The sequence below is a fragment of the Photobacterium ganghwense genome (assembly GCF_003025595.1).
GTDB lineage: Bacteria > Pseudomonadota > Gammaproteobacteria > Enterobacterales > Vibrionaceae > Photobacterium > Photobacterium ganghwense.
In genome coordinates this window covers 56,842-103,847 of sequence record NZ_PYMI01000010.1, presented here as the reverse complement: position 1 = coordinate 103,847, position 47,006 = coordinate 56,842, and the positions used below count along the sequence as shown (strand labels likewise).

General features: G+C 56.1%; 38 protein-coding genes, 6 tRNA genes and 1 rRNA gene. 26 read left to right on the top strand and 19 right to left on the bottom strand.

All coding sequences use genetic code 11. From position 1 onward, the window contains the following. A 5S ribosomal RNA gene (gene rrf, locus C9I92_RS23080) occupies window positions 1-115 on the top strand. A 43-nt stretch (window positions 116-158) separates the two neighbouring features. Next, window positions 159-235 (top strand) — tRNA-Asp (locus C9I92_RS23075). 617 nt (window positions 236-852) lie between these two features. Here the strand turns inward: C9I92_RS23075 and C9I92_RS23070 are convergent. Continuing rightward, window positions 853-2,058 (bottom strand): NAD(P)-binding domain-containing protein, encoded by a 1,206-nt coding sequence (locus C9I92_RS23070; RefSeq protein ID WP_047887032.1) that lies wholly within the window; start codon window positions 2,056-2,058, stop codon window positions 853-855. 21 nt (window positions 2,059-2,079) lie between these two features. Further along, complete coding sequence (gene ilvY / locus C9I92_RS23065; protein ID WP_047887033.1) at window positions 2,080-2,961, bottom strand: HTH-type transcriptional activator IlvY; 882 nt, start codon at window positions 2,959-2,961, stop codon at window positions 2,080-2,082. A gap of 128 nt (window positions 2,962-3,089) precedes the next feature. On the opposite strand from ilvY, the gene ilvC reads away from it, so the two are divergent. Further along, entirely contained in the window at window positions 3,090-4,574 is a 1,485-nt protein-coding gene (ilvC, locus tag C9I92_RS23060; RefSeq protein WP_047887034.1) for a ketol-acid reductoisomerase, read from the top strand. A 101-nt stretch (window positions 4,575-4,675) separates the two neighbouring features. On the opposite strand, the gene ubiK is transcribed toward ilvC, so the two are convergent. The 4 genes from ubiK to C9I92_RS23040 form a co-directional block, all read right to left on the bottom strand. Next, a complete protein-coding gene (gene ubiK / locus C9I92_RS23055) occupies window positions 4,676-4,945 on the bottom strand; it encodes a ubiquinone biosynthesis accessory factor UbiK (protein ID WP_047887035.1) in 270 nt (89 codons plus the stop codon). Between the two features lie 122 nt (window positions 4,946-5,067). Next, window positions 5,068-8,187, bottom strand: coding sequence for a multidrug efflux RND transporter permease subunit (locus tag C9I92_RS23050; protein WP_047887036.1), 3,120 nt, complete (start codon window positions 8,185-8,187; stop codon window positions 5,068-5,070). A 12-nt stretch (window positions 8,188-8,199) separates the two neighbouring features. Then, the gene (locus C9I92_RS23045) at window positions 8,200-9,306 is read right to left on the bottom strand and encodes an efflux RND transporter periplasmic adaptor subunit (protein WP_047887115.1); all 1,107 of its coding nucleotides are present in this window, start codon (window positions 9,304-9,306) and stop codon (window positions 8,200-8,202) included. 28 nt (window positions 9,307-9,334) lie between these two features. Beyond that, window positions 9,335-9,901, bottom strand: a complete 567-nt coding sequence (locus C9I92_RS23040; RefSeq protein WP_084712678.1) for a TetR/AcrR family transcriptional regulator — start codon at window positions 9,899-9,901, stop codon at window positions 9,335-9,337. 182 nt (window positions 9,902-10,083) lie between these two features. Between C9I92_RS23040 and rep the strand changes: the two genes are divergently transcribed. Further along, window positions 10,084-12,099, top strand: a complete 2,016-nt coding sequence (gene rep, locus C9I92_RS23035; protein WP_047887038.1) for a DNA helicase Rep — start codon at window positions 10,084-10,086, stop codon at window positions 12,097-12,099. A 142-nt stretch (window positions 12,100-12,241) separates the two neighbouring features. Here the strand turns inward: rep and C9I92_RS23030 are convergent, their stop codons facing one another. Then, window positions 12,242-12,649 (bottom strand): c-type cytochrome, encoded by a 408-nt coding sequence (locus C9I92_RS23030; protein ID WP_047887039.1) that lies wholly within the window; start codon window positions 12,647-12,649, stop codon window positions 12,242-12,244. A 291-nt stretch (window positions 12,650-12,940) separates the two neighbouring features. On the opposite strand from C9I92_RS23030, the gene C9I92_RS23025 reads away from it, so the two are divergent. The 11 genes from C9I92_RS23025 (at window position 12,941) to hemB (ending at window position 21,500) form a co-directional block, all read left to right on the top strand. Beyond that, window positions 12,941-13,017: transfer RNA gene (locus C9I92_RS23025), tRNA-Arg, on the top strand. A 31-nt stretch (window positions 13,018-13,048) separates the two neighbouring features. Beyond that, a tRNA-His gene (locus C9I92_RS23020) sits at window positions 13,049-13,124 on the top strand. A 62-nt stretch (window positions 13,125-13,186) separates the two neighbouring features. Next, window positions 13,187-13,263 (top strand) — tRNA-Pro (locus C9I92_RS23015). Between the two features lie 9 nt (window positions 13,264-13,272). After that, window positions 13,273-13,348 (top strand) — tRNA-His (locus C9I92_RS23010). A gap of 34 nt (window positions 13,349-13,382) precedes the next feature. Further along, window positions 13,383-13,459: transfer RNA gene (locus C9I92_RS23005), tRNA-Pro, on the top strand. Between the two features lie 564 nt (window positions 13,460-14,023). Beyond that, entirely contained in the window at window positions 14,024-15,742 is a 1,719-nt protein-coding gene (locus C9I92_RS23000) for an ABC transporter ATP-binding protein (RefSeq protein WP_047887040.1), read from the top strand. A 117-nt stretch (window positions 15,743-15,859) separates the two neighbouring features. Continuing rightward, on the top strand, window positions 15,860-17,413 hold the full coding sequence (locus tag C9I92_RS22995; RefSeq protein ID WP_047887041.1) for an ABC transporter substrate-binding protein: 1,554 nt from the start codon (window positions 15,860-15,862) through the stop codon (window positions 17,411-17,413). 70 nt (window positions 17,414-17,483) lie between these two features. Then, on the top strand, window positions 17,484-18,461 hold the full coding sequence (locus C9I92_RS22990) for an ABC transporter permease (protein ID WP_047887042.1): 978 nt from the start codon (window positions 17,484-17,486) through the stop codon (window positions 18,459-18,461). A gap of 2 nt (window positions 18,462-18,463) precedes the next feature. Beyond that, window positions 18,464-19,405 carry an ABC transporter permease gene (locus C9I92_RS22985; protein WP_047887043.1) on the top strand — a complete coding sequence of 314 codons (942 nt, stop codon included), beginning with the start codon at window positions 18,464-18,466 and terminating at the stop codon, window positions 19,403-19,405. Between the two features lie 80 nt (window positions 19,406-19,485). Continuing rightward, complete coding sequence (gene tatD, locus C9I92_RS22980; RefSeq protein WP_047887044.1) at window positions 19,486-20,289, top strand: 3'-5' ssDNA/RNA exonuclease TatD; 804 nt, start codon at window positions 19,486-19,488, stop codon at window positions 20,287-20,289. Between the two features lie 161 nt (window positions 20,290-20,450). Next, a complete protein-coding gene (gene hemB, locus C9I92_RS22975; protein ID WP_047887045.1) occupies window positions 20,451-21,500 on the top strand; it encodes a porphobilinogen synthase in 1,050 nt (349 codons plus the stop codon). A 181-nt stretch (window positions 21,501-21,681) separates the two neighbouring features. Here the strand turns inward: hemB and asnC are convergent, their stop codons facing one another. Then, window positions 21,682-22,143, bottom strand: coding sequence for a transcriptional regulator AsnC (gene asnC, locus C9I92_RS22970; RefSeq protein ID WP_047887046.1), 462 nt, complete (start codon window positions 22,141-22,143; stop codon window positions 21,682-21,684). Window positions 22,144-22,326: 183 nt separating this feature from the next. On the opposite strand from asnC, the gene C9I92_RS22965 reads away from it, so the two are divergent. From C9I92_RS22965 to C9I92_RS22955, 3 genes are all read left to right on the top strand, one after another. Continuing rightward, window positions 22,327-25,470: an EAL domain-containing protein gene (locus C9I92_RS22965; protein ID WP_047887047.1), complete on the top strand. Its 3,144-nt coding sequence runs from the start codon at window positions 22,327-22,329 to the stop codon at window positions 25,468-25,470. 98 nt (window positions 25,471-25,568) lie between these two features. Next, window positions 25,569-26,339: a class I SAM-dependent methyltransferase gene (locus C9I92_RS22960; RefSeq protein ID WP_047887048.1), complete on the top strand. Its 771-nt coding sequence runs from the start codon at window positions 25,569-25,571 to the stop codon at window positions 26,337-26,339. A 102-nt stretch (window positions 26,340-26,441) separates the two neighbouring features. Continuing rightward, window positions 26,442-26,909: a hypothetical protein gene (locus C9I92_RS22955; protein ID WP_047887049.1), complete on the top strand. Its 468-nt coding sequence runs from the start codon at window positions 26,442-26,444 to the stop codon at window positions 26,907-26,909. A gap of 348 nt (window positions 26,910-27,257) precedes the next feature. Here the strand turns inward: C9I92_RS22955 and C9I92_RS22950 are convergent, their stop codons facing one another. From C9I92_RS22950 to hemC, 4 genes are read right to left on the bottom strand one after another with little or no spacing between them, the layout of a single operon-like run. After that, the gene (locus C9I92_RS22950; RefSeq protein ID WP_047887050.1) at window positions 27,258-28,445 is read right to left on the bottom strand and encodes a heme biosynthesis protein HemY; all 1,188 of its coding nucleotides are present in this window, start codon (window positions 28,443-28,445) and stop codon (window positions 27,258-27,260) included. Next, window positions 28,442-29,638: a uroporphyrinogen-III C-methyltransferase gene (gene hemX, locus C9I92_RS22945; protein ID WP_047887051.1), complete on the bottom strand. Its 1,197-nt coding sequence runs from the start codon at window positions 29,636-29,638 to the stop codon at window positions 28,442-28,444. Before hemX ends, C9I92_RS22950 begins: the two co-directional genes overlap by 4 nt. Continuing rightward, the gene (locus C9I92_RS22940; protein WP_047887052.1) at window positions 29,631-30,398 is read right to left on the bottom strand and encodes a uroporphyrinogen-III synthase; all 768 of its coding nucleotides are present in this window, start codon (window positions 30,396-30,398) and stop codon (window positions 29,631-29,633) included. Before C9I92_RS22940 ends, hemX begins: the two co-directional genes overlap by 8 nt. Continuing rightward, entirely contained in the window at window positions 30,398-31,330 is a 933-nt protein-coding gene (gene hemC / locus C9I92_RS22935; protein WP_047887053.1) for a hydroxymethylbilane synthase, read from the bottom strand. The genes C9I92_RS22940 and hemC overlap by 1 nt, the downstream gene beginning before the upstream one ends. Before the next feature lie 409 nt (window positions 31,331-31,739). Here hemC and C9I92_RS22930 point away from each other — a divergent pair, with 409 nt between their 5' ends. Next, window positions 31,740-34,307, top strand: a complete 2,568-nt coding sequence (locus C9I92_RS22930) for a class I adenylate cyclase (protein ID WP_047887054.1) — start codon at window positions 31,740-31,742, stop codon at window positions 34,305-34,307. Between the two features lie 88 nt (window positions 34,308-34,395). Here the strand turns inward: C9I92_RS22930 and cyaY are convergent, their stop codons facing one another. Continuing rightward, window positions 34,396-34,707 carry an iron donor protein CyaY gene (gene cyaY / locus C9I92_RS22925; RefSeq protein ID WP_047887055.1) on the bottom strand — a complete coding sequence of 104 codons (312 nt, stop codon included), beginning with the start codon at window positions 34,705-34,707 and terminating at the stop codon, window positions 34,396-34,398. Between the two features lie 78 nt (window positions 34,708-34,785). On the opposite strand from cyaY, the gene lptM reads away from it, so the two are divergent. The 6 genes from lptM to yigB are packed head-to-tail and all read left to right on the top strand — an operon-like array spanning window position 34,786 to window position 39,401. Further along, window positions 34,786-34,908, top strand: a complete 123-nt coding sequence (lptM, locus tag C9I92_RS22920; protein WP_084712676.1) for an LPS translocon maturation chaperone LptM — start codon at window positions 34,786-34,788, stop codon at window positions 34,906-34,908. A 25-nt stretch (window positions 34,909-34,933) separates the two neighbouring features. Further along, the gene (gene lysA, locus C9I92_RS22915; protein ID WP_047887056.1) at window positions 34,934-36,187 is read left to right on the top strand and encodes a diaminopimelate decarboxylase; all 1,254 of its coding nucleotides are present in this window, start codon (window positions 34,934-34,936) and stop codon (window positions 36,185-36,187) included. Window positions 36,188-36,202: 15 nt separating this feature from the next. Next, window positions 36,203-37,033 carry a diaminopimelate epimerase gene (dapF, locus tag C9I92_RS22910; protein ID WP_047887057.1) on the top strand — a complete coding sequence of 277 codons (831 nt, stop codon included), beginning with the start codon at window positions 36,203-36,205 and terminating at the stop codon, window positions 37,031-37,033. Then, a complete protein-coding gene (locus C9I92_RS22905) occupies window positions 37,030-37,731 on the top strand; it encodes a DUF484 family protein (RefSeq protein ID WP_047887058.1) in 702 nt (233 codons plus the stop codon). Before dapF ends, C9I92_RS22905 begins: the two co-directional genes overlap by 4 nt. Beyond that, window positions 37,728-38,639, top strand: coding sequence for a tyrosine recombinase XerC (gene xerC, locus C9I92_RS22900; protein WP_047887059.1), 912 nt, complete (start codon window positions 37,728-37,730; stop codon window positions 38,637-38,639). Before C9I92_RS22905 ends, xerC begins: the two co-directional genes overlap by 4 nt. Window positions 38,640-38,654: 15 nt before the next feature. Next, window positions 38,655-39,401: a 5-amino-6-(5-phospho-D-ribitylamino)uracil phosphatase YigB gene (gene yigB / locus C9I92_RS22895; RefSeq protein WP_047887060.1), complete on the top strand. Its 747-nt coding sequence runs from the start codon at window positions 38,655-38,657 to the stop codon at window positions 39,399-39,401. A 122-nt stretch (window positions 39,402-39,523) separates the two neighbouring features. Here yigB and C9I92_RS22890 read toward each other — a convergent pair whose 3' ends face one another. Genes C9I92_RS22890 through C9I92_RS22875 form a run of 4 tightly spaced genes read right to left on the bottom strand, consistent with a single transcriptional unit; the run spans window position 39,524 to window position 41,863 of the window. Further along, complete coding sequence (locus C9I92_RS22890) at window positions 39,524-39,979, bottom strand: DoxX family protein (protein ID WP_047887061.1); 456 nt, start codon at window positions 39,977-39,979, stop codon at window positions 39,524-39,526. Beyond that, on the bottom strand, window positions 39,973-40,746 hold the full coding sequence (locus C9I92_RS22885) for an HvfC/BufC N-terminal domain-containing protein (RefSeq protein ID WP_047887062.1): 774 nt from the start codon (window positions 40,744-40,746) through the stop codon (window positions 39,973-39,975). Before C9I92_RS22885 ends, C9I92_RS22890 begins: the two co-directional genes overlap by 7 nt. Continuing rightward, window positions 40,727-41,599: an MNIO family bufferin maturase gene (bufB, locus tag C9I92_RS22880; protein WP_047887063.1), complete on the bottom strand. Its 873-nt coding sequence runs from the start codon at window positions 41,597-41,599 to the stop codon at window positions 40,727-40,729. Before bufB ends, C9I92_RS22885 begins: the two co-directional genes overlap by 20 nt. Then, window positions 41,600-41,863, bottom strand: a complete 264-nt coding sequence (locus tag C9I92_RS22875; RefSeq protein WP_047887116.1) for a BufA1 family periplasmic bufferin-type metallophore — start codon at window positions 41,861-41,863, stop codon at window positions 41,600-41,602. It lies immediately after the preceding gene. Between the two features lie 334 nt (window positions 41,864-42,197). Here C9I92_RS22875 and uvrD point away from each other — a divergent pair, with 334 nt between their 5' ends. Then, window positions 42,198-44,369 carry a DNA helicase II gene (uvrD, locus tag C9I92_RS22870; protein ID WP_047887064.1) on the top strand — a complete coding sequence of 724 codons (2,172 nt, stop codon included), beginning with the start codon at window positions 42,198-42,200 and terminating at the stop codon, window positions 44,367-44,369. A gap of 85 nt (window positions 44,370-44,454) precedes the next feature. On the opposite strand, the gene ggt is transcribed toward uvrD, so the two are convergent. Together ggt and C9I92_RS22860 are read right to left on the bottom strand one after the other, a co-directional pair. Then, window positions 44,455-46,224 (bottom strand): gamma-glutamyltransferase, encoded by a 1,770-nt coding sequence (gene ggt, locus C9I92_RS22865; RefSeq protein WP_047887065.1) that lies wholly within the window; start codon window positions 46,222-46,224, stop codon window positions 44,455-44,457. Between the two features lie 90 nt (window positions 46,225-46,314). Next, window positions 46,315-46,974, bottom strand: coding sequence for a LysE family translocator (locus C9I92_RS22860; RefSeq protein WP_047887066.1), 660 nt, complete (start codon window positions 46,972-46,974; stop codon window positions 46,315-46,317). Between the last annotated feature and the right edge of the window lie 32 nt (window positions 46,975-47,006).

Sequence of the window (47,006 nt, the reverse complement as noted above, 5' to 3'; positions counted from 1 at the left end):
CTGGCGACCATAGCGCTGTGGACCCACCTGATCCCATGCCGAACTCAGACGTGAAACGCAGCAGCGCCGATGGTAGTGTGGGGCCTCCCCATGTGAGAGTAGGACATCGCCAGGCACCCAATTTAGGGTAGCGTTATGAACGAACGTTAATCCTGAGTGGAGCGGTAGTTCAGTTGGTTAGAATACCGGCCTGTCACGCCGGGGGTCGCGGGTTCGAGTCCCGTCCGCTCCGCCACTCTTTAGAAGCCCAGTCGAAAGACTGGGCTTTTTTACGTTTAAAGATAATGTTCGCCATTCGGTCGAATGAGTCCCGCAAAATCGACAGCCCGGCCTTTCTGCCACTAATACGAAGTCTGAGTCGAAAGATTCGGGCTTTTTTACGTTTTGGGAAACGTGTTCACACTTAAACCGAGTTCATCCCCAGCACATTCCCAGTAATACCCCCACGCTTAGGTTTGTTCAGAATCGTTGCTTCATAACAAAGCTTGGCTGGCCAGTATTTAGCTGTCTCCTAAAGGCTTTGTATTTCCCCCTAAGGCCAGTTGCCTGACGATGGAGGCCTACTTGCTCAGGTAATGTTAAGCGGCTAAGACAAGAGGTTCTATGTTGCTCTCCTTCTTATAAACCGCTTCAGGTGGTATGCCCTAAAACCCAACGCCGACGATGTTGGTGTCTTTTGTTGACACTTCACCTGCTCGTTCTATTCTGACTAACGCTCTTACCTTTGGTTATGATTGAGCGTCTTAGTCCTAGATGCCAAATTGGATATGAAAAAGCCCCGTCAGATGACGAGGCTATGCGCGGCTCAGAATATCTCTGCTGCGGTAATGATAGGCTGGCGAAATAGACAGATTAGCAGTAACTGTAAAAATGCTGGAGCCACTGTTTGGCAATGGCGCGTTCATCACTGTCACTTAGAGGCTGAATGCCTGATTTAAACCGCTCTGGCTGATTCAGGAGTTGCAAGCCTGCCAGCATGTGGGCGGCTTCAAACAGGTAGAGGGTCGGGTCGCCCATGCCGGTTTTAAAGGGGGTGTTGGCTGACTCACCGCCCGCCAGTAGATAGAGGCTGCGGCCATTTCGGGTTTGGTATTCACGTACCAGACGGTTACCCCCTACCTCGGTGAGAGCGCCGTTAGTGATGAGCTGAGGCAGTTTCAGTTCATCATCGGCTGAAGTGACCGTGGCGATAAAGCGGTTATCCGGGATGGAATCTAACAGTGCTTCCGGAATCGCACCGTTTCCGGTGCAACAGAAAATCATATTACATTCGCTGACCAAGCGCTCGATGGAGCTGACTTGTACGCCATTGCGGGGAAACTGCGTCAGTTTACGCGGATCAATGTCGGCCACCAGGATATTGCTGATCGCCTTCCCTTTCAGGTATTGGATGACTCCGCGTCCGAGGTTGCCGGCACCGATTACGCCCACTTTCAGAAAGTTGTCATTGTTTAATTTGAGGCCAAATTCTTCACGCAGGATCTGATCGGAATAATGGACAATACATTCCGAGGCTTCGTAGTCTGCCGGTGCTTTGATACTCAGGTGCGAAACGGTTACCAACGGCTTGTTGAGGTTACTGTTTAGATATTTATACAGACCATTGGCGGTCAACTCCGTCACGCCGATAAGTTGCTCCCGGAAGACGTCACATAAGTGCTCTATGGCATGAGAAAAATACCCGCCGTGATCGAGGAGCAGGAATTGGCTATCGGCGTCGATGTGTTCGCGGATCAGGGCTTCAGCAACATGTGGATCGCGCAGTTGCTGTTTGTTGTAGGCTTCACTGACAACTGAGCAGGTTGGCAGAGCCTCAATCGTGGTTTTAAAGGATTGATTACCGGTAGCTGTAGCGCTTTTGGGGATAAAGACCAGGTTTTCAGCCAGCTCTGCCAGAACATTGATATAAGGCAGGGAGCCTTCATAACAGTGCATGACAGAAAAAATCGTGAATTTCTTAGGTGTTGGGTACTGTTCAGCAATGTGCTTTAAAAAAGCATAACCTTTGGTCGCAAAAAAGTCCGAATAGTAAGTGTGGGTTAAAATGGGTTGCGTCATTATTATTATTCCTTGTAACGACTAATTATTATGGCGAAACAGTGCTAGTAATGCATGGAGTAAAGGTTCATTTTCGCGGCTTTGTTTACAGCACAGGCCAAGTTGCAGGGGCTGAACATATTCTTTTTCAAGACGTTTTACTTTTGTGCCTACCGGGCTGTTGTTGATCACCACATCCGGCGCGATGCCAATACCACATCCTAAGGCGACCATACTGACAATGGCTTCATGCCCGCTTACCTGGGCATAAACATTTGGCTTTATTTTCTTCGATTTTATCCACTTATCCGCTTTTTCGCGTGCCATTCCTGACTCGGGCAGAATAAAGGGCAAGGTATTCCAGGCGGGGGGCTCTCTGAAGGCCGGCTGCAATGCCGGAGGCGGGACCAGCGGCGCAATCACCGACATCGAAATGCTGTCGAGAGGCAGGTATATCAGCTTACCCGGCAGGCTGTCCGGTTTCGCGGCAATGGCGATATCCGCGTCATCAGACTGAATGCGGTCAATGGCTTGTGCCGGATCGCCGGTCAGCAACTGAATTTCTACCTGGGGATGTAACTGACGAAACCGGCTGAGAATGTCGGGGAGGTGACTGTAACTGGCGGTGACGGAGCAAAACAACCTCAGCTTACCCTGCAGGGCCTGCTCTTGCTGACCCAGCTCTGCTTTGACTTCCTGCCAGCTGGTGACAATTTGGGCCGCTGTTGGCAACAGTGTCTTGGCGGCCGAGGTCAGCTCGACACTGCGATTATCCCGGATAAACAGAATCTGGCCGGTATCTTCTTCCAGTCGCTGGATAATCCGGCTCAGGGCCGATGGGCTGATATGCATGGCTTGCGCAGTCTGGCTGAAGCTGCGTGACTCGCACAGATGCAAAAACAATTGCAAGGTCTTTATGTTCATCGTCCATGTTGCACTTTTTGCAATAAGTTATTGTGAATATATCACTTTGCGCAATGAAGTGCGTGGTCTACCATCGAATTAATCGACAGGATGATGTCGCACATGGAACAGTATTCACGGAGTTTGCTATGGCTAATTATTTCAATACCTTAAATCTTCGTCAGCAGTTGGATCAGCTGGGTCGCTGCCGCTTTATGGATCGTGCGGAATTTGCAAATGAAGCCGATTACCTTAAAGGGAAGAAGGTCGTCATTGTGGGGTGTGGTGCTCAGGGCCTTAACCAAGGACTGAACATGCGTGACTCAGGTCTGGATGTGTCATATGCACTACGCCAGGCTGCAATCGACGAGCAGCGCCAGTCGTACAAAAATGCGAAAGAAAACGGGTTTGAAGTAGGCAGCTACGAGCAGCTGATCCCGCAGGCGGATCTGGTGGTAAACCTGACCCCTGATAAACAGCACAGCAATGTGGTAGCAACAGTGATGCCACTGATGAAGCAAGGGGCGGCTCTGGGTTACTCGCACGGTTTCAACATTGTTGAAGAAGGCATGCAGATCCGTCCTGATATCACGGTCGTGATGGTGGCACCAAAATGTCCGGGTACGGAAGTGCGTGAAGAGTACAAGCGCGGCTTTGGGGTTCCAACCCTGATTGCGGTTCACCCGGAAAATGACCCTCAGGGTGATGGTCTGGAGATCGCCAAAGCCTGGGCGGCGGCCACCGGTGGTCACCGTGCGGGGGTACTGGAATCTTCTTTCGTGGCGGAAGTGAAATCTGACCTGATGGGCGAGCAGACTATTCTGTGTGGTATGCTGCAGGCCGGCTCGATTGTTTGCTACGAGAAAATGATTGAGGAAGGGGTTGAACCTGCGTATTCCGGTAAACTGCTGCAATACGGCTGGGAAACCATCACGGAAGCACTGAAGTTTGGTGGCATTACTCACATGATGGATCGCCTGTCTAACCCGGCGAAAGTGAAAGCGTTTGAGCTGTCTGAAGAGCTGAAAGAGCTGATGCGTCCTCTGTACAACAAGCACATGGATGACATCATTGTCGGTGAGTTTTCCAGCACTATGATGGCTGACTGGGCCAATGACGATGCGAACCTGCTGGGTTGGCGTGCAGAAACTGCAGAAACAGCCTTTGAAAATTACCCTGAGTCTGATATTCAGATTCCGGAGCAGGAATACTTCGACAACGGTATTCTGATGATCGCCATGGTACGTGCCGGGGTTGAGCTGGCGTTTGAAGCCATGACGGCATCCGGCATTATCGATGAGTCGGCGTACTACGAGTCACTGCACGAACTGCCGCTGATTGCGAACACGATCGCCCGTAAGCGTTTGTATGAAATGAACGTGGTCATCTCTGACACGGCTGAGTACGGTAACTACCTGTTCGCGAATGTCGCAACACCACTGCTGCGTGAACACTTCATGCCGAAAGTGGGGACAGATGTGATTGGTCAAGGTCTGGGTGAAACCTCGAACTTTGTTGATAACCAGCGCCTGATTGAAGTGAATGAAGCGATCCGCAACCACCCGGTTGAGTGGATTGGTCAAGAGCTGCGAGGCTACATGACAGACATGAAGCGCATTGCCGTTGGCGGTTAATGGCCACCCAATCTAACTAAATGAAAAGCCCGGATGGTGACATCCGGGCTTTTTGTTTGTCTGTACTGAGCAACAGGCGGGTCTTGCTCAGCGACGGGAAATCAGTCTTGCTTGCTGTCAGCGTTGTCGTTCAGGCGGCTTTCCAGCTCTTCCAGCTTCTGCTCCAGCGCAGTCAGCTTCTGGCGGGTACGCAGCAGAACCTGAGTCTGCACATCAAACTCTTCACGGCTGACGACATCCAGTTTCCCAAGCTGAGCCTGGATCACCTGGCGGACTTTTTGTTCTACATCGTTGCCCAGCTCTTTGACTGGCTGAGGCATGGCATCTTGAATCTGCTTGGCTATTTGCTCAAGTTTCTTTGGATCAAACATAGCTGGGTTAACTCCGTAACGGCAATACTGTCGTCATTTTATGTAATTACTTAGCGATTGTCGTGGAAGAAAGGCGAAAAGAAAAGAGGCCGCTCAATGCGGCCTCTTAATTTGTGGGGTGATTAGCAATCACGTACATCTTTCAGGGCGTTGCGTGCTTCATCCGCACGCTTAAGCTTTTCCAGGTCTTTGTCCTCGACGAAGACCGGCAGCGGCTTATGCACACTGGCCAGGTAGGTGTAGATCACTGGCAGTACGAACAGCGTGAAGACCGTACCGATTGCCAAACCGGCAACGATCACGATACCGATACTGAAGCGCTGTGCGGCACCAGCACCACTGGCATACAGCAGGGGTACCAGACCGGCGATCATCGCGGCGGTGGTCATCAGGATCGGACGCAGACGCACCTTGGCGGCTTCCATCACGGCGGCCATGCGGTCTTTCTGATGATGCAGCTGCTCTTCTTTTGCGACTTCACAGATCAGGATACCGTGCTTGGTGATCAGACCAATCAGGGTGATCAGACCGACCTGCGAGTAGATGTTCATCGACGCCGCGCCCCAGGCCAGGGCGATCAGAGCGCCACAGATAGCCAGCGGTACAGAGACCATGATCACCAGCGGGTCGCGCAGGGACTCGAACTGGATCGCCAGAACCAGGAAGATGATGGCCAGTGCCAGGCCAAAGGTCATGTACAGGGCATTCCCTTCGGTAACGAACTGACGTGCCTCACCCATGAAGTCGTACTGGTAACCAGCCGGCAGGGTCGTTGCCGCTTCGCTTTGGAACCAGCTGATCGCATCACCCATGGCAACACCAGGGGCTGGTACGGCACCTACGGTGGCAGAGTTCAGCTGGTTGAAGTGTGGCAGAGAACGCGGCTCTGATACTACTTCAATGCTGACCAGGCTGCCCAGCGGGATAGACTGACCGTCTGCCGCACGCACGTAGTAGCCCTTCAGCGACTCCGGATTCAGGCGGTACTTACGTTCTACCTGCGGGATCACCTCATAAGAGCGGCCGTTCAGGTCAATCCGGTTGACGTAACCGTCAGCCATCATGGTACTCAGGGTAATCCCGATGTCCTGCATGGTCACACCGTAGGCGCCGGCCTTGTCCTTGTCGATCTTGATTTTCATCGTGGCCGAGTCGTAGTTCAGATCCAGATCCGAGTAAACGAACATGGCGTTGTTCTTCACTTTGGTCAGGATGTCACTACTTATTTGGAACAGGCTCTCAAAGCTGTTCGGCGTGGTGATCACAAACTGGATTGGCAGACCTGAACCGGCACCCGGCAGCTCTGGCATCTGGAATGCTGTAACCGCCATTTCCGGCACGTCTTTCACCAGTCCGGTGACGCGTTTTACCACATCGGCCTGGCTGGCTTCACGCTCACTCCAAGGCACCATCGACGCAATACCAAACGCCTGGTTGGAGTTTGGCACCCCGGAGAACACCTGGGCGTAGGCCACTTCCGGTTGTTCAGCCAGAATGGCGTTCACTTTGTCCATACTGTTCTGGATGAAATCGAGGTTCGAGTTTGACGGGGCAGTACCCATCATCACCAGTACCCCTTTATCTTCCGCCGGAGCCAGTTCACTTGGGATGAACTTGAACAGCATTGGCAGTATGCCGAACACGATCAGGGCGAAGACGATCACAACCGGGCGCATCTTCATGATCCCGCCGAGCATTTTCTCGTAGCGGTTGGTCATGCGATCCAGGAAGCCGTGCACGGTCTGCTCAAACTTGTTCGGCTGTTCGTTGGCCTTGAGCATTTTTGAACACATCATCGGCGACAGCGTCAGGGCGATGATACCGGAGACGAAGACAGAACCGGCCAGCGTCAGGGCAAATTCCTTGAACAGGGAGCCGGTGATCCCGCCCATCATCGCAATCGGCGCGTATACTGCACCCAGCGTTAGGGTCATGGCGATAACCGGTACCGCAATTTCACGGGTTCCGATAATTGCCGCACGGAACGGTGACTCGCCTTCTTTGATATGACGGTCGACGTTTTCCAGGACCACGATGGCGTCATCGACCACCAGACCGATAGCCAGTACCATCGCCAGCAGGGTCATCAGGTTCCATGAGAAGCCGAATGCCTGCATCACCATGGCCACCCCGATCAGCGACAGTGGAATGGTCACGATAGGAATGATAACGGCACGCAATGAACCCAGGAACAGCGTGATCACCACCAGTACGATCAGCGCTGCTTCCGCGATGGTTTTGATAACCTCGTGGATAGATTCGTTGATCGCGATGGTGGAGTCGTACAGCACGTTCATCTTGATGTTACTAGGCATGTTGCGTTCAAGTTCTGGCAACAGCTTGTAGACATCCGCCGCGATGTTGATCGGGTTGGCACTTGGCGCGGCGTTAATGGCCGCGACCACGGCTTCCTGACCGTTCGCTGAGGCGCGATAAATATCGTGGCTCTTTTCCAGGGTAACTTTCGCAATGTCACCCAGGCGAATCACCTGACCCTGTTTGGTCGATACCACCAGTTTTTCCAGCTCACCGGTGTTAGATACCTGAGTATCGGCCGTACCGTTGTACAGCACGAACTCACCGGTCGCCTGACCAGTCGCGGACTGGTAGTTGTTGGCATTCAGGACGTTCATAATGTCGCTGGCTGACAGGTTATACGCTGCCATCTTGGCTGGATCCAGCCAGACGCGCAGGGCGTATTTCATCCCGCCGTACAGATCAACCTTCGACACGCCGTTCACGGTGAACAGCTGCGGGTTGATGACTCGTTCCAGGTAGTCGGTGATCTGGCTGGAAGCCAGCTCATCACTGGTAAAGCCGATGTACATGACTGCCGTGGTCGAACCGGTCGACATCGTAACCGTCGGGTCTTCCGCTTCACGAGGCAGCTGGGAGCGCACCGAGTTGGTTTTGGCCAGAATATCGGCCAGCGCCGCGTTCGGGTCGGTGTTCAGCTTCATCGTCACCGTAATGGTGGATGAACCCAGTACCGAAGACGAGGTCATGTAGTCAATATTGTCAGCCTGGGCAATGGCCTGTTCCAGTGGCTGGGTAATAAAGCCCTGGATCAGGTCAGCACTGGCCCCGTAGTAGCTGGTGGTCACGGTGACCACGGTGTTTGTCATGTCTGGGTATTCCCGGACCTGCATTTTGAAGATTGCCTGCAGGCCGAGAAGAGCAATCAGAAAGCTGATCGATACCGCTAAGACAGGACGTTTAATAAAAACATCTGTAAAGCGCATGGCTCCTCCGGATTAGAGCATTGGGGTTTCAGCAGGCGCTTCCAGCGAGTCACTCTCAACCACTCGCACCTTCACATGGTTACTCAGGCGGACTTGCCCCGAGGTCACCACGGTTTCGCCGGCTTTCACACCACTCAGAATGTGGACTTTGTCGCCTTTACGTTCACCGACTTTCACCACTTCCTGCTTCACGCGCAGATCACCGTTTTCGTCCTGGCTGGCGATGTACACGTTGTCACCGTACAGGGTGTAAGTAATCGCGGTTTGCGGCAGGATAATCTGGTTTTCCAGCGTCGGCAGGATAATGTGAGCACGGGCAAACATACCGCTGCGCAGCTGACCTTCGTTGTTCGGAATATCAGCCTGAACCTGCACCAGACCGCTCTGGTAGTTTACGGCCGGCTCAATCGCGCTGATCTTGCCGTTGAACGGCGTATCCGGGTAAGCATCGACGAAGATTTCCACGTCCTGACCCAGGTGGATATCCGAGATATCCGTCTGTGGCACTGTGAAGCGCAGCTTCATCAGCGTGGTATCTTCCAGACGCACTACGTCAGTGCCCGGCTGGATGTACTGACCCAGGAACACGTTACGCAGACCGACCACGCCGTCGAATGGTGCTTTGATGGTGCGGCGATCAATGGTGGCTTTCAGGCTTTCAATATCCGCGGACAGGGAGAAGTATGACGCTTCTGCATCATCGTACGCTTCCTTGGAGATTGACCCTTTCTTGAACAGGCCGCGGTAGCGTTCGTACTTCGCACGGGCTGCCGGCAGACGTGCCTGCGCACTCTTCAGGTTGGCCAGTTCCACGTCAGAGTCCAGCATCAGCAGCTGCTGATTGGCTTTCACGGTGGAACCGGATGCAAAATCAATAGACTTAATCACACCCGCCACTTCGGTTGTGATCGTGACCCCTTGATTCGGTTCGATAAAGCCGATAGCTTCAATAGCCGGTACCCAGTTACTGGACTCCGCCGTCGTGACGGTGACCGGGAAGTCAGGTTCCGGCATGCTTGCCATGTACTCGGCAATTTTTTGTTGTTTAAAGAGATTGAAACCAATCACGCTCCCGAATAGCAGGAGCGCGATAAGTAGCATCACGAGCCATTTTTTCATGGTTGGTTGAGCTCCGAAGTTTTTCTTGTTAATGCTGAACGATGGCATCCCAGGAGGCTTCGATGGCGGCGTCTAACACCTCATCGCTGACCTTGTACACGCCATTGACATGTTTTCGAGCCAGGCAGATGCATGGCTCAAGGCTTAAAGTGCCCAAGATTTCGTTGTCCAGAGGCTTGAACAGACCGGCGGCTTTACCGTCGGAAAACATCTGATCCACCTTGGCAAACAATTTCTTCTCGAGTAATCGTTGTTCCTGGTTTTCGCGTTTGGGCAGGCTATCGAACTGGCCACGGTTGATGAGCGGTGCATCATCCTGAATTGCCATGTCCCAAATGTTCAGCCACATGGTGCGAAACCGTTGTTGCAATGGCATGTTATCAGACACATTTTGACTAATTTTGTTCGCCACACAGGCGAGGATATGGTCATGTAACTGATGCAGCAGGTCGTCTTTATCCTCGAAATAGCGATAAATCGTGCCTGCGGCTACGCCTGCTTCCCTGGCAACCATCTGCATGGAAAGACCATGAAATCCGTACATCGCGAGCAGTTTTTCCGTTGCCTGCAAGATGCGTGTTTTCTTGTCCATCATAAGAGGGCTTTTGTGAATTAAAATAATGAATGAATGTTCATTCATTATTTTAGGGTGCCTGCTTATTTGTGCAAGATTTTTTTGTTGTGTCAGGATTCATGGCCGTCGGTGGCGCGCGAATAGACAACGGGAGATAACCCGTTACAATGCGCCTGCCGACACCAACAACACAGGATACGCCAATGAAACTGAACCCAAGGCAAAACGAAGCGGTAAAATATGTCGCTGGACCCTGTCTGGTCCTGGCTGGCGCCGGCTCGGGCAAAACCCGGGTCATTACCAATAAGATTGCTTACCTGGTTCAGCACTGCGGCTACAAGGCCCGTAATATTGCGGCGCTGACCTTTACCAACAAAGCCGCCCGTGAAATGAAAGAGCGGGTGGGCCAGACGCTGGGTCGTCAGGAAGCCAAGGGGCTGATGGTGTCGACCTTCCACACCCTGGGGCTGAATATCATCCGCCGCGAGTACAAAGCGCTGGGTCTGAAAGCGAGCTTTTCCCTGTTTGACGATCAGGATCAGATGGCGCTGCTCAAAGAACTGACGGAAAAAGAGATCGACGGTGATAAAGACCTGCTCAAGCTGTTGCTGTCGACCATCTCCAACTGGAAGAATGACATGTTGTCCCCAGCGGACGCCCAGGCGCAGGCGCGCAGCGAGCGTGACCAGCTGTTCGCCTACTGCTACGACATGTACCAGCGCCAAATGAAGGCATACAACGCGCTCGACTTTGATGACCTGATCCTGATGCCGGTATTGTTGCTGCGGGACAATGAAGAAGTGCGTCAGCGCTGGCAGAATAAAATCCGCTACCTGCTGGTGGACGAATATCAGGATACCAACACCAGCCAGTACCTCTTCGTGAAGTTGTTGGTGGGCGAGCGCAGCCGCTTTACCGTGGTCGGCGATGACGACCAGTCCATTTATTCCTGGCGTGGCGCCCAGCCGGAAAACCTGGCTCTGCTGAACAAAGATTTTCCGAGCCTGAAAGTGATCAAGCTGGAGCAGAACTACCGCTCAACCAGCCGGATTTTGCGAACTGCCAATATCCTGATCGCCAATAACCCGCACGTGTTCGAGAAAACGCTGTTCTCGGAAATCCCCGATGGCGAGATGCTCAAGGTGATCACCGCCAAGAACGAAGAGCACGAGGCAGAGAAAGTCGTCGGCGAACTGATCGCCCATCGCTTCCTCAACAATACGGCCTATAAAGACTACGCCATTCTGTACCGGGGGAATCACCAGTCGCGGTTGTTTGAGAAAGCCCTGATGCAAAACCGGATTCCGTACAAAATTTCCGGCGGCACCTCGTTCTTCTCTCGGGCCGAAATCAAGGACATCATGGCTTACCTGCGCCTGCTGACCAACCTGGATGATGACAATGCGTTTCTGCGCATCGTGAATACCCCGCGTCGTGAGATTGGTCCGGCGACGCTGGAAAAGCTGGGCACCTACGCCAACATGCGCGGCAAAAGCCTGTTTGCGGCCAGCTTCGAGCTGGGGCTGGAGCAGCATCTGGGCGGTCGCGGCCTGGAATCCCTGCAGCGCTTTACCCGCTGGGTGGTGGAGTTGTCGGATAACGCTGAGCGCGGTGATACCGTGGCGGCGGTGCGTCAGTTGATTCGCGACATTAATTACGAAGACTGGCTGTATGAAAGTTCTGCCAGCCCGAAAGCGGCGGAGATGCGGATGAAGAACGTCTCCGATTTGTACAGCTGGATCACCGCGGACCTGGAAGGCGATAACTATGACCAGGAAGCCAAGACCCTTAAAGAAGTGGTTCAGCGCCTGACCCTGCGTGACATGATGGAGCGCGGCGAGGACGATGACGACGCGGATCAGGTACAGCTGATGACGCTGCACGCCTCCAAAGGGCTGGAGTTTCCGTATGTGTACCTGATTGGGACTGAAGAGGGAATTTTGCCGCACCAGACCAGCATTGATGAAGACAATGTGGAAGAGGAGCGCCGTCTGGCCTACGTCGGGATCACCCGGGCTCAGAAAGAGCTGACCTTTACCTTGTGTAAGGAACGGCGCCAGTTCGGCGAGCTGCTGAAGCCAGAGCCAAGCCGGTTCCTGTATGAGCTGCCGCAGGATGATCTGGAGTGGGAGGCGGACAAAAAGCCGGTTACTAAGGAAGAGCGGATGCAGCGCGGACAGGCGCACATCGCCAATATTCGGGCGATGTTTAAGAAATGATGGTGAATAAAGCGTGCTGTAGCCTGCGGGGTACATAACGGGTGGAAAATAAAGAAGGGTTGATGGCAGCATCAACCCTTCTTTTATTCAGTATGTCTCGCGTGCCCTATTCATGGCGCGCTTTATGGTGCGACTGATATGATTACAGGCCGTCGATCATGTGGTTGATGGCTGCCACGATTTCCTCATCGCTACAGTCCATACATGAGCCTTTCGCTGGCATGGCGTTAAAGCCGTTTAGTGCGTGGTCAGTCAGCACATCTTTCCCTTTTGCAATACGTGGACCCCAGTCATCGGCATTGCCTTTTTTCGGTGCGCCCATTACGCCGCTGCCGTGGCAGGCCACACAGAAGGTGCCGTAGACCGCATCGCCACTGCGAGGACCGGTTGCGACTTCTGTTGCTGGCGCGTCACCTTCCAGGTAGACAGAGCCCACGGGTTTAATGCGTTCTGCGATAGCTTCGTCAGACATATCTGCTGCTACAGCTGTGCCGGCCAGTGTCATTGCCGCCACTGCAGCTACCATGATTTGTCGAAGAGTTAATTCCATTGAGCTCACCTTACACTTCCAGATCATTATGTGCGATTGCCACAGTCTTCTTTCGTGCTTGTTGTTAGTCGAACTGTTGAGACAAGGCAGTGATTATTTACAGAATGTTTAAAATGTAAAAACGCCGTGATTATATCTGCTAATGAGGCGCTGATAAACAAGAGGTCTGCTTTTGTATGATACGAATCAAGAGTTAATTGCCTATATTTGCAGCGAACGAGAAAAAAACTAAAAAAAACACTTTACGAAGTACACCTGGATCCGTAATATTCACCTCCGCCGATAGGGCACGCGCCCGTAGCTCAGCTGGATAGAGCGTTGGCCTCCGGAGCCAAAGGTCGAAGGTTCGAATCCTTTCGGGCGCGCCATTCCGGACCTAGGAAAACGGCAGAAACATTGGTGGCTATAGCTCAGTTGGTAGAGTCCCGGATTGTGATTCCGGTTGTCGCGAGTTCGAATCTCGTTAGCCACCCCATCTTTTAGGGTATTGATTTATAATATCAGTATCCGGGGTGAATACCCCACACAGAACATTGTCGGTGAATAGCGCAGTTTGGTAGCGCATCTGGTTTGGGACCAGAGGGTCGGGGGTTCGAATCCCTCTTCACCGACCACTAACATTGGTGGCTATAGCTCAGTTGGTAGAGTCCCGGATTGTGATTCCGGTTGTCGCGAGTTCGAATCTCGTTAGCCACCCCATTATTCAAGACTTCGGTACGCCGGAGCAACCAGTCGGTGAATAGCGCAGTTTGGTAGCGCATCTGGTTTGGGACCAGAGGGTCGGGGGTTCGAATCCCTCTTCACCGACCACTCTTCAAACCCCAGTCGAAAGACTGGGGTTTTTTCGTTTCTGGCGTCTGTTGACTGGCCTACCACACAAAATCCCCATTGTTTCTCCTGCGTCGAACACCCGTTATTGATTTTTCTGTCATCTGTCTTGTGGCGATAATTCAGTACCTTCTGCTGATTCCTTCCTATAATTAACCATAAAGTCACTGCATGAGCGCAGGTTTGTCAGTGCTTGTTGCTGTTATGTTAACTGGGAAAAGTGAATCTCAGTATATTTATGCAAATGTGAATTTGGTGAACCAGATCGCACTGTGACAGATGCAGAGTCTTTTACTATTATCTTTCGGTATTGTGAGTAAATCATGAGCAACATCAGACATGTGCATTATGGCAATGAACAATGCGCATAATGACTGATTATGCTTTTTTTATGCATTTCGCCAGTTTTTACTGATGATTTGTTGATTTATTGTAAAATCTTTGACAGATTATGTGCTGAACACATATTCAGCAAAATCTGCTGAAGAGAAGGGATTCATTTTTTGCAGACAGGGCAGAACACTGCCGCGCAGTTGGGGTCTGGTAATGGCTTTATTGGAAGTGAAAAACTTGCGGATCGAGTATCCCTCACGTCATGGGGTACATGCCGCAGTGAAATCGCTCTCGTTCACGATTGAGCGAGGGGAAATCGTAGGTGTCGTCGGTGAGTCCGGGGCCGGTAAGTCAACGGTCGGGAATGCCGTGATTGACTTGCTGAGCCCGCCAGGAAAGATTGCCAGCGGCGATGTTTACCTGGATGGCGAGAAAATCTCCGGCTTAAGCCCGGAAGCCATGCGCCGGGTGCGCGGCGCGAAAATCGGCTTCATCTTTCAGGATCCGATGACATCGCTTAACCCGCTGTTTACCGTTGAGCGTCAGCTGACGGAAACCATCCTGACCAACCTGAAGGTCAGTAGAGACGAAGCGCTGAAGCGGGCGCTGACTCTGATGGAGCAGGTCGGGATCCCTGATCCGCAAGTGCGGATTAAACAGTACCCGCACCAGTTTTCCGGCGGGATGCGCCAGCGGGTGGTGATTGCGATTGCTCTGGCCGGGGAGCCGGATCTGATCATTGCGGATGAGCCTACGACGGCGCTGGACGTGTCGATTCAGGATCAGATTCTGAGCCTGATCCGCGATCTGTGTGTGAAGAAAAACGTCGGCTGTATGCTGGTGACTCACGACATGGGCGTGGTGTCTAACATCACTGACCGGGTGGCAGTCATGTATCGCGGGGATCTGGTGGAAATTGGTCCTACCGAGCAAGTGCTGGGCAACCCGACTCACCCTTACACCCAGAGTCTGATTTCGGCGGTGCCCCGTTCCGATATCAAACTGAACCGCTTCCCGCTGGTGAACTACATTGAAGAAGCGGAAGAGCTGACCCAGCTGGATGTAAAAAATCACTGGCTGGGGCAGAGCCAGGATCAGCGGAAGTACACCGGTGCGCTGTTGCAGGTCAAGAACGTCAACCTGCGCTTTGTGACCAAAGATTCGTTTTTTGAAAGCCGCCGCGAGTACGTGCAGGCTTCGAACGATGTCAGCTTTGAAGTGTTTGAAGGGGAAACTTTTGGTCTGGTGGGCGAATCCGGCTCCGGTAAGTCCACCATTGCGCGGGTGATCGCCGGCCTGTATCCGCCGAACTCCGGCCAGGTGATTTTTGAAGGCATTGATCTGACCGCACTGAAAACCGAAAACGAGCGCCGTCCGCTGCGCCGCCAGATGCAGATGGTGTTCCAGAACCCGTATTCCTCCATGAACCCGCGAATGAAGATTTTCGACATCATCGCGGAGCCGATCCGTTTCCATAAACTGGCCGACAGCGAAGCGCAGGTGCGCCAGATTGTGGGTGACCTGTTGGACCATGTCGGGCTGGGACGCAGTGCTGGGGTGAAATACCCGCACGAGTTCTCCGGCGGCCAGCGGCAGCGGATCTCGATTGCCCGGGCGCTGGCAACCCGGCCGCGTCTGCTGATTTGTGACGAGCCGACCTCGGCCCTGGATGTGTCTGTCCAGGCGCAAATCCTGAATCTGCTGAAAGACCTGCAGGATGAGCTGAACCTGACGATGCTGTTCATCAGCCACGACCTGCCGGTGATTCGCCAGATGTGTGACCGTATCGGCGTCATGCAAAAGGGTACCCTGCTGGAAGTGGCCCCGACAGAGCAACTGTTCACTGCCCCTCAGCATGAGTACAGCAAGCAACTGATTTCCCTGATGCCTGAATTCAAGGGAATGAGCCTGGAAGGCTTGCAGTTGGCCTGATTTTTTGTCGCGCGGGAAGCTGCGCGACAGCGATCCCGGCACATGTTGCTTACCCATACCGATAATAAGCAAACATAACCATCTGGGAGTTCTCTCCCTGCATAAAGGAGCTATGCAATGAAAACCATTAAGAGCAAGTTAGCCGTGGCGCTAATGGCAGCCGGCCTGAGTTTTGGTGCTGCCGCCGCGAACCTGAACCTGGCTTATGACGCCGATCCGGTTTCTCTGGACCCGCATGAGCAGCTGTCAGGCGGTACGCTGCAACTTTCTCACATGAGTTTCGACCCGCTGATTCGTTTTACCCAGGACATGGAATTTGAGCCGCGTCTGGCGACTTCCTGGGAGCGTGTGGATAACGCAACAATGCGTTTCAAGCTGCGTGAAGGGGTGAAATTCCACTCTGGTAACGCGTTCAGCGCTGACGATGTGGTGTGGACCTTCCAGCGCCTGAAAACCTCGGCTGACTTCAAAGGTATCTTTACCCCGATCCTGGATGTGAAAAAAGTCGACGACTACACCGTGGATGTGGTGACAGACGGGACGTACCCGCTGATCGAAAACGTCATGACGTACCTGTTCCCGATGGACAGCAAGTTCTACACCGGTAAAACCGAAGGCGGCAAAGACAAGGCCGAGCTGAAGAAAAATGGCTCAACGTATGCCTCTACCCACATCTCAGGCACTGGCCCGTTCAAGGTGAGCAAGCGTGAGCAGGGCGTGGCGGTAGAATTTGAACGCTTTGCGGATTACTGGGACAAAGACAGCAAAGGGAACGTTGACCACATTACCCTGCGTCCAATCAAAGAAGATGCGACCCGTGTCGCGGCCCTGTTGTCTGGCGACGTGGACATGATTGCACCGGTATCGCCAAACGACTACCAGCGCATCAAGAGCAACGACAAGCTGGATCTGGTGACGATGCCGGGTACTCGAGTGATCACTTTCCAGATGAACCAGAAAGTGGCAGAGCCACTGCGTGATGCCCGTGTTCGTCAGGCGATTGTGTACGCCGTGAACAACGAGGGTATTGCCCAGAAAATCATGAAAGGTGCCGCTACTCCGGCGGGCCAGCAGAGCCCGGTCGGCTATGCCGGTTACAACGAGAACCTGACTCCGCGCTATGACCTGAAGAAAGCTCAGGAGCTGATGAAAGAAGCCGGTTACGAGAATGGTTTCTCTATCAGCATGATCGCGCCGAACAACCGCTACGTGAACGACGAAAAAGTGGCGCAGGCCGTGGCCGCGATGCTGGCGAAAATCAAGATCAAGGTTGACCTGCAAACCATGCCGAAAGCCCAGTACTGGCCGGAGTTCGACAAGTGTGAAGCGGGCATGCTGATGATTGGCTGGCACCCGGATACAGAGGATTCAGCGAACTTTACGGAGTTCCTGACTATGACCCGTAACGCCGAGACCGGTAAAGGGCAGTACAACTGTGGCCACTACTCCAACGCGGAAGTCGACAAGCTGGTGGAAGCCGCGAACTCGGAAACCGACCTGGAGAAACGCAGCGCGATGCTGAAGAAAGTGGAAGAGCTGCTGTATAACGACGCGGCTTTCGTTCCGCTGTACTGGCAGGATCCGTCCTGGGCCGCGAAGAAGAACGTGGACATCAAACCTATCGTGAACGGTATGGACTTCCCATACCTGGGCGATCTGGTGATCAACTAATACCCCCGTCCGCGAAGCAGGGCTCCGGCAATGGCCGGAGCCCGATTAAGGAAGTCTCAAGAGGCAAGGAATGTTTACGTTTTTGGTCAAGCGCCTGGTACAGGCACTGGTAGTGATGTTTGTGATCAGTCTGGTGGCGTTTGCTATCCAGGACAACTTAGGGGATCCCCTGCGTGAGCTGGTGGGGCAATCGGTCTCGGAAGCGGAGCGTGACGCGCTGCGTACTGAGATGGGTCTTAACGATCCGTTCATGGTCAAGTACGGCCGTTTTATTTCGAAAGCATTACACGGAGATCTGGGCGACTCCTATTTCTTTAAACGCCCGGTTGTCGATGTCATTCTCGACAAGCTGGTAGCCACCCTGGAACTGGTGGCGGCGGCAACCATCATCATTGTGGTGGTCTCTATACCGTTGGGGGTCTATTCGGCCATTCACCCCAACAGCGCCCTGACCAAAGCGATCATGGGCTTCAGTATCGTCGGTATTTCCGTGCCGGTCTTCCTGACCGCCATTATGCTGATGTACGTCTTTTCTATTGAATTGGGCTGGCTGCCGTCGTTCGGACGAGGGGAGACGGCCAATATCCTGGGCTGGGAGTCCGGGTTCTTTACCCTTGACGGGTTGGCGCACCTGGTGCTGCCGAGTATCTCGCTGGCGTCCATCATGCTGCCGCTCTTTATCCGTCTGGTGCGTTCTGAAATGCTGGAAGCGCTGGGCACCGAGTACGTGAAATTTGCTCGCGCCAAGGGTCTGCCGCAGAACAAGGTGTACTACCAGCACGCGCTGAAAAATACCATGCTGCCGGTGATCACGGTCGGCGGGGTACAAATCGGCACCATGGTGGCGTATACCATCCTGACCGAAACCGTGTTCCAGTGGCCGGGTACCGGCTTCCTGTTCCTTGAGGCTATTAACCGGGTCGACACCCCGCTGATCACCGCTTATGTGATCTTCGTGGGCCTGATCTTCGTGGTCACCAATACCCTGGTGGACCTGCTGTACGGCCTGATCAACCCGACTGTTAACCTGACCGGCAAAGGAGCGTAATCATGACAACGCAATCGACAAACGTGCCGAGCCGCTGGCAGCGTTTCCTGAATTCAGATTTCATTTATTTCTTCAAGAAAGACAAAGTGGCAATGGCCAGCTTTGCGGCCTTCATGGTGTTTGTGGTCATGGCGCTGCTGGCACCGATGCTGGCGCCGACCAACCCGTACGATCTGACCAGCATCGACATAATGGACTCCGAGCTGCCTCCTTCCTGGATGGAGTTCGGTGACGAGCGCTTCCTGCTGGGTACGGACAACCAGGGCCGCGATATCCTGTCGACCATCATGTATGGCCTGCGGATTTCTCTGGCGATAGGCCTGTTTGCGGTCGCCCTGCAGCTGGTGATCGGTATCGTGGTCGGCCTGTGTGCCGGTTACTTCGGCGGCCGGATCGACAGCTTCCTGATGCGTATCGCTGACGTGCAGCTGTCGTTCTCGACCATGATGGTCGCCATCATTGTGTCGGCGATTTTCAAGGCCAGCTTCGGCAGCGATTTTTACAGTCAGTACGCCATTGTGATGCTGGTGGTCATTATCGGTATCGCGGAATGGCCGCAGTACGCCCGGACCGTGCGGGCATCGGTTTTGGCGGAGAAGAAGAAAGAGTACGTGGAAGCCTCACGGGTCATGGGCCTGAAGTCACTGCGTATCATGTTCCGTCACATTCTGCCGAACTGCCTGTCGCCTATCCTGGTGATCTCCACGGTACAGGTGGCCAATGCCATCATGTCGGAAGCGGCCCTGTCGTTCCTGGGCCTGGGGATGCCGGTTGACCAGCCGTCACTGGGCTCGCTGATCAGTATCGGTTTTAACTACATTTTCTCCGGCTCCTGGTGGATCACCGCCTTCCCGGGCATCATCCTGGTTGCTCTGGTACTGGTGATTAACCTGCTGGGTGACTGGCTGCGGGATGTGTTCAACCCGAAAGTGTACAAAGGCTAGAAAGTTTCCCGCCGGGAATAGCCAAACGGCCCCGAGTTCATTACCTTGTTGCCTGAGCATGACAATGATGAGGCACAAGCATGATAGATATCGGGGTCAACCTGACCAACAGCCGGTTTGATAAAGACCGCGAGGCCGTGGTAAGCCGGGCACAAGCCGCCGGCGTCCACGGCCTTATTCTGACCGGCACCAGCGTTGAAGAAAGCCAGCAGGCGCTGGCCATGGCTCGCCAGTGGCCGGGTTACTGCTTCAGCACCGCCGGTGTTCACCCCCATGATGCCAAATCGGTTCAGGATCTCACCCTGCCGGCCCTCCGTGAGCTGGCCGTCGCGCCGGAAGTCGTCGCGATTGGCGAGTGTGGCCTGGATTTCAACCGTGATTTTTCTCCCCGTCCGCAACAGGAAGCCGTGTTTGAAGCGCAACTCGCGCTGGCAGCTGAACTGCAGATGCCGGTGTTTATGCACTGCCGGGATGCTCACGAGCGTTTTATGGCGATTCTGGCCCCGTGGCGTGACAAGCTGCCGGCTGCTGTGCTGCATTGTTTTACCGGGACGGAAGCAGAGCTGAAGGATTGCCTGGCGCTGGACTTGCACATCGGGATTACCGGTTGGGTGTGCGACGAGCGGCGCGGTACTGAGCTGCGGGAGCTGGTCCGGCTGATCCCGGATAACCGTTTGATGGTGGAAACCGACTGCCCGTACCTGCTGCCGCGCGATTTGCGGCCGAAACCCAAGTCGAGCCGCAACGAGCCGCAGTACCTGCCGCACATCACACAGGTGATCGCGGCATGCCGGGAGCAGGATGCCGGGGCACTAATGTGCCAGACGACTGAGACCGCCCGGGCATTTTTTGCAATTCCTGCTCACCAGGTTGACGGAGAGTGATATGATCAGGCCCATCCCGCTGCACTGCCAGGTTTAGGGAACTGATTGATTTATCTGCCAGGATGGCGGCATAGTCGCCATCCGGTGAACCCCAATATGCAGCAAACGATCTCTTGCCGTGAGCCACCTCATGCAGAGAACCAAAGATAAAGGAGTATGCCGTGTCTGTATCTATTCAGGGCGCGTTTCCGGCACGCCGTATGCGTCGCATCCGCAAACAGGATTTCAGCCGCCGTCTGGTGTCTGAGGCGCAAGTGTCGGTCAATGATCTGATTTACCCGATGTTCATCCTGATGGGCAAAAATCGGCGTGAAGCCGTCGAGTCCATGCCGGGGATTGAACGTCTGTCGATTGATCTGATGTTGCTGGAGGCTGAATATCTGGCCAAACTGGGCGTTCCGGCGATCGCTCTGTTCCCGGTGGTGTCGCAGGACGCCAAGTCGCTGTGTGCCGCGGAAGCGCACAATCCGGAAGGGCTGGTGCAGCGTGCGGTTCGCCTGCTCAAAGAGCATGTGCCGCAGATGGGGGTGATCACCGACGTTGCGCTTGACCCGTTCACTACTCACGGTCAGGACGGCATCATCGATGACAATGGTTACGTGCTGAACGATGTCACCACTGAGGTACTGGTGAAGCAGGCGCTGTCTCACGCGGAAGCCGGGGCGGACGTGGTGGCACCTTCCGATATGATGGATGGCCGCATTGGCGCGATCCGTCAGGCGCTGGAAGAAGCCGGTCACGTCAATACCCAGATCATGGCGTATTCGGCCAAGTATGCCTCCCACTATTACGGTCCGTTCCGTGATGCAGTCGGCTCGGCCGGTAACCTGAAGGGCGGCGACAAAAAAACTTACCAGATGGATCCGGCGAACTCAGACGAAGCGCTGCATGAAGTGGCAATGGACGTCAACGAAGGGGCGGACATGGTAATGGTCAAGCCGGGGATGCCGTACCTGGATGTGGTGCGCCGGGTGAAAAGTGAGTTGCAGGTCCCGACGTTTGCTTATCAAGTGTCGGGCGAGTACGCGATGCACATGGCGGCCATTCAGAACGGCTGGCTGAAAGAGCGCGAGACGATCATGGAATCGCTGCTGTGCTTCAAGCGGGCGGGTGCCGACGGTATCCTGACCTACTTTGCCAAGCCGGTAGCGGAGTGGCTGGCCGAAGAGGCCGCGGCCCGTACTCAGGCGCTGGCAGAGAAGCCGGAATAATGCCGGGCTGACCGGAATCAGGCATTGATACCAAAACGAGAAGGCTGGTGCGACACCAGCCTTTTTTGTTTATAAGGTGTAAGGGTCAGGCTCCTGCTCACACTGAGTCCGGCAAGACGGAGCCCGGCGATGGCCGGAGCTAAAGCCAGAGCCAGAGCCAGAGCTAAAGCCAGAGCTAGGGTTAAGGCTTGACGTTGCGGTTAATCGGGTTTTGCAGCGAGATCAGTGTTTCGGTCGACTGCACTTCATCGATGGCCTGAAGTTTGTCAATCAGGACATACTGCAGCTCCTCAATCGACTTACACATCAGTTTGACGAAAATGTTGTACGCCCCGGTGGTGTAATAGGCTTCCACCACTTCATCCAGCTCGTTGAGTTTGGCCAGTGCGGAGTGGTAGTCCCGGGCGGCATTGAGGTTAATCCCGATAAAGCAGCACACATCGTAGCCCAGTAGCTTGGGATTGATCACGACTTCGGTCCCGGTGATGATGTTCGCCGCCCGCATTTTTTCGACCCGGACATGGACGGTGGCCGGGCTGACATTGAATTTCTTGGCCATCTCCGCGTAAGGCGTACGGGCGTCGTGCATCAGGGTGTTGAGGATTTCACGGTCGAGGTCATCGATTCGGACAGACGTGGTCATGGTGAGGCAATCCTTTGTTGGACCGGCCGGTTTCATCCGGTCTGGTCGTAATTTATACTGCTATCAGTTAAGCTCTTCAATTATATCAGACATTTGCTGCCAGCTGGGCAGCGGCTTTGCAGGTAACACGTCGCCACGGGTGGGTTGCCACGTCAGGAATAACAATACGGGACATTCGAATTTATGCGGTTTCTCGCGGTACTTTTACTGGTCTGGTGGCTACCGGCGCAGGCGATGGATGACGACAAAGATACGCTGGTGATCCATTCCTACCATCAGGGCATGCGCTGGACCGACTCGCTGCAGTCGGGCATCGAGTCAGTGACGCGGGTGAAGGGGATCTCCCTGCATGTGAATTACATGGACAGCAAGCGCTACCAGTCCAAAGGTTACATGCAGGAACTGCTGGATTTGTACCGGACCAAGCTGGCGGAAAAACACTACCGCGCCGTTGTCGCCTCCGATGACAACGCGTTGTGGCTGGTTAACGAACTGGCCGGGGAAATCGGCGAGACCCCGGTGATCCTGGTCGGGGTCAACGACTACCATCCCGATAAGCACCGCAACCTTAAACGGGTACTCGGGGTGCTGGATCAGAGTGACCCGTCAGACAACATTACTCTGGCGCTCTCAGTGCAGCCGGATCTGGCGCACCTGTACGTGATTGCCGACCACACGGTGACCGGGGAAGCCATGTGGAAGAAAGTGGTCAATTTCCAGCAGACCAACTTTATGAACCTGGATATTGTCCGGATGGACACCAGCACTTTTGCCGATACCCTGGCCCAATCTGCGCTGCTGCCCGCGCAATCGGCCATTCTGTATCTCAGCTACTACCGTGACGGGCAGGGGCGCTACATGACCAGCACCGATTTGCTCACCCAGCTGACTGAGCGGGCCTCGGTGCCGGTTTACTCCCCATACCGTTATTCGCTCGACAACGGGGTGATTGGCGGCGTGATGACCAGTGGGTTTGACAAGGGGCGACAGGTCGGCCAGTTGCTGATCAAGGTACTGAACGACGAGGCGCTGGAGTACCCGTACTTTATCCGCAGTACCGGCAAAGCCATCTTCAACTACCCGGTGCTGCAGCACTGGGGGCTGAGTGTCGATAACAGTGAAATGCTGATCCTCAATCAGCCGGAAAGCTGGTTTAACCGCTACCGGGGTGAGATTCGGGTGCTGACCGTCGCGCTAAGTGTCATGGGCGGGGTGATTGTGCTGCTGGCGATCGTGATCCGCCGGCTGCGCAAAGGCGAACAGCGGCTGCGCCAGAGCCGGGCGCTGTTCGAGGGAGTGTTCGATCAGAGTTTTCAGTACATCGGGATTCTCGATGACACAGGCCGACTAATTTCCGGCAACCTCGCACTGCACGAGCTGGTCGGGCGCTCAGTGGTAAAGTATGACCGTCCGCTGTGGCGCTGGAGCTGCTGGTCATCCAAAGCGATGGACAAACTGCGGCAGGGGTTTGAGGGTGCCGGATTTGACCAGTCGATCCGGCTGGAAGTGGAAATCCAGAGCCACGACAACGGTGGCCGGATGTTGGATGTGGCCGTCAAGCGCCTGCCGGGCGAAGAAAGCGGGCAGTATCAGTTGCTGTTTGAGGCACGTGATGTCACCACCCGTCACCAGATGGAAGAGAAACTCCGTGAGCGTGAGGTTAGCTACCGCCTGCTGTACGAGCAGCAGCCGGTGATGCTGATGACGGTTGACCGCCATGCCCGTGTCCAGTCAGTGAACCAGTTTGCCGCCGACTTGCTCGGCTACAGCAAACGGGAGCTGCTGGGCCATAAAATTGTCGATTTCTATCACGGCACCACACTGATGCCGCAGCAGTTTATTGCCGCCTCCCGTGAGCAGGGAAATCAGCGGGTGTGGCGGCGCCAGTTGCGCTATTGCTGCGCCGACGGCCGTCAGGTCTGGATCCGGGAGACTATTCGTCAGACCCAGAACTGCCAGCAGCTGCTGGTGGTCGGGGAAGACATTACCTCGACCCGCGAGCTGGAAGCCAAGCTGGCTCATCAGGCGAGCCATGACTTCCTGACCGATTTGTATAACCGCAGCCATTTTGAACAAGTACTGGAAGAGGCGCTGACCGAAGCTCGCGAGGAAGGGGCGCGCCATGCCATGTATTACCTAGATCTCGACCAGTTCAAAATCATCAATGACACCGCCGGGCACGAGGCTGGGGATGAGGCGCTCAAGCAGGTCGCGCTCCAGTTACGGGCATTGATGCCATCCCACGCATTGCTGGCGCGTCTCGGTGGCGACGAATTTGCCATCATCCTCCATCATTGTGAGGCGGAGCCAGCGGTGGAATTTGGCCGCCATATTCTGCGGACGCTGGAAGAACTGGAGTTTTACTGGAAGAACACCCGCTTCAGTTTCAGCGGCTCTATCGGCTTGCGCCTGATTGATGAAACCGCCGGGTCGTCGCAGCAGGTTCACGCCCAGGCCGATACCGCGTGTTATGCGGCTAAGGATGAAGGGCGCAACCGGCTACATTTGTACCATCCCGATGATGAGGAGCTGCGGCGGCGGGAGCTCGAAATGGAGTGCGTCAGCCAGATCCGCCGGGCCCTGGCAGATCGCCAGTTTGAACTGTATGCCCAGCAGATCGCCCCGCTGGCATCGGGCGGCGACGGCCACCACTATGAAATTCTGATCCGGCTGCGCAATGATGACGGCGAAATGGTGTCGCCTGCGCTGTTCATGCCGGCCGCAGAACGCTACAACCTGGCCCACCGGATTGACCGCTACGTGGTTGAACAGGTGGTGGATTGGCTGGTGGCACACCCGGCTGCGGTTGCGCAGCTGGAAATGTGCGCCATCAACCTGTCCGGTCAGTCGATGGGGGACAGTGAGTTCGTCCAGTTCCTAGTTGATAAGATCAGCCGCTCCGGCCTGCCGACTCATAAGCTCTGTCTGGAAATCACGGAAACCGCCGCCATCGGCAACATGAGTGAGGCGATCCTGCTGTTTACCCGGCTGAAAAATCTGGGATGTCGCATATCGCTGGACGATTTTGGCTCCGGGCTGTCGTCGTTCGGTTACCTGAAACGCCTGCCGGTGGATATTATTAAGATTGACGGCATGTTTGTCCGCGATATCGCCGACGATGATATGGATCTGGCGATGGTCAAAGCCATCAATGAACTGGCAAAGAAGATGGGTAAACAGACCGTTGCCGAGTTCGTCGAAAGTGAGGCCATTCTGACGCGCCTCAAAGCGTTGGGCGTCGATTATGCCCAAGGTTACCTGTTTGGTCGTCCCCAACCGCTGGAAGCGCTGGTGCGCCAATTGAGCAGGCAGACGGAGGTGGTATAATTCCCCTCTTTTATGGTGTGCCGCTGCGTTAAACCACCGCAATTGTCGGTGAGGCGGGCGGTCACCACCGATTTTATTCAGGTATCCCGGAGAGCCGCGTGCAACTAGCCCTGATTTGTGAACACCCTGACCGCCAACCAGAACTTGATCAGCTTGCCCAGCGCTGGGGACTGGAGCATGACCCTGACAGCCCGTTTGCGCTGGTGCTGACCGCGGAGCGGCTGGAACTGCTCAAGCGCGATGAACCTAAGCTGGGCGCGGTATATGTGGATCTGGCTGGCGGAGCGGCGGCCCACCGACGCAAGTTCGGGGGGGGCCGTGGACAGGCCATTGCCAAGGCGGTCGGCCTCAAGGGTGGGGTGATGCCGACGGTGGTGGATGCCACTGCCGGACTTGGCCGTGATGCATTCGTACTGGCCTCGCTGGGCTGCAAGGTGCAGATGGTCGAGCGCCATCCGGTGGTAGCGGCGTTGCTGGATGACGGGCTGCGCCGGGCCCAGGCGGATAGTGAAATTGGTGAGTGGGTGACGGAGCGCATGACCCTGCTGCATGCGTCCAGCCATGATGCGCTGGAGAAGCTGGCCGCGGATCCGGCCTTTGCCGCACCGGATGTGGTGTATCTGGATCCGATGTATCCTCATAAGAAGAAGTCCGCGCTGGTGAAAAAAGAGATGCGGGTTTTCCAGAGTCTGGTCGGGGCCGACAACGATGCGGATGCCCTGCTGACCCCGGCGTTGAGTCTGGCGACCAAACGGGTGGTGGTGAAGCGCCCTGACTACGCGGAGTTTCTGGCCGGGCAACAACCGTCGACGTCGATTGAGACCAAGAAAAACCGGTTTGACGTTTATGTCAAAGCGGCCATGAAGTAGCCCTGTCGGTCGCTGGTGATTGCGACGGGATAGCGGTATAGTCAGCCGGTACATACGGGAGCGACCCTCTGCAAGGAGGTGGCCCGGAACCGAGGAGAGGGAATGGCCAGAACATTATGTAAATACCGCCGGGCTGAGATTGCGGATAAATTCACGACCATCAGCCAGATTGTCAGCCTGCCGAAATACGTCTGCCGCAGCTGCGCCCGTTCGGCGAGTGAGAAAAGCTACTTGTGTAAGCCAAGTACCCTGCAACTGCCGGGTGGCAAGCGTGCGGCCGTCATCACCTCGGCGTTGCCTGCCGTAGCCCAACCTGCGGTTGTTGCGGCGGAGCCGGTCATGGCCCCGGCACCATCGCTGCCGGTGGCATATACTGAGCTGCCGGAGCTGGGCAGTATGACGGCGGAAACGGTGTTGCCGATGGGCAAGTCCGGGAAAAAGCAAAGCAAACAACTGAAGAAGCTGCGCAAACTGGCGAAGAAAAAACACAAGCGGTTGAAAAAAGCGGCGAAGGCAGTCAAGCGTTATGAGAAAGCGCTGAAGAAGGCGAGAGGCCTGCTGATTGCTTAAGCCCCGAGGCAAGCCAAAAAAAACCTCCTTACGGAGGTTTTTTTGTGCCGGATTAATTTGAACCTTTGATCAGGACTGCCGTCATCAGGCAAGTGATCACAGAAACAATAATACCGGATACGATTAACCAAGGAAGCATATCCATAGGTAGTTATCCATCTGTTGAGCAACGGGAGGCCCTATTCAATACTGTTTACATTATGCTAGCAATGGGTCGGATATAAGCTGAAACGGCTGTTAACAAATGGAAACAAGTATCTGGTATTAGACACATAATGTATTGTTTTAGAGAATAAAAAAGCACCCATTCGGGTGCTTTTTGTCTCAATATATTATGTTGCAATATTGTTAGTTTTTGGCTGGCAGAGCTAACGTCAGTGCTTCGCGGGACAGGTTGGCTGCTGCCTGTTCATCGTCCAGTTTTTCCATCACTTCGATCAGGTAGCCGTAATCGGTCACGTTAGGACGCAGCGCAATGGCTTTCTCGAAGTGTGTCTTGGCTTCATCCCACTTCTGTTCGCGCATCAGCAGCTGCCCCAGGGCGCTGTGAGTGCTCGGGTTGCTGCTGTCGTAGCGCAGCAAATCCTGCAGGCGAACGATGGCCGGGTGGTTGTCCGGCAGGTTCAGGCTCGGCACCAGCGCGATCAGGCGCTCGTCGCTGCTCTTTTTCAGGGCTTCTTTCAGGACGGTGTAGGCTTCGCTGTCAGCGTTGTGCTCGCTCATCAGGTTGACGAAACAGGCGATCAACTCAGGACGCTGCTTGGCCTTGCGGCTCAGGCTGTTCCAGTGGCCCATCAGGCCTTCACTGCCGTTCTGTTTGGCGATGTGGCGCATGATGCCGCACTCTGCCTGAACTTCCAGTGCTTCGGCTTCTTCGGTGTTGACCACACCGGCTTTCTCCAGCTGTGGCAGGATAGCCAGCAGGGGTTTCCAGTCTTCCAGTTTCAGGTAGCAGTCTTTCAGCAGGGTCAGCAGAACCGGGTTGCGGCTGTGATCCTGCTTGATGCCTTGCAGGGTTGCAATGGCCTGCTCGTACTGCTGCTGACGGTATTGCAGCTTGGCACGGGTCAGGGCCACGGCCAGGCTCTGGCCATCGACATCCGCAGCCAGTTTCAGGTACTCGTCACGCTGGCTGGCATCGCCCTGACCTTGGGCGGCTTCGGCCGCTGCCAGGTAGTTCAGTACCGGAGCATCGCTGTGTTTGGCCGATTTGACCATCAGCTTTTCAGCTTGCTTCCAGTCGCCTTCAATCACTTTGATCAGGCCATCGTTGGTCTGACGGCGGGCCTTGCGGGCTTTACGGCCGAACAGCCAGCCACGGGTTGAGCTGCCTAGGGAAAACAGGCGCTTGATAATGGTTTCCAGCAGGAAGAAGGTGCCAAACAGAATAATCACCAGCAGAATCAGGGTGGTGAGGCTCATCTCCAGGGTCTGGTTTGCAACCGAGATCAGGACATAGCCCTGATTTCCGGCCAGCATTGGGCCTGCAACAATCCCTGCGATCAGTGCTGCGACCAGCAGTAATAGTTTGATCATGCAGGCGTCTCCTCTGTGCTAATCGGCTTCACCTGCTGGCGCAGACGCTCACTGATGGCATCATTGATCAGTGGCTGAGACTTCAGCTGGCTTGGGTAGCTGGCTTCAACCGTTTCCTTGGCCAGTTTGTTGAGCGTAGCAATGAAGCTCTGTACGGCCGGATCTTCGGTGTTGTAGTAAGCTTCGGCCCATTCTTTGGCCATGGTCAGGGAGGCGGTGTACAGCTCGCCCTGCTCGCGGTAAACCGCTTTAATTGCCGTTTCCAGCTTAGACTTGACGTTTTCCTGCAGGTAGAAATCCTGCTTCGGTGACAGCAGCGGAACCACGTTGCCGTCACGCTTGCGGTATGTCACGAAGTGATTGCTGAAGTTTTTCAGCGAGGTCATCAGATTCTGTTTCCAGTCGTCCACTGAGCCGGACACTTCGGTTTTCTCTTCCGCTTCGATTGACTCCGGCAGAACGGCATTGGCCAGCGGCAGTGCAGCAACCTGCTGCTGCAAGCTGGTCAGACGCATGACCAGGCCATCGCGGTCAATACGGGCGACGGCTTTCAGCGCCGTGATGTCGCTGTGCATAGCTTTACGGATTGGGGTCAGGCTTGGGTCGTTCAGCTCGGCGATACGGTGATCGGCAGACTCCAGCAGGACGGTGGCGCTGACGGTGTCATGCTCCAGCCACAGTTTGCGACCGGCCATCTTGACCAGGTAATCCGCTTCAGCCAGCAGCCAGTCGTTAGGACGGCGGCCTTTGATCTCAGCCAGCGCCATTTGCAGACCGGTGATCGATTTGCCCTGTTGATCCAACGACACTTCGGTACGCTGTTCAATGGCACTGACTTGGGATTTGGTGGCTTGTTGAGCTTCTTGCAGGGAAGACTGCAGGCGGGAAATCTCTTGTTGCAGCGCCGCCATCTTACCGTTTTGCTCCAGCGTTTGCTGGTGGCCGTGGTAGTACAGGCCGGCACCCAGTGCAATCACCAGGGCAATAGCAATGACACCGGTTTTGTTGCCGCTTTTCTTTTCTGCCGGTTGGGCCGGAGCCGCTTTAGCAGTTTGATCGGCTTTGTCGGTGTTTTTGGCCGTGGCCGCTTTGTCGCTTTGCGGCTTAGTGCTGGCAGTCGTTTCAGCCTTGGTTGATGCTGCGGATTGTGATTGATCTGCAGAGCTCTGATTATTGGTTTTTTTATCAGTCATCCGATTTTCCCATTGTGCCTATTTTGCTTAGGGTCGTGAATAACGGGCCGTTGGCCGCGCTGCCCACATTGGAAATTAAACGAAAACCAAGCTGGTGTGCTTGGTCGGCAATTCGCTGGCTTGGTACGAATAGCTGGCATTGGTAAAACCAAGCCTTGGCGTTGTCGGGTACAAGGCTGGCCAGAAAGGCCAGTTGTTCGCCGCTGGTGACAACCAGGGAATCAACCCCGGCATTTTGCCACTGTTGGCACAGCGCATGGCCATCAAGCGATAACCAGTTGCGCTGATAGGTTTCACTGTAGTTTACCGCCGCCCCGTGTTGCTGCAGGTGTTGGTAAATCAGTTCACGGCCGCCGTTGCCACGCAGGATAAGTACCCGCCTTCCGCTTACCTGGGTAAGAATGGGCAGGGCCAGCAGTCCCTCGCTGTCGCAGCGCGCTGACGGTGTGTGTACCGCCTGTCCTGTATAGGTTTTCAACGCAGCGGCGGTTTTATGGCCGACTGCTATATAATGCACGTTTTTTGGCCAGCTGACACCCACCGACATTAAGTAATTGTGCGCTAGGTTGGCAGCGTGGACACTGACAGCAATCAGAAAATCTCCATTTTCCAGTTGCTGCAGTTGTGCAGGTAAACAAGACAGGGTTGGCCCCGGCTGGATATCCAGCAAGGGCTGAGAGAGTGCAGCGATCCCCGCGGCATTAAGCTGCTGAGCCAGTTGCTCGCCATCCGGCGCCGGGCGGGTGATCAGTATGGTCATCAGGCGTTGCCGTACAGAGCATCAAGAATAGTACGGGCGCCGTCATTCAGTAGCTGCTCGGCCAGCGTGGTGCCCAGTTGCTCGGCGTCGGCAGCCGGGCCGCGGATTTCACCACGCACGATGTGGCTGCCGTCCGGCTCGCCCACCAGGGCACGTAGCCAGATTTGATCGCCGTCCAGCTCGGCATAGCTGCCGATAGGAACCTGACAGCCGCCCTGCAGATGGTTGTTCATGGCGCGTTCGCATCGCACCCGGGTCGCGGTTTCCTGATGGTTCAGGGCTGCCAGCAGACCCAGCACGCGCTCGTCATCCAGGCGACACTCAATACCTACCGCGCCCTGGCCGACTGCCGGCAGGCTTTCTTCCGGGGTAATCGTGCTGCGGATGCGGTCGTGCAGTTTTAGGCGCATCAGGCCGGCACAGGCCAGGATAATGGCATCGTACTCGCCGTCATCGAGTTTGCGCAGGCGGGTATTTACGTTGCCGCGCAGGTCTTTGACAATCAGATCCGGACGGCGGGCACGCAGCTGGCACTGACGGCGCAGGCTGGAGGTTCCCACGATCGCACCGGTCGGCAGTTCATCGATGTTGTTGTAATGGTTGGAGACAAACGCATCGCGCGGGTCTTCGCGCTCACAGATGGTGACCAGGCCCAGACCTTCCGGGAATTCGACTGGCACATCTTTCATGGAGTGCACCGCGATGTCGGCACGCCCTTCGAGCATGGCGACTTCCAGCTCTTTCACAAACAGCCCTTTACCACCCACTTTGGCCAGTGGGGTGTCCAGAATAACGTCGCCCTTGGTGACCATAGGTACCAGTTCTACCTCGATGCCCGGGTGGGCTTGTTCGAGCGCAGCTTTTACATATTCGGCCTGCCACATGGCGAGCGGACTTTTGCGGGTCGCAATTCGGATTGGGGTTGTTGACATCGTGTTGGATCCACCATTTTTGATAAAGGGGTGATTACTGGGAGTAATCCTACCACTACTGAGCTGGGAAGGTAATTTATGTGTTGCTGAGAGTGCGGTGACGCAGTATTGTCTTGATATGGACTACGATTAATGTGATATTTCTCACATAACCCTCAAGTGACAGATTGGCGACAATCGGGAAACTGGCGCTTTAGTCAGTTTGTACTAGCTTGAGGAAATCAGGGCTATGGAAAGGTCACTGGCAAGATTTCAGTCCATTTATAACTTGTCATAAAACGTCACTATCTTTACGGTTAATATAAAAACTGTTAAATTGATCACGTTTTTGCTCCCTGGTAGAGCCTTCTCTACACTTTAGTGACAAGATTTGGGCCGCTCTCAAGCTGGCAGCTCTTGGAAGAGTAATTTGCAAAATTTTATCACCACGCTTAACAGCAGACTGGAACAGCTCAACAAGATTCGCCTTGAGCGTGCCTGTGGCGCGATGACGGCGCAGTCAGAGCAGGTCTTTAACCTGTTGCCAGTGTTGCTGCACTACAATCACCCTGCGGTACCGGGTTATCTGGATCAGACCGTGCCGGTGGGGATCGCGTCATTTACTGCCTCGCCGATGCAGCAACAGCTGATCGATGATTGTGCCCTCGCGTGCGCTGCCACTGTGACCCCCCCTGATGCTTCTACTCGTCTCCCAATTCTGGGTTTGTATTCCATGGGCAGTACCGCCTCTCTGGGACAAAGCCTGACCAGCGATCTGGACATCTGGGTCGTTATCCGTACCGATTTGCCGTCTGACGCCCGTTCGGCGCTGGAAGCCAAGTGTGCGCTGGTATCGGAATGGGCACTGGTACAGGGCGTGGAAGCCAACTTTTTCCTGATCGACGAAAATCGATTCCTGGATAACTTTTCCGAAGAAATGACCGGTGAGAACTGTGGTTCCAGTCAGCATCTGCTGTTACTGGATGAGTTCTACCGTTCGGCGGTGCGCCTGGCGGGCCTGTCGCTGCTGTGGTTTATGGTGCCACCGGAAATGGAAGAGTGTTACGACGACTACATCCGCTACCTGGAACAGGGCGGGTTTATTCGTCGTGATGAGTGGATCGATTTTGGCGGTTTGTCCCGCATTCCGGCCGAAGAGTATTTCGGCTCCAGTTTGTGGCAGCTGTATAAAAGTATCGACTCGCCGTACAAATCAGTACTGAAGGCGATCCTGCTGGAAGCCTATTCCTGGGAATACCCGCACACCCAACTGCTCAGTGTGGACGGCAAACGTCGCTTCTTTGCGATTGACCGTACCGAATTCTGTATGGATGCCTACTACCTGATGCTGGAAAAGGTGACCCGCTATCTGCAGCGGATTAACGATCACCGTCGGTTGGATCTGGTACGTCGCTGTTTCTACCTCAAAACCCATGAAAAGCTGACCCGTCAGCCGGCATCCGGTTCGGTGCCGTGGCGGCGTAAAATTCTGGAAGAGCTGACCGCCAACTGGCAATGGTCAGAAGAGGTGTTGCTGGAGCTCGACAGTCGCCGTGACTGGAAAGTGGAGCAGGTGAAGCGGGCGCACAACGAGCTGCTGGATGCGCTGATGCTCAGTTACCGCAACCTGATCCGGTTTGCCCGCCGTAACAACATTACCTCGGCGATCAGCCCGGAAGACATCAGTATTCTGGCGCGTAAGCTGTACGCGGCGTTTGAGGTGCTGCCGGGTAAGGTCACACTGCTCAACCCGCAGTTGTCACCGGACCTGCATGAGCAGGATCTGACCTTTATTCAGGTGCCGGCCGGGCGTACCAACGCGGCGGGTTGGTATCTGTACAAACAGTCGCTGGACCCGGTTGCCATTCTCGGTAGGGCGTCGCTGGAGCATAACCGTTACCTGAGCAAGCTGGTGGCCTGGGCGTATTTCAACGGCCTGCTGACGGAGTCGACCTGCCTGCATTCGGTGGTGCGCACGGCGGCGATGGATATCGACAAGTTGTACCAATTGGTGAGCGACATTCGCAACACCTTCCCGATCCGCCGCCCGCAGCCAAGTCTGCAGGCGCTGTCCAGCCCGTGTGAAATTCGCCAGCTGGGGCTGTTCATCAACCTGGAAAATGACCCGACCACCGAGCTCAAGAGCCGTGCGGTCCGGTTTGATTTCAAAAACACCGATATTTTCAGCTATGGTCCGGAGCAACTGTGTCTGGTCGGGAGTGTCGATCTGGTGTATCGCAACTCGTGGAACGAGGTGCGTACCCTGAACTTCACCGGTGAAAATGCCATGCTCGACGCGCTGAAAACCGTGCTGGGTAAAATGCACCAGGACGCGTTGCCGCCGGAGTCGGTGGACGTGTTCTGTTACAGCAAGCACATGCGTGGTCTGATCCGTAACCTGGTGTACCAATTGGTGGCCGAGTGTATCGAGATGCGCTTGAAGCCGGTTGAGCAGGAAAAGCGCCGCCGCTTCAAAGCGATTCGGATTGGCAGCCAGACCCACGGCCTGTTCTTCGAACGCCGCGGGGTGTCGGTGCAGAAGCTGGAAAACTCAGTCGATTTCTACAGCTGTATTTCGTCGAACAAGCTGATTGGCTCGGCCAGTCTGGTGATGGGTAAAACCGACGAGCCGCACCCGCCGGAAATCGTCGATGCCTATGCCAGCGAAGGGCTGATCCAGTTCTTCTTTGAAGACTGTGCCGACGGATTCAACATCTACATTCTGGATGAAACCAACCGGATTGAAGTGTACCGCCAGTGCAGCGGTGACAAAGATGAGATGGTCCATGGGGTCAACCGCTTTTACACCTCGGCCCATGAACGTTTCAGCTATAGCGCCAATTTTATTAACTTCAACCTGCCGCAGTTCTACGACATTGTGCGCGGAGATAATGGCGAAACCCAAGTCCTGCCGTTTAAGAGCGGGCAGCAACCGACCCGTCGTCCGGCCCCTGTGATGGGTGGCGGTGCCGCGGTCTTGAACCTGTCGTCACGCTGAGTCTGATCAGCCTTATCAAATAAAAAAAGCGAGAGCCCGGCTCTCGCTTTTTTGTATCTGCTCAAGCTGAGCAACCGGAGAGCGGGCGTTACCAGTTCACCGCTTCTTCGGCGTGTACGGTGCACTCGCGTTTGACCAGGCTGATCAGCTCTTCGCCACTGCGGGTGCAGCGCCATTCGCCGTTCTGGTACTTGAAGTGGTAACCACCGGATTTGGATGCCAGCCAGATCTCATGCAGGGGTTCCTGACGGTTGATCACGATTTGGCTGCGGTTTTCAAATTCCAGGGTCAGGACATTGCCTGTGGTCTCGTATTCAATGTCGGCACCTGAGGCATCAATGCCTTCTTCGATGCTCATCAGCACGTCATCGGCCAGTTTGTGGAATTCAGTATCATTCATCCCGGTTCGTCCTATTGCTTTTCCTAGTATGGGTGCGATTATAGAGGGCAATGAGATGATAATCACTGGCTTTGAAAAATGAGTAAACGTTTAATCGCGATTTTGGTGCTTGGCACCCTGACCCTGGCCGGATGCGGTCAAAGCGGTCCTTTATACATGCCTGACGACAGCCAGCAACAGAACGAACAGCAAGAACAGTAAGCAGACTGACAGGGAAGAGACGACATTGGATTATTTTAACTACCAGCAAGACGGCCAACTGTGGGCCGAAGAGATTCAGCTTTCCGAACTGGCTGAGCGTTTTGGCACTCCGCTGTACGTGTATTCGCGCGCTACGCTGGAGCGTCACTGGCATGCGTTTGATCGGGCCGTGGCTGATCATCCGCACCTGATCTGCTATGCCGTGAAGGCCAACTCCAACCTTGGCGTGCTGAATGTACTGGCCCGCCTGGGTTCCGGGTTTGATATCGTGTCCGGCGGTGAACTGGAGCGTGTGATTGCCGCAGGCGGCGACCCGGCGAAAGTGGTGTTTTCCGGTGTAGGGAAAACCGCCGCAGAAATGAAGCGCGCCCTGGAGCTGGGAATTAAGTGTTTCAATGTCGAGTCGGAGCCGGAGCTGGATCGCCTGAACCAGGTGGCAGCGGAGCTGGGCAAAGTGGCCCCGATTTCCCTGCGGATTAACCCGGACGTTGATGCACAGACTCACCCGTACATTTCGACCGGGCTGCGTGACAACAAATTCGGTATCGCGTTTGAGCGTGCGCCGGAGGTGTATCGTCTGGCGCAGAGCCTGCCTAATATTGCTGTAACCGGGATGGACTGCCACATTGGCTCGCAGCTGACCGCACTGGCACCGTTTATTGATGCCACCGATCGCCTGCTGGCGCTGATCGCGACCCTCAAAGCAGAAGGCATTACCATTGCCCACCTTGATGTCGGTGGCGGCCTGGGCGTGACTTACAGTGACGAACAACCGCCGCAGCCGTCGGAATATGCCCGTGCCCTGATGGATCGTCTGACCGACCATCCTGAGCTGGAGCTGATTTTTGAGCCGGGCCGTGCCATTGCTGCCAATGCCGGGGTGATGCTGACCCGGGTGGAATACCTCAAACATACCGAACATAAAAACTTTGCCATCGTGGATGCGGCGATGAATGACCTGATCCGCCCGACCCTGTATCAGGCGTGGCAGGAGATTATCCCGGTGATCCCGCGTGACGGCGAAGCCGTGACCTACGATCTGGTGGGCCCAATCTGTGAAACCGGTGATTTCATCGGCAAAGACCGCCGACTGTGTCTGGAAACCGGCGATCTGCTGGCGGTACGTTCGGCCGGTGCCTACGGTTTTGTGATGGCGTCGAACTACAATACCCGCACGCGTGCCGCCGAAATCATGGTCGACGGCAAAGACGCGCACGTGGTACGCGAACGTGAAGAGCTGACCCAGTTGTGGCAGTCCGAACACCTGCTGCCGGCGTAATCAAGAAGGAACAACATGCAGTTTAATTTTTCCAAAATGCATGGCCTGGGGAACGACTTCATGGTCGTCGACTGTGTGACCCAGAACGTGTTCTTCTCGCCGGATGCGATCCGGCGTCTGGCCGACCGCCATCGCGGGGTCGGTTTTGACCAGTTGCTGGTGGTGGAGCCGCCTTATGATCCGGAAACGGATTTCCATTACCGGATTTTCAATGCTGACGGCAGCGAAGTGGAGCAGTGCGGCAACGGTGCCCGCTGTTTCGCCCGTTTTGTCTGGCTCAAAGGACTGACCAACAAATACCATATTTCGGTCAGTACCAAGGCGGGCAAAATGGTTCTGAAACTGGAAAACGACAACCAGGTGACCGTGAACATGGGCGTGCCGGAATTTGAGCCGGGGAAAATCCCGTTCCGTGCCAAGCAGAGCGAGAAAACCTACCTGCTGCGGGCTGGCACCCAGACCCTGTTCTGTGGCGCGGTCAGCATGGGTAACCCACATTGCGTCACGGTGGTGGATGATGTGGATACCTTTGATGTCGAAACTCTCGGGCCGCTGCTGGAATCCCACGAACGCTTCCCGGAGCGGGTAAATGCCGGCTTTATGCAGATCCTCAACCGCAATGAAGTACGGTTGCGGGTCTACGAACGAGGCGCTGGTGAAACTCAGGCCTGTGGCAGCGGTGCCTGTGCGGCGGTTGCCGTGGGCCGAATGCAGGGATTACTGGACGAGCGGGTGACTGTCTCACTACCGGGCGGGGAATTGCAAATCCGTTGGGCTGGTGAAGGCAAACCGCTGTATATGTCCGGCCCGGCCACCCATGTGTACGACGGGCAAATTGCGTTATGACCGAGTTCACTCAGTTCGATGCACTGCCTGAGGTCGATGAGCTGTCGCTGACGGAGCAGGAGGTCGCGGATTTTCTCAGTGCCAACCCGGACTTTTTTATTCGTCAGCCGGATCTGCTGGCCCGGTTGCAGGTGCACCATCCCCAGCGCGGCGTCATTTCGCTGGTGGATATGCAGCTGGACCGACTGCGCCAGCGGATCGGTGAGCTGGAAGAAAACATCGCCGGGCTGATGCAGGTGGCCGCGGCCAACAGTCAGCTGTATGAAACATTTGCCTTTGCCCAACGTAAACTGTTCCAGACCCACAATATTTATCAGGCGCTGAGCGTGCTGGAAACGCTGGCCGACCAGTTGGGGCTGGATGTCAGCATACGGCTGTTTGACAGCCTTGACGAGCAGCTTTACCTCGATCGCCGGGCGTTCGAGCCGTTTCGCCGGGCCCGTCTGGCGAGCCGGACGGTGTATCTGGGACGGTTGCGTAAAGCGGAAAGTGAGCTGCTGTTTGTGCAGCCGCCGCACCTGGGGTCGTACCTGGTGCTGCCGTTTGGCAATGAGCGCCCGATCGGGGTGCTCAGTTTTGCTAGCCAGGATGGCGGCCATTTCCAGCCGGAGATGGACTCGCTGTTTGTTGAGCAACTGGGGCTGGTTCTGAACCGCCTGATCCACCATTGGGACTATACCCGCGAGGTTATCGAGTGAGTTTGCCATCCGGACTGGAAAAACCGCTGCTGCGTTTTTACGAATATCTGCGCAGCGAGCGGGAACTGAGTCTGCATACCCAGCAGAATTACAAACGTCAGCTGACGACCATGGCGGAGCAGCTGGTGAATCTGGGCGTCGACAACTGGCAAGCCGTGGACGCCGGTTGGGTCCGCCAGCTGGCGTCAAAAGGGATGCGCGACGGCCTGAAAGCCAGCAGTCTGGCGATGCGCCTGTCGGCCCTGCGCAGCTTCCTGGATTTTCTGGTCGGTCAGGGTGAGCTCAAGGCCAATCCGGCCAAAGGGGTATCGGCACCGCGCAAGGCGCGGCCGCTGCCGAAAAACCTGGATGTGGACGAGATGGATCAGCTGCTCAGCGTGGATGAGAACGATCCGCTGTCGGTGCGGGATCGGGCCATCATGGAGCTGATGTACGGTGCCGGTTTGCGTCTGTCTGAGCTGGTGTCTCTCAATGTGAAGGATGTTAGCCTGAGCAGAGGGGATCTCCGGGTGATCGGTAAGGGCGACAAAGAACGTATCGTCCCGTTTGCCGGTCTGGCGCGGGAATGGGTTGGTCACTGGTTGCGGGTGCGCGATCAGCTGGCGGCCCCCGGTGAGCCCGGTCTGTTTGTGTCCAAGCTGGGCCAGCGCATCTCGAACCGGAACGTGCAGAAGCGGATGGCAGAGTGGGGCCAGAAACAGGCGGTGTCGAGCCACATTAACCCGCACAAACTGCGGCACAGTTTTGCGACCCACATGCTAGAGTCATCGGGCGACCTGCGCGCGGTGCAGGAACTGCTCGGTCACGCCAACTTATCCACGACCCAAATCTATACCCACCTGGACTTCCAGCATCTGGCTCAGGTGTATGATGAAGCCCACCCTCGGGCTAAACGCCAAAAGCGCTAACCGGACAACGCAACCATGCAATTTTACCGCAGTATTTCTCTGCCGAAGGCGCTGACCTTCGATCTCGATGACACCCTGTACGATAACCGGCCGGTGATCCGGCGGGCCGAGCAGGCAATGCATGACTGGCTGGCGGCCGAACATCCGGCCAGCCGGGGAGTGGGGCTGGCGCGCTGGAAAAGCTTGAAATTGGCGCTGGCTGATGCGGATCCCTTGCTGCATCACGATGTGACCCGCTGGCGGTTTGAATTGCTGAAAATTGGGTTCATGCAGCTCGGCTATGCCCAGCGCCGTGCCGAGCAGGCAGCGGCGGAAGGGCTAGACGTTGTGCTGGCGGTGCGTAATCAGGTTGATATTCCGGCGGAAACCCATCGGGTACTCGGCCTGCTGGCGGCACATTTGCCGCTGGTGGCGATCACCAACGGCAATGTCGATGTCGAAAAAATTGGTCTGGCAGGGTATTTCGATGTCGTGTTGCGGGCTGGGCCAGATGGCTTGGCCAAGCCGGAACCAGACTTGTTCGCCAAGGCGACCCGTCATCTGGGACTGGCCCCGGGAGAGATCCTGCATGTCGGGGATCATCTGGTCACGGACGTGGGCGGGGCCAAGCGACACGGCATGATGGCCTGCTGGTTCAATGATCAGCAGCGCGTGCTGGGTCAGGAGCCGCGCGCCAAGTGGCTGCCGGATGTGGAAATCTGCCAGCTGTCTCAGCTGCTGGCGTTAGCCCTGCCGTCAACCGGTTGCCACCCAGAGCCGTAAATCGGCCTTGCACACGGATACAGAAAACAGGACAGCCCACGGGCTGTCCTGTTTGTTTTTTGCTTTCCTTGATCGGCGTTTGGTGGGGATGCCCTCCGGGGCTCCGGCAACCGGGTTGGGCGTTACTCCAGCAGGCTCCGCCTTGGCTCAGGCTTGATCAGGTGGTCGAGCGAGATCATGCCGCCTCCCCAGAACACATTCACCAGCAGCATCATGCCCCACAATTGGTGGTCATAGAAACCTTGCTCCCAAAGTTGGGGGTAAGACAGCACGGCCACCATATTGAACCCGAACAGGAGTAGCGCCATAGGGCGGGTAAACAATCCCAGCGCCAGGAAAACCGGGAGGATAAGCTCGGCGGCGGTCCCCAGGTAGGCCGCGGTTTCAAACGGTAACAGGGGAACCTGATACTCAAACTCAAACAGATAGAGGGTGCTGTCCCAACTGGTGTATTTCACCATGCCGGATTTGAAAAACACCCAGGCCACCCACAGGCGGGTAAACAGTAGCAGCAGGGGAACCAGAGGTTCGACGAGCCGTTGGGCGGTGTAATCCACCTGCTTGATGAATTTCAGCATGTGCAGTCTCCCTGTGGTAGGCCGTGAAGGGTGGTAAAGATTTGCTGTTGGATCAGTCCGGGCAGGCACTCCAGCATCGGGTCGCTGGCCTGACCCAGCGGCTGACCGGCCTGACATAAACGCACTAGCGCGGTGGCGGCTGGTGTGGTGGCCAGCACCTCGATACCGTCAGGGCGGCGCAGGATCAGGGCTGACTCCGGTTGGGTCAAATCGAGCGGTATCAGGTTGTCGCGGCGAATCATCTGCCACAGGCTGGCAGCCGGAGTCGCGGTATCCAGCGTGCGGACAGAAGGTGCAACCGTCAGTCGCAGTGAACCGATATTGTCCTCGCGAATGGCGGCCAACTGGCCCAGATCCAGTTGGGGTGCAAGCGGGAGCTGGCTGGCTCGGTCTGCCTGCCATTCGAGCCGGGCCAGATCCGCCAGATACGGTACGGCTGCGACCAGGCTCGGCTGGCACTCAATCGTGTCAGCAAAACCGGCGCCGTAATGGCTGACATCACCCTGTTCGAGTGGCTGATGCAGCACATGCTGGCGTGCCAACTGCGTAAAACATTCCTCGCCCACCACTGCCTGACAGCATGGATAGGTTGCGCTCAGCACCTCGGACAAGCCGATAATGAAATTGTTGCGGTAAATCTGCAGCAGCTGCTCGGCAGGGAATATCCCCGGTACCATCGTCTCAGTGACCTCGCTGGGCTGATAGTGCAGCGCGCGGGCAAAGTCCTGTTGCAGCCGGTGCAGGGCATCAGACGGTGACAGAGCCATTGATGGTCTCCTCTGTCAGGATGGCACGGGCTTTGGCCGCTTCATCCAGTAACACGGGCAGGGCCGGAATATCGAGATCCCATTCAATCAGGGTGGGCACCGCGCCGTGCTGGCGGATCCACTGGCGGTAGAGTTGCCACACCGGTTCGCTGACTGGGCAGCTGTGGGTGTCGATCCAAATCTCGCCCTCCGCCAGCGCTTTTACCGTAAACCCGGCGAGGTGGATTTCTTTCACACTGGCAGGGTCAATGGCGGCCAGGTATCGGGCGCAGTCAAAGCCATGGTTAAAGGCACTGACATATATATTGTTGAGATCAAGCAGCAGCCCGCACCCGGTGCGCTGTTGAACTTCCCGCAGAAATTCCCATTCCGGCATGGTGGAATGGCTGAATCTGAGGTAGCTGGACGGGTTTTCTACCAGAAACTCGCGCCCCAACGCATCCTGTACCTGCTCGACCTTGTGGCAGAACAAGGTCAGTGCTTCTTCGGTGTAAGGCAGGGGCAGCAGATCATTGAAGTACTGGCCGTTGACCGAACTCCAGCTCAGGTGATCGGAAACGGCAATCGGGTCGAGTTCGTCAACCAGTGCTTTGAGCTGGCGGAGATGGGCCGGGTCAAGCGCATCCGCAGAGCCAAGCGACAGCCCGATCCCATGGCAGCTGATCGGGTAGTGTGCCGCGATGGCCCGTAACTGCTGACGGGCAGCCGTGTGCGGGTTGAAGTAGTTTTCACTGTGAATTTCCAGCCAGCCGGTGGCTGGTTGCTCGTGCTGGAAGGTGTGGAGGTGAGGAGCGCGAAGCCCCACCCCGACCATCCGGTCGGCTGGCAGGCGGTCAGGGGTAGGGCTCGTCATTTACTTCGCCTCGGTGGAGCCGCCAGCCAGTTTGTCACACAGGCCTTTAGGCACTAGCACAAACGCATCTTTCTGTCCGTCGGTTTTGGCGGTCCCGGCGCATGACCCGGTTTTGGTCGCGCAGTCATTTTTCCCGGCTTTGGCGACACCGTAGCATTTCTCTTTCGCATCGGCTGCCACGGCGGAGGTGGTGGTCAGGGCTGTTCCGGCAAGGGCGATCAAACCTGTCACCGCAGTGGCGAGTGCAATGTTGGTCTTTTTCATGGTCATTCCTCTTCTTTTTGCGGGCTGATGCCTGCACCGTTGCCCGGTCGGCAGCGGGTTGGGCGGGCACCGTTGCGGTGCGTTCGAAACAGTAGAAAGGGGGAGCCCGGGATTAATTTCATGCCGGGGCGAGTTTTTTAACGACCTATTAACGTTTTTCTTTCCAAGCATAGATCAATTCGGGCTGCCAAGCGGTTGATATCAGAGATGGGTTTGGCGCCCTCGGGTCGCCGCGGGCCGTGATTTTCCCGCCTTTGATTCCGTGGGCTCCTCGCATCAGAGGCGGCTTTGTGGTTATAATCACCACCATTGTATAAATAACCAGTAGAGAGCGATGGACGTTTCACTTCTGTTAGATGGCCTGAATGACAAACAACGCGAGGCTGTGGCGGCCCCGCTGGGCAATTATCTGGTGCTGGCCGGGGCCGGTAGTGGCAAAACCCGGGTACTGGTCCATCGTATCGCCTGGTTGATGGGGATTGAGCAGGCGTCGCCGTACTCCATCATGTCGGTGACCTTCACCAACAAAGCGGCGGCAGAAATGCGTGGCCGGATTAACGACCTGATGCACGGCTCGCTGTCGGGCATGTGGAACGGCACGTTCCACGGCCTGTGTCACCGGATGCTGCGTGCCCACTATCTTGACGCCGGGTTACCGGAAGATTTCAACATTCTGGACTCGGACGATCAGATGCGCCTGTTGCGCCGTTTGATCAAGGCTCAGAACCTGGACGAGAAACAGTGGCCGGCCCGTCAGGCGGCGTGGTACATCAACGGCAAGAAAGACGAAGGGTTGCGTCCGCAGCACATCGATACGTTCAACGATCCGATCGAGCAGACCTGGTTGCGGGTCTACCATGCCTATCAGGAAGCCTGTGATCGGGCCGGGATGGTCGATTTTGCCGAGCTGCTGCTGCGCTCGTTTGAGCTGCTGCAACGCAGTAAGCATATCCGCGAGCACTACCAGGCGCGCTTCAAGCACATTCTGGTGGACGAGTTTCAGGATACCAACAACATTCAGTTTGCCTGGCTGCGCCTGATGGCGGGGCCGGACTGTCACGTGATGATCGTGGGCGACGATGACCAGTCCATCTACGGCTGGCGGGGCGCTAAGGTGGAAAATATCCAGCGTTTCCTCAACGACTTCAAAGACGCCAAATCGATTTTCCTGGAGCAGAACTACCGCTCGACAGGCAATATCCTGAAGGCGGCGAACGGCCTGATTGCCAACAACAACGAGCGCATGGGTAAAAACCTGTGGACCGAAGGTACCGAAGGGGAGCTGATCTCGGTTTACTCGGCGTACAACGAGCTGGACGAAGCCCGCTTTGTGGTCGGGAAAATTCGCGAGTGGCAGGATCAGGGCGGCGCGCTGGCTGACACTGCAATGCTGTACCGCAGCAACGCCCAGTCGCGGGTGCTGGAAGAGGCACTGATTCAGGCCGGTATGCCGTACCGCATTTACGGCGGGATGAGGTTCTTCGAGCGTCAGGAAATCAAAGATGCCCTGTCGTATTTACGTCTGATTGCCAACCGCCACGACGATGCCTCGTTTGAGCGGGTGGTGAACACCCCGGCTCGGGGGCTGGGTGAGCGGACGCTGGAAACCATTCGTCTGGCAGCGCGTGACCGGGGAGCCACGATGTGGCAGGCCAGTGTCGCGCTGCTGGAAGAGCAGGTGCTGGCGGGGCGTGCGGCCAATTCGCTGCGCCGTTTCATCGAGCTGGTCAATGCGCTGGAAGATGACACCCGCGAGCTGCCGTTGTTCCAGCAAACCGATGAGGTGATCCGCAACTCCGGCCTGCGGGCGATGTACGAGCAGGAAAAAGGCGAGAAGGCGCAAGCCCGGATTGAAAACCTGGAAGAGCTGGTAACCGCGACCCGACAGTTCGAAGTCCCGGAAGAAGCGGAAGACATGAGCCCGTTGTCGGCCTTCCTGTCGCATGCGGCGTTGGAAGCCGGTGAAGGACAGGCGGATGATTTTGAAGACGCGGTTCAGCTGATGACCATGCACAGCGCCAAGGGATTGGAATTCCCGATGGTCTTTATGGTCGGGGTGGAAGAAGGCATGTTCCCGAGCAGTCGGACGACGGAGGAAGTCGGCCGTCTCGAGGAAGAGCGCCGTCTGTGTTACGTGGGGATGACCCGGGCAATGCAGAAGCTGTATATCACCTATGCAGAGATGCGTCGCCTGTACGGCAAGGACAACTACCACAAGCCGTCGCGTTTTATCCGCGAAATCCCGGAAGAGCACATCGAAGAGGTTCGGATGAAGGCCAAGGTCTCGCGGCCGGCGAGCAGCGGTCGCTTCAGTCAGACCCAGGTCAACGAGAACTTTAACCAGACTGGTTTCAGCCTTGGCCAGCGGGTGCTGCACCCGAAATTCGGCGAAGGCACCATCATCAACTTTGAAGGCAGTGGTGCCCAGAGTCGGGTGCAGGTGGCCTTTAATGGCGAAGGGATCAAATGGCTGGTAACGCAGTTTGCCAAGCTGGAGCCGATGTAAGCTGACACTCCCCGCTGGCGATCAATCAAGCCCGCTGACAGTTGTTGTCAGCGGGCTTTTTCATGGCATCAGACCGGCTGTCCGGTTACTGGGCGATAACCTTGCCTTCGCGCCGCGGGTCGGCGGCCCCTACCAGGTTTTTGCCGTCCAGCTTAATGGCCTGCACACCGGAATTCAGCTCTTTGACCTGGGTCGTAAAGCCGAGCTGCTCCAGCTTCGGTGCCCACTCCGCTGCGGCGGTACCGGCTTCCAGTTCAAACGGGCCGAAGCGGTTGTTCATGTTCGGCAGGCTGATCGCCTGTTGCAGATCTAGGCCCCAGTCGAGATGGCCGACCAGCGTTTTCGCCACATAGCCGATGATCTGGCTGCCGCCCGGTGAGCCGATCGCCATCACCGGTTTGCCGTTTTCCATCACAATGGTGGGTGCCATCGATGAGCGTGGCCGTTTGCCCGGCTCGATACGGTTGGCAATCGGCTGGCCATCGTTATGGCTGCGGAATGAAAAGTCAGTCAGTTCGTTGTTGAGCAGGAAGCCGCGTACCATCAGGCGGGAGCCGAAGCCGTTTTCAATCGTGGTGGTAATTGACACCATGTTGCGGTCTTTGTCGACAATCGCGAAATGGCTGGTGGACGGCAGTTCAATCGACTCATCCGGTGCATAGCGCATGGCATGATCCCAGGCCGGTTGGCCGGCATTCACGCTGGCCAGCGCCTGTTCCCCTTTCAGCAGGGTAGCCCGGGAGCTGAGGTAATCGTCGGCCAGCAGGCCTTTGGTCGGCATCGGCACGTAATCGCTGTCGGCCATGTAGCGGCCGCGGTCAGCGAAGGCGAGGCGGGAGGCGTCGCCCAGCAGGCGCCAGCTGGTCGGGTTATCCGGCCCCAGTTCTGCCAGATTGTAATGGCTGAGCATGCCGAGGATCTGGCCCAGAGTCAGGGCGCCGGAACTCGGTGGCCCCATGCCGCAGATGTCGTATTGGCGGTACGGGGCGCACACCGGCTCACGCTCTTTGACCTGATAGGTGGCCAGATCCATGGTGCTCAGCACGCCGGGATTGCCCGGCGCGGTACGCACGGTCTGGACGATGTCACGGGCGATGTCGCCGGTGTAGAAAGCACTCGCGCCGCGCTCGGCAATCTGGCGCAGGGTATCGGCGTAAGCCGGGTTTGTCAGGGTTTCTCCGGCCTGAATCGGTGTCCCGTCGTCATGGAAAAAATAGGCGCGGGTGGCGTCAAAGCGTTTGAGGGAGTCCTGCTCGCTGGCGACCAGTGCCGCCAGGCGTGGGCTGACGGTAAAGCCGTCTTTCGCCAGTTTGATCGCCGGTTCAAACAGCTTGTTCCAGGCCAGCTTGCCCATGCGCTGGTGGGTGTACCACATCAGCTTGACGGTGCCCGGCGTTCCGACGGAGCGGCCGCCGACCACGGCATCATAAAATTCCAGCGGCTCCCCTTGGTCATTCTGGAACAGCACCGGGGTGACGCCGAACGGCGCGGTTTCGCGGCCGTCAAAAGTAGTCAGCGCTTTTTGGCTGCTGTCCCAATACACCAGAAACGCGCCGCCGCCGATCCCGGACGATTGCGGCTCGGTCAGGCCGAGCACCAGCTGGGTCGCGACCATGGCATCAATCGCATTGCCGCCCTGTTTCAGAATAGCGGCACCGGCTTCGCTGGCATACGGGTTGGCCGAGGCCACCATCCAGTCTTTGCCCTGAACCAGCTGCTGCTGGGTCAGGCCGGTTGCGGCCTCAGGCGCGAGCTGGTCGGTACTCTGCTGCGTGTCTTTGGCGGCCGCATAAGGGGCGCTCGCGATCAGGCAGGCTAACAGGGTCAGTCGGGTGGCAGGGTGCTTCCATGACATATCTCTATCCTTTTCCATGTTTAGGCTGCATTTAGCCTAAAAGCGCTGCGGGTTGCCGTCCACTGTTCGCGTGTATGTTTGTGCAGCAAGTCAAGCAAGCAACAGGTTGAGTAGAATGGTCCCGCCGATGGCGGTGAACAGCAGGCCGCACAGACCGTCGATGATGGGCGTCCAGGCGCGCAGTTTCTGTTGCAGGCGCTCGCCGGTCAGCAGCCACGCCAGCATGGCAAACCACAGAAACGACAGCAGCCACAGCATGCCGATGGCTGAGACCTTACCGCTCAGTGACATGCCCGCCGGTACCAGGGTCGACAGCAGGCTGAGGAAAAACACCAGCGCTTTCGGGTTCAGGATATTAGTGGTAAATCCGCGCGCCAGCGCCTGTCGCTTGCTGGCGATAGTCAGGCCGGGCGAGGTTGATGCGGCAGCGCCACTGGCGTTATGACGCTGTTGCCAGTAGTGCCAGGTGCCTTTCAGGGCGCCAATACCGAGCCACAGTAAGTAGCCGCTGCCAGCGGCCTGCAGCAGGGCAAACAGAGTCGGGTGCTGGTGGATCAGCAGGCTGGCTCCGGTCAGGCTGAGAATCGAGTGGAGCAGGATCCCCAGTGACAGGCCCAGCGCGATCATTACGCCGGTCTGGCGGCCGTATCGCCCGGCATTCTGGACGACCAGGGCAAAATCGGGGCCCGGGCTCATCAGCGCGATAAAGTGAACAGTGAGCAGGGTCAGTAACGTGGTCGCTTCATTCATGGTGATTACTACGGTTAGCGGAAGATAGGGTT

What these genes read in the sequence shown, in the direction of transcription:
- lptM (WP_084712676.1), top strand. Translation starts at nt 34,786, where the DNA reads ATGAGTAAACGTTTAATCGCGATTTTGGTGCTTGGCACCCTGACCCTG.
- C9I92_RS23070 (WP_047887032.1), bottom strand. Translation starts at nt 2,058, where the DNA reads ATGACGCAACCCATTTTAACCCACACTTACTATTCGGACTTTTTTGCG.
- C9I92_RS22995 (WP_047887041.1), top strand. Translation starts at nt 15,860, where the DNA reads ATGAAAACCATTAAGAGCAAGTTAGCCGTGGCGCTAATGGCAGCCGGC.
- ilvY (WP_047887033.1), bottom strand. Translation starts at nt 2,961, where the DNA reads ATGAACATAAAGACCTTGCAATTGTTTTTGCATCTGTGCGAGTCACGC.
- ilvC (WP_047887034.1), top strand. Translation starts at nt 3,090, where the DNA reads ATGGCTAATTATTTCAATACCTTAAATCTTCGTCAGCAGTTGGATCAG.
- C9I92_RS23050 (WP_047887036.1), bottom strand. Translation starts at nt 8,187, where the DNA reads ATGCGCTTTACAGATGTTTTTATTAAACGTCCTGTCTTAGCGGTATCG.
- tatD (WP_047887044.1), top strand. Translation starts at nt 19,486, where the DNA reads ATGATAGATATCGGGGTCAACCTGACCAACAGCCGGTTTGATAAAGAC.
- cyaY (WP_047887055.1), bottom strand. Translation starts at nt 34,707, where the DNA reads ATGAATGATACTGAATTCCACAAACTGGCCGATGACGTGCTGATGAGC.
- C9I92_RS23040 (WP_084712678.1), bottom strand. Translation starts at nt 9,901, where the DNA reads ATGATGGACAAGAAAACACGCATCTTGCAGGCAACGGAAAAACTGCTC.
- C9I92_RS23000 (WP_047887040.1), top strand. Translation starts at nt 14,024, where the DNA reads ATGGCTTTATTGGAAGTGAAAAACTTGCGGATCGAGTATCCCTCACGT.
- C9I92_RS22885 (WP_047887062.1), bottom strand. Translation starts at nt 40,746, where the DNA reads ATGGCTCTGTCACCGTCTGATGCCCTGCACCGGCTGCAACAGGACTTT.
- C9I92_RS22890 (WP_047887061.1), bottom strand. Translation starts at nt 39,979, where the DNA reads ATGCTGAAATTCATCAAGCAGGTGGATTACACCGCCCAACGGCTCGTC.
- C9I92_RS22940 (WP_047887052.1), bottom strand. Translation starts at nt 30,398, where the DNA reads ATGACCATACTGATCACCCGCCCGGCGCCGGATGGCGAGCAACTGGCT.
- C9I92_RS23045 (WP_047887115.1), bottom strand. Translation starts at nt 9,306, where the DNA reads ATGAAAAAATGGCTCGTGATGCTACTTATCGCGCTCCTGCTATTCGGG.
- bufB (WP_047887063.1), bottom strand. Translation starts at nt 41,599, where the DNA reads ATGACGAGCCCTACCCCTGACCGCCTGCCAGCCGACCGGATGGTCGGG.
- rep (WP_047887038.1), top strand. Translation starts at nt 10,084, where the DNA reads ATGAAACTGAACCCAAGGCAAAACGAAGCGGTAAAATATGTCGCTGGA.
- C9I92_RS22990 (WP_047887042.1), top strand. Translation starts at nt 17,484, where the DNA reads ATGTTTACGTTTTTGGTCAAGCGCCTGGTACAGGCACTGGTAGTGATG.
- yigB (WP_047887060.1), top strand. Translation starts at nt 38,655, where the DNA reads ATGCAATTTTACCGCAGTATTTCTCTGCCGAAGGCGCTGACCTTCGAT.
- ubiK (WP_047887035.1), bottom strand. Translation starts at nt 4,945, where the DNA reads ATGTTTGATCCAAAGAAACTTGAGCAAATAGCCAAGCAGATTCAAGAT.
- C9I92_RS22955 (WP_047887049.1), top strand. Translation starts at nt 26,442, where the DNA reads ATGGCCAGAACATTATGTAAATACCGCCGGGCTGAGATTGCGGATAAA.
- C9I92_RS22860 (WP_047887066.1), bottom strand. Translation starts at nt 46,974, where the DNA reads ATGAATGAAGCGACCACGTTACTGACCCTGCTCACTGTTCACTTTATC.
- C9I92_RS22950 (WP_047887050.1), bottom strand. Translation starts at nt 28,445, where the DNA reads ATGATCAAACTATTACTGCTGGTCGCAGCACTGATCGCAGGGATTGTT.
- dapF (WP_047887057.1), top strand. Translation starts at nt 36,203, where the DNA reads ATGCAGTTTAATTTTTCCAAAATGCATGGCCTGGGGAACGACTTCATG.
- uvrD (WP_047887064.1), top strand. Translation starts at nt 42,198, where the DNA reads ATGGACGTTTCACTTCTGTTAGATGGCCTGAATGACAAACAACGCGAG.
- asnC (WP_047887046.1), bottom strand. Translation starts at nt 22,143, where the DNA reads ATGACCACGTCTGTCCGAATCGATGACCTCGACCGTGAAATCCTCAAC.
- hemC (WP_047887053.1), bottom strand. Translation starts at nt 31,330, where the DNA reads ATGTCAACAACCCCAATCCGAATTGCGACCCGCAAAAGTCCGCTCGCC.
- C9I92_RS22965 (WP_047887047.1), top strand. Translation starts at nt 22,327, where the DNA reads ATGCGGTTTCTCGCGGTACTTTTACTGGTCTGGTGGCTACCGGCGCAG.
- C9I92_RS22985 (WP_047887043.1), top strand. Translation starts at nt 18,464, where the DNA reads ATGACAACGCAATCGACAAACGTGCCGAGCCGCTGGCAGCGTTTCCTG.
- C9I92_RS22875 (WP_047887116.1), bottom strand. Translation starts at nt 41,863, where the DNA reads ATGAAAAAGACCAACATTGCACTCGCCACTGCGGTGACAGGTTTGATC.
- ggt (WP_047887065.1), bottom strand. Translation starts at nt 46,224, where the DNA reads ATGTCATGGAAGCACCCTGCCACCCGACTGACCCTGTTAGCCTGCCTG.
- C9I92_RS23030 (WP_047887039.1), bottom strand. Translation starts at nt 12,649, where the DNA reads ATGGAATTAACTCTTCGACAAATCATGGTAGCTGCAGTGGCGGCAATG.
- hemX (WP_047887051.1), bottom strand. Translation starts at nt 29,638, where the DNA reads ATGACTGATAAAAAAACCAATAATCAGAGCTCTGCAGATCAATCACAA.
- C9I92_RS22905 (WP_047887058.1), top strand. Translation starts at nt 37,030, where the DNA reads ATGACCGAGTTCACTCAGTTCGATGCACTGCCTGAGGTCGATGAGCTG.